At 64.0% G+C, this 56,436-nt stretch carries 53 protein-coding genes and 1 pseudogene (1 of these 54 running past the window's edge); 40 read left to right on the top strand and 14 right to left on the bottom strand.

Features of this window, described 5'->3' with window-relative positions; all coding sequences use genetic code 11:
- Positions 1–1,999 carry the 3' portion of a TonB-dependent siderophore receptor gene (locus RAD10_RS16700; RefSeq protein WP_461618384.1) on the top strand. 71 nt of this gene lie to the left of the window's left edge, so 1,999 of the gene's 2,070 nt are visible here — the last part of the coding sequence; its start codon lies beyond the left edge, outside the window; it ends in the stop codon at positions 1,997–1,999.
- A gap of 5 nt (positions 2,000–2,004) precedes the next feature.
- Positions 2,005–3,150 carry a PepSY-associated TM helix domain-containing protein gene (locus RAD10_RS16695; RefSeq protein ID WP_461618383.1) on the top strand — a complete coding sequence of 382 codons (1,146 nt, stop codon included), beginning with the start codon at positions 2,005–2,007 and terminating at the stop codon, positions 3,148–3,150.
- Positions 3,151–3,367: 217 nt separating this feature from the next.
- On the opposite strand, the gene RAD10_RS16690 is transcribed toward RAD10_RS16695, so the two are convergent.
- The 3 genes and pseudogenes from RAD10_RS16690 to RAD10_RS16680 all read right to left on the bottom strand — a co-directional run bounded on the left by RAD10_RS16690 (position 3,368) and on the right by RAD10_RS16680 (position 5,959).
- Positions 3,368–3,883, bottom strand: coding sequence for an MgtC/SapB family protein (locus RAD10_RS16690; protein ID WP_461618382.1), 516 nt, complete (start codon positions 3,881–3,883; stop codon positions 3,368–3,370).
- Between the two features lie 19 nt (positions 3,884–3,902).
- Positions 3,903–4,007 (bottom strand): annotated as a pseudogene (locus RAD10_RS16685) (peroxidase-related enzyme); the annotation flags it as partial.
- 212 nt (positions 4,008–4,219) lie between these two features.
- Positions 4,220–5,959: an ATP-binding protein gene (locus tag RAD10_RS16680; protein ID WP_026202466.1), complete on the bottom strand. Its 1,740-nt coding sequence runs from the start codon at positions 5,957–5,959 to the stop codon at positions 4,220–4,222.
- 405 nt (positions 5,960–6,364) lie between these two features.
- Here RAD10_RS16680 and RAD10_RS16675 point away from each other — a divergent pair, with 405 nt between their 5' ends.
- On the top strand, positions 6,365–7,333 hold the full coding sequence (locus RAD10_RS16675) for a catechol 2,3-dioxygenase (protein ID WP_461618381.1): 969 nt from the start codon (positions 6,365–6,367) through the stop codon (positions 7,331–7,333).
- On the opposite strand, the gene RAD10_RS16670 is transcribed toward RAD10_RS16675, so the two are convergent.
- Complete coding sequence (locus RAD10_RS16670; RefSeq protein WP_461618380.1) at positions 7,330–10,854, bottom strand: molybdopterin cofactor-binding domain-containing protein; 3,525 nt, start codon at positions 10,852–10,854, stop codon at positions 7,330–7,332. The genes RAD10_RS16675 and RAD10_RS16670 overlap by 4 nt on opposite strands.
- Positions 10,854–11,336: a (2Fe-2S)-binding protein gene (locus RAD10_RS16665; protein WP_461618379.1), complete on the bottom strand. Its 483-nt coding sequence runs from the start codon at positions 11,334–11,336 to the stop codon at positions 10,854–10,856. Before RAD10_RS16665 ends, RAD10_RS16670 begins: the two co-directional genes overlap by 1 nt.
- Positions 11,337–11,586: 250 nt before the next feature.
- Between RAD10_RS16665 and RAD10_RS16660 the strand changes: the two genes are divergently transcribed.
- The 9 genes from RAD10_RS16660 to RAD10_RS16620 all read left to right on the top strand — a co-directional run bounded on the left by RAD10_RS16660 (position 11,587) and on the right by RAD10_RS16620 (position 20,428).
- A complete protein-coding gene (locus RAD10_RS16660) occupies positions 11,587–13,044 on the top strand; it encodes a 6-hydroxynicotinate reductase (protein ID WP_461618378.1) in 1,458 nt (485 codons plus the stop codon).
- On the top strand, positions 13,041–13,937 hold the full coding sequence (locus RAD10_RS16655; RefSeq protein ID WP_461618377.1) for a UPF0280 family protein: 897 nt from the start codon (positions 13,041–13,043) through the stop codon (positions 13,935–13,937). The genes RAD10_RS16660 and RAD10_RS16655 overlap by 4 nt, the downstream gene beginning before the upstream one ends.
- Before the next feature lie 15 nt (positions 13,938–13,952).
- Positions 13,953–14,537, top strand: coding sequence for an amino acid synthesis family protein (locus RAD10_RS16650; protein WP_018320970.1), 585 nt, complete (start codon positions 13,953–13,955; stop codon positions 14,535–14,537).
- Between the two features lie 79 nt (positions 14,538–14,616).
- Positions 14,617–15,819, top strand: coding sequence for an ABC transporter substrate-binding protein (locus RAD10_RS16645; RefSeq protein ID WP_461618376.1), 1,203 nt, complete (start codon positions 14,617–14,619; stop codon positions 15,817–15,819).
- A gap of 181 nt (positions 15,820–16,000) precedes the next feature.
- Positions 16,001–17,890, top strand: coding sequence for an ABC transporter permease (locus tag RAD10_RS16640; RefSeq protein ID WP_461618375.1), 1,890 nt, complete (start codon positions 16,001–16,003; stop codon positions 17,888–17,890).
- Positions 17,887–18,678: an ABC transporter ATP-binding protein gene (locus RAD10_RS16635; RefSeq protein WP_183710291.1), complete on the top strand. Its 792-nt coding sequence runs from the start codon at positions 17,887–17,889 to the stop codon at positions 18,676–18,678. Before RAD10_RS16640 ends, RAD10_RS16635 begins: the two co-directional genes overlap by 4 nt.
- Positions 18,675–19,379, top strand: a complete 705-nt coding sequence (locus RAD10_RS16630; protein WP_461618374.1) for an ABC transporter ATP-binding protein — start codon at positions 18,675–18,677, stop codon at positions 19,377–19,379. The genes RAD10_RS16635 and RAD10_RS16630 overlap by 4 nt, the downstream gene beginning before the upstream one ends.
- Before the next feature lie 13 nt (positions 19,380–19,392).
- Positions 19,393–19,848, top strand: a complete 456-nt coding sequence (locus RAD10_RS16625; protein WP_461618373.1) for a MarR family winged helix-turn-helix transcriptional regulator — start codon at positions 19,393–19,395, stop codon at positions 19,846–19,848.
- 193 nt (positions 19,849–20,041) lie between these two features.
- Entirely contained in the window at positions 20,042–20,428 is a 387-nt protein-coding gene (locus RAD10_RS16620; protein WP_461618372.1) for a hypothetical protein, read from the top strand.
- A 10-nt stretch (positions 20,429–20,438) separates the two neighbouring features.
- Here RAD10_RS16620 and RAD10_RS16615 read toward each other — a convergent pair whose 3' ends face one another.
- Positions 20,439–21,128, bottom strand: coding sequence for a hypothetical protein (locus RAD10_RS16615; protein WP_461618371.1), 690 nt, complete (start codon positions 21,126–21,128; stop codon positions 20,439–20,441).
- 123 nt (positions 21,129–21,251) lie between these two features.
- Positions 21,252–22,448, bottom strand: a complete 1,197-nt coding sequence (locus RAD10_RS16610) for an amidohydrolase family protein (protein ID WP_461618370.1) — start codon at positions 22,446–22,448, stop codon at positions 21,252–21,254.
- Positions 22,449–22,605: 157 nt separating this feature from the next.
- Between RAD10_RS16610 and RAD10_RS16605 the strand changes: the two genes are divergently transcribed.
- The 6 genes from RAD10_RS16605 to RAD10_RS16580 all read left to right on the top strand — a co-directional run bounded on the left by RAD10_RS16605 (position 22,606) and on the right by RAD10_RS16580 (position 26,017).
- Entirely contained in the window at positions 22,606–23,379 is a 774-nt protein-coding gene (locus RAD10_RS16605) for a ferredoxin--NADP reductase (RefSeq protein ID WP_461618369.1), read from the top strand.
- 105 nt (positions 23,380–23,484) lie between these two features.
- Positions 23,485–23,811, top strand: a complete 327-nt coding sequence (locus tag RAD10_RS16600) for a hypothetical protein (protein WP_018320980.1) — start codon at positions 23,485–23,487, stop codon at positions 23,809–23,811.
- A gap of 90 nt (positions 23,812–23,901) precedes the next feature.
- Positions 23,902–25,170 (top strand): cytochrome P450, encoded by a 1,269-nt coding sequence (locus tag RAD10_RS16595; RefSeq protein ID WP_461618368.1) that lies wholly within the window; start codon positions 23,902–23,904, stop codon positions 25,168–25,170.
- Between the two features lie 141 nt (positions 25,171–25,311).
- Positions 25,312–25,497, top strand: coding sequence for a hypothetical protein (locus RAD10_RS16590; RefSeq protein WP_461618367.1), 186 nt, complete (start codon positions 25,312–25,314; stop codon positions 25,495–25,497).
- A 13-nt stretch (positions 25,498–25,510) separates the two neighbouring features.
- Complete coding sequence (locus RAD10_RS16585) at positions 25,511–25,711, top strand: hypothetical protein (RefSeq protein ID WP_461618366.1); 201 nt, start codon at positions 25,511–25,513, stop codon at positions 25,709–25,711.
- A gap of 63 nt (positions 25,712–25,774) precedes the next feature.
- On the top strand, positions 25,775–26,017 hold the full coding sequence (locus RAD10_RS16580) for a hypothetical protein (protein ID WP_461618365.1): 243 nt from the start codon (positions 25,775–25,777) through the stop codon (positions 26,015–26,017).
- A gap of 37 nt (positions 26,018–26,054) precedes the next feature.
- Here the strand turns inward: RAD10_RS16580 and RAD10_RS16575 are convergent, their stop codons facing one another.
- Positions 26,055–27,305 carry a DUF763 domain-containing protein gene (locus RAD10_RS16575; protein ID WP_461618364.1) on the bottom strand — a complete coding sequence of 417 codons (1,251 nt, stop codon included), beginning with the start codon at positions 27,303–27,305 and terminating at the stop codon, positions 26,055–26,057.
- Positions 27,306–27,433: 128 nt separating this feature from the next.
- Between RAD10_RS16575 and RAD10_RS16570 the strand changes: the two genes are divergently transcribed.
- Entirely contained in the window at positions 27,434–28,576 is a 1,143-nt protein-coding gene (locus RAD10_RS16570; protein ID WP_461618363.1) for a mechanosensitive ion channel family protein, read from the top strand.
- A 132-nt stretch (positions 28,577–28,708) separates the two neighbouring features.
- Here RAD10_RS16570 and RAD10_RS16565 read toward each other — a convergent pair whose 3' ends face one another.
- Positions 28,709–29,689, bottom strand: a complete 981-nt coding sequence (locus tag RAD10_RS16565; RefSeq protein WP_461618362.1) for a tripartite tricarboxylate transporter substrate binding protein — start codon at positions 29,687–29,689, stop codon at positions 28,709–28,711.
- A gap of 115 nt (positions 29,690–29,804) precedes the next feature.
- Between RAD10_RS16565 and RAD10_RS16560 the strand changes: the two genes are divergently transcribed.
- The 7 genes from RAD10_RS16560 (at position 29,805) to RAD10_RS16530 (ending at position 35,994) form a co-directional block, all read left to right on the top strand.
- A complete protein-coding gene (locus RAD10_RS16560; RefSeq protein ID WP_461618361.1) occupies positions 29,805–30,515 on the top strand; it encodes a TetR/AcrR family transcriptional regulator in 711 nt (236 codons plus the stop codon).
- A 30-nt stretch (positions 30,516–30,545) separates the two neighbouring features.
- Entirely contained in the window at positions 30,546–31,430 is an 885-nt protein-coding gene (locus tag RAD10_RS16555; RefSeq protein ID WP_461618360.1) for an amidohydrolase family protein, read from the top strand.
- Positions 31,427–32,728: a C4-dicarboxylate transporter DctA gene (gene dctA / locus RAD10_RS16550; protein ID WP_461618359.1), complete on the top strand. Its 1,302-nt coding sequence runs from the start codon at positions 31,427–31,429 to the stop codon at positions 32,726–32,728. The genes RAD10_RS16555 and dctA overlap by 4 nt, the downstream gene beginning before the upstream one ends.
- A gap of 67 nt (positions 32,729–32,795) precedes the next feature.
- Positions 32,796–33,509, top strand: coding sequence for a PIG-L deacetylase family protein (locus RAD10_RS16545; RefSeq protein ID WP_461618358.1), 714 nt, complete (start codon positions 32,796–32,798; stop codon positions 33,507–33,509).
- Complete coding sequence (locus tag RAD10_RS16540) at positions 33,506–34,189, top strand: 4-carboxy-4-hydroxy-2-oxoadipate aldolase/oxaloacetate decarboxylase (RefSeq protein WP_461618357.1); 684 nt, start codon at positions 33,506–33,508, stop codon at positions 34,187–34,189. Before RAD10_RS16545 ends, RAD10_RS16540 begins: the two co-directional genes overlap by 4 nt.
- A gap of 21 nt (positions 34,190–34,210) precedes the next feature.
- On the top strand, positions 34,211–35,080 hold the full coding sequence (locus tag RAD10_RS16535) for a substrate-binding domain-containing protein (protein ID WP_461618356.1): 870 nt from the start codon (positions 34,211–34,213) through the stop codon (positions 35,078–35,080).
- Positions 35,080–35,994, top strand: coding sequence for a DUF1932 domain-containing protein (locus tag RAD10_RS16530; RefSeq protein ID WP_461618355.1), 915 nt, complete (start codon positions 35,080–35,082; stop codon positions 35,992–35,994). Before RAD10_RS16535 ends, RAD10_RS16530 begins: the two co-directional genes overlap by 1 nt.
- Here RAD10_RS16530 and RAD10_RS16525 read toward each other — a convergent pair.
- Both RAD10_RS16525 and RAD10_RS16520 read right to left on the bottom strand, forming a co-directional pair.
- Positions 35,984–36,331 carry a hypothetical protein gene (locus RAD10_RS16525; protein ID WP_461618354.1) on the bottom strand — a complete coding sequence of 116 codons (348 nt, stop codon included), beginning with the start codon at positions 36,329–36,331 and terminating at the stop codon, positions 35,984–35,986. The genes RAD10_RS16530 and RAD10_RS16525 overlap by 11 nt on opposite strands.
- Before the next feature lie 205 nt (positions 36,332–36,536).
- On the bottom strand, positions 36,537–37,778 hold the full coding sequence (locus tag RAD10_RS16520) for an amidohydrolase family protein (RefSeq protein WP_461618353.1): 1,242 nt from the start codon (positions 37,776–37,778) through the stop codon (positions 36,537–36,539).
- A gap of 143 nt (positions 37,779–37,921) precedes the next feature.
- Between RAD10_RS16520 and RAD10_RS16515 the strand changes: the two genes are divergently transcribed.
- The 4 genes from RAD10_RS16515 to RAD10_RS16500 all read left to right on the top strand — a co-directional run bounded on the left by RAD10_RS16515 (position 37,922) and on the right by RAD10_RS16500 (position 41,157).
- Positions 37,922–38,341: a nuclear transport factor 2 family protein gene (locus RAD10_RS16515; protein ID WP_461618352.1), complete on the top strand. Its 420-nt coding sequence runs from the start codon at positions 37,922–37,924 to the stop codon at positions 38,339–38,341.
- A gap of 160 nt (positions 38,342–38,501) precedes the next feature.
- The gene (locus tag RAD10_RS16510; protein ID WP_461618351.1) at positions 38,502–39,410 is read left to right on the top strand and encodes an amino acid ABC transporter substrate-binding protein; all 909 of its coding nucleotides are present in this window, start codon (positions 38,502–38,504) and stop codon (positions 39,408–39,410) included.
- A 214-nt stretch (positions 39,411–39,624) separates the two neighbouring features.
- Entirely contained in the window at positions 39,625–40,515 is an 891-nt protein-coding gene (locus RAD10_RS16505; RefSeq protein ID WP_461618350.1) for a hypothetical protein, read from the top strand.
- Between the two features lie 12 nt (positions 40,516–40,527).
- Positions 40,528–41,157, top strand: a complete 630-nt coding sequence (locus RAD10_RS16500) for a DUF2272 domain-containing protein (RefSeq protein WP_461618349.1) — start codon at positions 40,528–40,530, stop codon at positions 41,155–41,157.
- 84 nt (positions 41,158–41,241) lie between these two features.
- Here RAD10_RS16500 and RAD10_RS16495 read toward each other — a convergent pair whose 3' ends face one another.
- From RAD10_RS16495 to RAD10_RS16485, 3 genes are all read right to left on the bottom strand, one after another.
- Positions 41,242–42,453 (bottom strand): acyl-CoA dehydrogenase family protein, encoded by a 1,212-nt coding sequence (locus RAD10_RS16495; protein WP_461618348.1) that lies wholly within the window; start codon positions 42,451–42,453, stop codon positions 41,242–41,244.
- 31 nt (positions 42,454–42,484) lie between these two features.
- Positions 42,485–43,597: a glycoside hydrolase family 172 protein gene (locus RAD10_RS16490; protein WP_461618347.1), complete on the bottom strand. Its 1,113-nt coding sequence runs from the start codon at positions 43,595–43,597 to the stop codon at positions 42,485–42,487.
- A gap of 211 nt (positions 43,598–43,808) precedes the next feature.
- Positions 43,809–45,434 carry a long-chain fatty acid--CoA ligase gene (locus RAD10_RS16485; protein ID WP_461618346.1) on the bottom strand — a complete coding sequence of 542 codons (1,626 nt, stop codon included), beginning with the start codon at positions 45,432–45,434 and terminating at the stop codon, positions 43,809–43,811.
- Between the two features lie 176 nt (positions 45,435–45,610).
- Here RAD10_RS16485 and RAD10_RS16480 point away from each other — a divergent pair, with 176 nt between their 5' ends.
- The 10 genes from RAD10_RS16480 (at position 45,611) to RAD10_RS16435 (ending at position 56,383) form a co-directional block, all read left to right on the top strand.
- The gene (locus RAD10_RS16480) at positions 45,611–47,464 is read left to right on the top strand and encodes a flavin-containing monooxygenase (RefSeq protein WP_461618345.1); all 1,854 of its coding nucleotides are present in this window, start codon (positions 45,611–45,613) and stop codon (positions 47,462–47,464) included.
- Between the two features lie 35 nt (positions 47,465–47,499).
- Positions 47,500–48,318 carry a lytic murein transglycosylase gene (locus RAD10_RS16475; protein ID WP_461618344.1) on the top strand — a complete coding sequence of 273 codons (819 nt, stop codon included), beginning with the start codon at positions 47,500–47,502 and terminating at the stop codon, positions 48,316–48,318.
- 141 nt (positions 48,319–48,459) lie between these two features.
- On the top strand, positions 48,460–48,681 hold the full coding sequence (locus tag RAD10_RS16470; protein ID WP_018319783.1) for a hypothetical protein: 222 nt from the start codon (positions 48,460–48,462) through the stop codon (positions 48,679–48,681).
- Between the two features lie 12 nt (positions 48,682–48,693).
- Positions 48,694–49,116, top strand: coding sequence for a hypothetical protein (locus RAD10_RS16465; protein WP_018319784.1), 423 nt, complete (start codon positions 48,694–48,696; stop codon positions 49,114–49,116).
- Positions 49,117–49,504: 388 nt separating this feature from the next.
- Entirely contained in the window at positions 49,505–49,951 is a 447-nt protein-coding gene (locus RAD10_RS16460; RefSeq protein ID WP_461618343.1) for a MaoC family dehydratase, read from the top strand.
- Between the two features lie 90 nt (positions 49,952–50,041).
- Entirely contained in the window at positions 50,042–50,542 is a 501-nt protein-coding gene (locus RAD10_RS16455) for a hypothetical protein (RefSeq protein WP_461618342.1), read from the top strand.
- A gap of 304 nt (positions 50,543–50,846) precedes the next feature.
- Complete coding sequence (locus RAD10_RS16450; RefSeq protein ID WP_461618341.1) at positions 50,847–51,995, top strand: helix-turn-helix transcriptional regulator; 1,149 nt, start codon at positions 50,847–50,849, stop codon at positions 51,993–51,995.
- Positions 51,996–52,233: 238 nt separating this feature from the next.
- Entirely contained in the window at positions 52,234–53,199 is a 966-nt protein-coding gene (locus tag RAD10_RS16445) for a helix-turn-helix transcriptional regulator (RefSeq protein ID WP_461618573.1), read from the top strand.
- A 122-nt stretch (positions 53,200–53,321) separates the two neighbouring features.
- Entirely contained in the window at positions 53,322–53,570 is a 249-nt protein-coding gene (locus RAD10_RS16440) for a DUF6894 family protein (RefSeq protein WP_461618340.1), read from the top strand.
- Positions 53,571–53,794: 224 nt separating this feature from the next.
- Complete coding sequence (locus RAD10_RS16435) at positions 53,795–56,383, top strand: autotransporter family protein (RefSeq protein WP_461618339.1); 2,589 nt, start codon at positions 53,795–53,797, stop codon at positions 56,381–56,383.
- The last annotated feature ends 53 nt before the right edge of the window (positions 56,384–56,436 follow it).

Here is a 56,436-nt window from a genome sequence, read left to right as displayed (position 1 = left end):
GAAGGGGTTTGTGCCCGTCGTCAGCTCGGCTGCGATGAAGTCCGACACACCTATTCTTGAGACACCTCAATCCGTTTCGGTGGTCAGCCGCGATCAGCTCGATGCGCGCTCGGCCACGACGCTTGTCGAAGGATTGCAGTATGTCGCAGGTCTCGCCATCCAGCCGGGCGGCAAAGACCCGCGCTTCGACAACGTCTTCATCCGCGGCTTCGACAACAATGGCTACGGTGCCTATCGCGACGGGCTTCGTGAGGTCGGCGATCCCAACTTCTTGTCGCTGTTCCGCAACGAGCCCTATGGCTTCGAACGCATCGACGTCATCAAGGGACCGAGCTCGGTCATGTACGGGCAGGGCGCGCCGGGCGGCCTCGTCGACGTCATCAGCAAGCGGCCGCCCGAAAAGGCCTTTGGCGAGATCGTCGGCCAGTTCGGCAATTACGACCGCTATCAGGGCGCTTTCGATTTCGGCGGTCCCGCGACCAAGGACGGCACGCTGCTCTATCGGCTGACCGGCGTGTTCAGGGATTCCGATGCGCAGATCGCGAACTTCTCGAATTTCGTGAAGGACAACCGGACCTATATCGCTCCGGCCGTGACCTGGAAGCCGACCAACGATACGACGCTGACCATTCTCGCCGACTACACGCACGATGTGACTGGAAATGCCTTTCCGCTGTCGATGGTCCATGTGACGGGCGGGAAGGTCACCGGCATCACGGCGTTGCCGGTGTTTCTCGGCGACCCCAGCTACAACAAATTCGACCAGGAGCAGGAGCGCGTCGGCTACCAGCTCGAGCACCGCTTCAGCAACAACCTGATCTTCGAATCCAAGGCTCGTTATGGTCACACCGAGCTCGACTATCGGTATCTGACGTTCATCGGAACTCCACTCGATACGACCTCGGTTTTTCCGCGACGTTCGATGCGTATCCAGGAGCAGATCGACACCCTGTCGACCGACAACCACCTGATCAGCAAGTTCAGCACCGGGCCGCTCCAACATACGGTGGTCTCCGGCGTCGACTATCTGACGTTCAACATGACGGACCGGACCTATTTCGGAGCTGCACCGCCGCTGAGCAAGATCAATCCCGTCTATGACCAGGCCATTACGGTTCCGACTGCGCTCACTGCCCCCTCAGCGAACCAGACGATCGACCAAGTCGGCGTCTATGCGCAGGACCAGATGAAGATCCAGAATTGGATCTTCACGTTGGGCGGACGTTACGACGCCTCGGAACAGAACACCTACGCCTTGGCGACCAACAAGACCACCGACACCAAGGACACGGCCTTCACCAAGCGAGGAGCCGTCTCCTACGTGTTCGATTCCGGAGTGGCGCCTTACTACAGCTATTCGGAATCGTTTCTGCCGACGCCGGGCACGGACTTTGCGGGCAGCCCGTTCAAGCCGACGAGGGCGCAGCAGCATGAGATCGGCGTCAAATATCAACCGTCGCGGACTTTGTTGATGACGGTGGCGCTGTATGACTTGACGCGGCAAAACTCGCTCACGAGCGATCCATCGCATCTCGGCTTCTCGGTCCAACTCGGCGAGGTGAATTCGCGCGGCTTCGAGTTCGAGACGCTGGCGCAGATCATGCCCGGGCTGAACCTGGTGGCGACCTACACCAACCAGGATGTGAAGGTGACGCAGAGCACTGGCACCGACCTCGGCAAGGTGCCGACGCTGGTCGCCCGCCAGATGGCGTCGGCCTATCTCGACTACACTATCCAGGGCGGCACATGGGACGGCTGGGGTCTTGGCGGCGGCGTCCGCTACAACGGGCCGACCTTCGCCGATATCACCAATACCATCGTCAACGAGGGCTACGTCGTGTTCGATGCCGGCCTGCATTATCGCCAGCCGAAGGGCGTCAACCTCGCGCTGAACGTAAAGAACATCGCCGACCGCGTCACGCTCGCCTGCACGACGGGCGGCGGTTGCCAGTACACCAGCCCGCGCACCGTCACGGGCACGCTCAGCTATCGCTGGTAGAGATCATGGTTCAGGCACGCACGATCCGGCTATGGTCGCGCATTCACACCTGGACGTCGCTGGCGTGCATGCTGTTCCTGCTGATGCTGTGCGTGACCGGGCTTCCGCTGATCTTCCACGACGAGATCGACGATCTGCTCGAGGATGAGATCGCGGCGCCCGCCATGCCGGAGGGAACGCCGCGTCTCTCGCTCGACCGGATGATCGCTGCGGCCCAAGCGCGCTTTCCGGGGCACTACGTCCTGCTTCTCAATCTCAAGCAGACGGAACCGCTGGTGACGGTCGCGGTGTCTCCGACCGCTGTCCCGGCGCCGGGTAACTTCCATCGTCTAACGTTCGATGCGCGGACGGCCGAAATGCTCGGGGAGGAGGCTCCGCATCAGAGCGTCATGGATTTCGTGTTGCGAATTCACAAGGACATGTTTGCAGGCCTGCCGGGCGAATTGTTTCTCGGCGCGATGGGTCTCGTGTTCGCCGCGTCGATCATCTCCGGCGTGATCGTCTATTGGCCGTTCATGCGCCGGCTTGATTTCGGCACGATCCGACGGCGATCATCGCCTCGCGCCGAATGGCTCGACACCCATAATCTCTTCGGCATCGTCACCGTGACCTGGGCGACGGTGGTGGGTCTCACCGGCATGATCAACACGCTGGCGACGCCGCTGTTCGACCTGTGGCGCGCGCAGTTGATCCCGGTCTTGCTGGCGCCTCATCTAGGCAAGCCCGTGGCTCCGATCCCGTCGGTTCAGACTGCCGTCGAGCTCGTCCGCGCGAGATTTCCGGATCGTCTGGTCACCTCGGTGACGATGCCGACATCGGCACGCTTCGGCAGCCCGCAGCACTTGGTCATCTGGACCAAGGGCGCGACGCCCTTCACGGCGCGCATGCTCCAGCCGATGCTCGTCGACGCCAATGACGGCAAGACGATCGTGGCCCCCGAGGTGCCCTGGTATCTGAAGACGCTTCAGGTCTCGCGCCCGCTGCATTTCGGCGACTATGGCGGGCTTCCGCTGAAGATCATTTGGGCGCTGCTGGACATCATCACGATCATCGTCCTCGTCAGCGGGATCTATCTCTGGATCGCGCGGCGGAAATCATCGGTCCGCCGCAAGCCGCTCGACGCGGGCCGGACCGCGGCAGTCGGCGTCTAGTCCCATGGCCATTCCCTCCCGGAATCAGCCTCGGGTCCACAGAAGCGCATGGGATGTCTTCCGCTGGCCTGTCCTTGTCGGCGTCATCTGCGGCGCAGGGCTCGGCTTTGCGCTCGCCGGAGACGGTGTCTGGGACGCTCTTTCGTGGCTGGCGTTGTCGCTGCCGGTCGTTCTGGCCATCTTCTGCTGGCGTCGCGCGGGTCAACCGCGCTGAGGTCTATGGATGCCGATCGGGCTCTGAAAAATGGCGTGCTTCGATGTCGTGGCCGACGTCACGTCTCTCATCCTTGCCGCCAAGCATCCGATGCAGCCAGCGTTCGACACGGCGGCCGATGGTGAGCAGCACGAAAGCGAAGGCCAGCGCGACTAGAACTATTTTCCATTGCCCGGCGCCGCACGCAATGCCGAGACAGGCGGCGAGGAAGGTGCAGGCCGCGCTGGTCAGGCCGCGCACGCGAAAACGATCGCTCTCGTGGACGATGACGCCGGCTCCGAGAAAGCCGATGCCGGTCAGGATGCCCTGGATCACACGGCTCGTCGCATCGGTGATCTTGCCAGGCTCAGCGAACTGGACCGCGAGCAGCACGACGGCCGCGGTGGAGAGCCCGACGATGCCGAGCGTCTTCAGCCCGATCGGCTTGCCGTGCAGGTCGCGGTTCAGGCCGATCGCGCTACCGGCGAGCGTCGCGGTGCCGAGGCGCAGCAGGATTTCGGGCCAGTCCATCTCGGTCATCTCTTGTCCGTCACTTCTTCGGCACGAAGCCGCTCTTCTTCTGCACCGCGAGAAGACGCGTGCGGATGTCATCGGGCAGCGTATCGAGGGCGGGAGCAGGGAAGCGTTGCGCGGGCTTTGTCATGGGCATGGATTCCGCCTTGCGGCCGGGGACCATAGTCGATGCGGGCGATCGCCTCAACGGACCTCACGCACGCTGTCATCGCCCGGCTTGAACACTTGACCGGGCGATCCAGTATTCCAGAGACGGGAGTGATTGAATCGAGAGGTCACGGAGTACTGGATGCCCCGGTCAAGCCGGGGCATGACAGCGGAATTTGCCGAAGTGTCCGTCCCTTACCGCAGCGGCTTCTTCAACAGCGAGAAGCGGTCCGGATCGAGACCCATCGAGGGCTGCAGCATCGGGGCCTCGACGTTGGAGAGCGTCTTGGCGGGCGGAGCCGAGAACACAGGGTCGTTCGGCACGTCGCGCTGCGAGGTGGCGCCGCGCCAGCGTTCGAGCACGGCGCTGACGAAATGCATGTCGTGGCCGGAGGTGACCGAAGGCACGCTGCTGATGGTGGCCTCGCCGCGAGGCAATTGGTGCGGTGGCACCTCCTTGAAGCGCAACCGGGTCGGCAGCGCGACGCCTTCGCCGAAGGCCAGCACTTCACGCGTGCCGAGCGAAGGCACGAAGGAGAGCAGGTTCGCGGCGGCGTCCGACACCGCGGCGCGCAGCAGCGCCTGGTCGCGCTCGTTGGCAAGACGCATCGTGAACAGCGTATTGCACTGGGAGATGATGGTGGCGTCGAGCTCGGCCGGACGCTGGGTGATGAGACCGAGATAGACGCCGTATTTGCGGCCTTCCTTGGCGATGCGCGACACCGCCTTGCGGGTCGGGCCGAAGCCGATGTTGCGGTCGGCGGAGGCGTAGCGATGCGCTTCCTCGCAGACGAACAGCAGCGGCGAGACGCCGTCGCTCCACAGGCCGAAATCGAAGGCCATGCGGCACAGCACCGAGACGACGGAATCGATGACCTCGGCGGGGAAGCCGGCGAGCTGCATCACCGTCATCGGCTTGCCGTTCGCCGGTAGGCGGAACAGATGGCTGATGACCTCGGCCATGGTGTCGCCGCCGACATTGGCGTTGTCGAACATGAAGGCGTAGCGGGGGTCGTTGCGCACCGCTTCGATGCGCGAGATCAGCTTGTGATAGATGATGCGCGAGGAGCGGTTCTCGAGCTTGCCCATGCGCTCGTCGATCAGCGACATCAGGTCGACCAGGCGGTACGGCACCGGGGTGTCGACGGTGTAGCCGATCTGCTTGGGATCGATGCGCTTGAGGCCGATGCGGTCGGCGTTCTGGTATTGGGTGTACACCCCCTTGGCGAGCGGGATCACCTCGGCCAGGATGTCGAGCTCCTCGGGCACGCCGGCGCGGCCGCCGAACAGCACGTCGACGATTTCCTCGAAATTGAACAGCCAGAACGGCAGCTTCAGGTTTCGCGGGTTGAGCACCAGCGCGCGGTCGCCGAAGCAACGGCCATATTCGTTGTGCACGTCGAGCAGGAAGATGCGCAGGTTCGGACGCGCCTTCAGGATCTCGTTGAGCAGCAGCGACACGCCGGTGGATTTGCCGACGCCGGTCGATCCCAGCACCGCAAAATGCTTGGACAGCATTTCCTCGACATCGACATAGGCGACGACCGAGCGATCCTGCTGGAGGAAGCCGACATTGATCTGGTCCGAGCCGGTCGGCGCGTAGATCGTGCGCAGCTCCTGGCTGGTAATCAGATCGACGGAATCGCCGATGGTCGGATAGTTGGTGACGCCGCGCTGAAATTTCGGCTTGTCGCTGGCGTTGAGGATCTCGCCGAGCAGGTCGACCGAGGCAACCGCGATATAACTGTCGCTGCTCGACAGGTTCTCGCAGGACACCTCGGTGATCATCGCAACGATGACCGAGCTGGCGCTGCGAATACTGACAAAGCGGCCGACGGTCGCCCGAACTTCCGAGATCGGCATCTGGCTTTCTGCCAGCAGCCCGACCCGGGCCAGCGATCCGCGAACCGAAATCACGCGTCCAAAGGATGTCACGATGAATGAACCTGGCAAGAGCAAGGGATTTGCTCGGACTATGCGCGGCCGCGGCTGCACAAACGGTTAAGCGCCAGGCGCGGGCACTTCGTTAAATCCGCGACAATTCGGCCGTGAGGTTTGTTCCGATTGCATACTTACGGGCGGAAACGGCGGAAAATTGGCGCGATTTCAGGCCATTGGAGCCGATAGGCAATTAAGGAACGTTTTACCATCCGGCCAGTCAGTTCCATCGTTCGGGACGTCTTCCTTCGATCGAGGGGTGTATGATTTGTTGACGGGACCTAATCATTTGTACATTAGTACAAATAGGCCGGCGGGCCTTGCGACCGTCTCCGGGCGCTGAGCAGCCTTGCTCCCTGCGATTCGGTCGGCGGATCGCCAGCTGTGCCCTGGAGGAAAGCCATGCAGCCCGAACCGATCCTCGATCTCGCTCATCTCGGCCATATGGAGCTGCTGACACCCAAGCCGGATGAGAGTCTGAAATTCTTCGTCGACGTCATGGGCATGACCGTCAGCGGCCAGAAGGGCGAGTCGGTCTACTTGCGCGGCTGGGACGATTACGAGCGCTATTCGCTCAAGCTCACGGCGTCCAAGACTTCGGGCATGGAGCACATGGCGCTGCGCGCGCGCAGCCAGCAGGCGCTGGAGCGCCGCGTTGCCGCGCTCAAGGGCTCCGGCTTCGACATCGGCTGGATCGACGGCGACATGGGGCAGGGGCCGACCTTCCGCTGCCGCGACCCTGACGGCCACATCGTCGAGCTCTATTACGAGACCGAATGGTATCAGGCGCCGCCCGAGCTGAAGCCGGCGCTGAAGAACCAGGCGCAGCGCTTCCCCGCGCGCGGCGTTAATGTCCGCCGCCTCGATCATCTCAACTGCCTCGCCGTCGACATCAAGGCCAACCGTGAGTTCTTCGAGAATTACCTCGGCTGCCGCCTCACCGAGCAGATCGTGCTCAACGACGGCCGGGAAGCAGCGATGTGGCTGACGATGTCGAACAAGAGCTATGATTTCGCCTATTCGCTCGACCATTCAGGCGTGCCGGGCCGCTTCCACCACGTCACCTACGCGCTCGACAGCCGCGAGGAAATTCTGCGCGCTGCCGACATCTTCCTGGAGAACGGCATCCACATCGAGACCGGCCCGCACAAGCACGCGATCCAGCAGACTTTCTTCCTCTACGTCTACGAGCCCGGCGGCAACCGCGTCGAAGTCGCCAATGCCGGCGCCCGCCTGATCCTCGCGCCGGACTGGAAGCCGATCGTGTGGACCGAGGAGGAGCGCAAGAAGGGCCAGGCGTGGGGGCTGAAGACGATCGAGTCCTTCCACACCCACGGCACGCCGCCGGTGGACGTGAAGAAGCACGCTTAGTGGATTGAATTGCGCACCCGCGCAATCGTCTCGCGCACGCCGGCCCACGCCGGCTTGTCCGGCGCGAACTGGCCGCGCAGGAAGCTGACGAGCTCCTCCACCTGCGCGTCGCTCATGCTGTTCCTGAACGCCGGCATGTAGCCGAGGTCGCTCGACACGGGCTCGGCGATGCCGTGGAGGATCACCTGCACGAGATTGTCCGATGTGGCGCTGTGCAGATTGCTGCTGAGCGCGAGCGAGGGCCGGCTGCCGAACAACGGCAGGCCGCCGACCTCGTGGCAGACGGCGCAGGCGCCCTGATAGAGGCGCGCGCCGGTGGACGAGGCGACGGTAACCTGCGTCGCGCTCTCCAGCTTCGCGGCAAGCAGCCCCGGCGCATCGGCTGCGGTGTCGTTGAACGAGTTGAGATAGACCGCCATGGCGCGGATGTCCTGGTCGGGCAGGGCCTTGAGATCCCTGACAACAGGCGCCATCGGGCCGGCGGCGACGCCGTGATAGCGCGAATGGCCGGTGCGCAAATAGGCGAACAGCTCGTCCTCGCTCCACGGGATCGGGGCGTGAGAGAGCGAGGTCAGCGGTGGCGCTTCCCAGCCTTCGGCGAAGCCACCGGCGAGATAGGCATTGCGCTGCTCGGCGCCGAGCGCGTTGCGCGGCGAGTGGCAGCCGCTGCAATGGCCGAGGCCCTCGACGAGATAGGCGCCGCGATTCCAGGCCTCGGACTTGGTGGGGTCGGGCTTGAATTCCTTTGCCTGGTGGAAGAGCGCATTCCAACCCGCGAGCAGCGGGCGCAGGTTGAACGGGAAGGCGAGCGTGTTCGCCGGCGCCGTCGCGCGCACTGCAGGCTGCGCCATCAGATAGGCATAGAGCGCCTGAAGGTCGGCTTCGCTTGTCTTGGAGAAGTGTGTGTAGGGAAATGCGGGATAGAGCTGCCGGCCGTCGCGATGCAAGCCGTCGCGCATTGCGCGCTCGAAGGCGGGATAGGACCAGGCGCCGATGCCGGTCTCGACGTCGGAGGTGATGTTGGTTGAATAGATCGTGCCGAATGGCGTCTCCAATGCGCGGCCGCCGGCATTGAGTACGCCGCCGATATTGGTGTGGCACTCCGCGCAATTGCCGAGCGCAGCAAGCTGCTCTCCCCGTGCGATCGTCGCGGCGGAATAGACCGATGCGTCGGGCCGCGCGATTGGCGCAATCGCGCGCCCCGGCAGAAGCGCCGCGCCGATGCCGATCGCGGCGGTGCAGACGGCGGCAATCGCAGCCAAGATGCCGGCGCGATTGGCGAAGGGATTCTCCCAGATGCGCGACGGCTGTGGCGCAGCCGGCGCGGGCAGGGCCTGCGGCACGGGCGATGTTTCACCGTGCAATCCCCTCAGGATGCGTTCGGGCGTAAAGGGCGGCTCGCGAAAGCGCACGCCGGTGGCATCGAAGATTGCGTTCGCGATCGCCGCCGCGCTCGGGACTGAAGCGGACTCGCCGACGCCGAGCGGCGGCTGGTCCTGACGCGGCAGCATCAAGACGTCGATCTTGGGCACATCGGGGAAGGGGATGATCGGATAGGCGCCCCATTCGCGCGCCGCGACCGTGCCGCGCTCGAACGAGACTTCTTCCATCAGCGCGCGGCTGGTGGATTGGATGACGTTGCCTTGGATCTGGTGGCGGACGCCGTCCGGATTGATCATCAATCCGGAATCCTGTCCCGCAACCACGCGCGTCACGCTGACATCGCCGGTCGATTTGTTCACCGCGACGTCGGCAATCCAGGCCGACCACGCCGCGCCGTAGCCGGGAAACTTGCTGTGGACGTAGAGCGCATAGGCAAAGCCGCGCCCGTGCACGATCTCGCCGTCCTTCTTTTCGCGCACCGGCCGCGGCGTCCAGCCCGCGCGCTCGGCTACTGCATTGACGAGATCGACGGCGCGCTGGTCCTTGAGGTAGCGCAGGCGGTATTCGATCGGATCGACGCCGGCCTCGGTTGCGGCTTCGTCGATGTAGGATTCGTGCGCAAACGTGTTCGGCAGCGCGGAGACACCGCGGAACCAGGAGGCGCGCACGATCGGCGGCATGTCATGGGCGACGACGCGCATGTGGTCGTAATCGTAGGGCGGGATCGCCGTGCGGTCGCCCATCTGCAGCACGGCAGGCTCGGATGGAATGCGGCCGGTGAGCAGCAGCGCCAGCGTCGGCGCGGCGTTCGAGGGATAACGCGTGGCGAGATCATACGCTGCGATACCGCCGTCCGCATCCAGACCGCCATTGACGTCAATGAGCTGCGCGGTGCCCTTGGGCTCCCAGGCGTGCTCCTGCTCGCGGGTCAGCTGTACGCGGACGGGCCGGCCGACGGCGCGCGACAGCAGCAAGGCGTCGGCAGTGACATCGTCGGCGCAGTTGCGCCCGTAGCAGCCGGCGGCTTCCAGCCGGATCACCTCGACCTCGCTCTCGGGACGCTCGACCAGAAGTGCGAGGTCGCTGCGCAGCACGTGCGGATTTTGCGTGCCCGACCAGACCCGGATGTTGCCGTCCTGAAAATCCGCGACGGCGCAGGACGGGCCGATCGAGGCGTGCATCTGATACGGCCACACGTAAGTGCGCTGCATCGGCTTGGCCGCGCCTGATATCGCCGCATCGACGTCGCCCTTGTCGATCAGCGTGCGCGGCGTCGATGGATTGGCGCGCAGCGCGGTCTCGACGTTGGAAAGATCGGTCAACGCCGGCGTCGGCTTCCAGCTGACTGCAAGCTGCTCGGCCGCACGGATCGCATTTTCCTCACGCTCGGCGACGACACCGACGAAATCGCCGATGCGCACCACGGCGACAAGCCCGGGAATGTCGCGCACCGAGGATTCGTCGACCGCGATCAGGCTGGTGCCGACGAACGGACCGGCATCGACACCGGCATAGGGCGGGCGAACCACGCGGCCGTGCAGCATGCCGGGGACACGGATATCGTGAACGAAGGTCAATTCGCCCGTGGCCTTGGCGGGCAGGTCGACGCGCGGCATCGACTGGCCGACGATGGCATAATCGTCGACCGCCTTGACGGTGACGTCGTCGGCAAGCTCGAGGCTGATCGTCTCGCCGCCGATCAATTCGCCATAGCTGATGCTGCGGTTGTCGCGGCCGCGCACGAGACCGTCCTCGATCCTGAGATCTGCCGCCGGCAGCTCCAGCCGCTCGGCCGCGCGCGCGATCAGGAAGTGGCGTGCCTGCGCCGCGGCCTTGCGCAGGGGTACGGCGGTGATCTGGATGGTCTCGCTCGCGATCGTCGCGCCCTGGTTCGGCACCACCGCAGTGTCGCCGAGCACGACGACGACGCGCGCAAAGGACACGTCCAGCTCCTCGGCGACGATCTGGCCGAGCGCGGTGCGGATGCCGGTGCCGAGATCGACGTGGCCGTTATAGGCGCTGACCGATCCATCCGCGGTGATCCGGATGAAAGTCTCGGATGTGAGTTCGTCCACGGTGCGGGCGACGACGAGCGAGCCGGATTGGCGTTCAGCTCCATCAAGGGCAGGGGAGGCCATCAATCAATGGCCTCGGTGAGCTGGCCGGAAGCGCGCATCACGGCGCGCAGGATTTCGACATGCGTGCCGCAGCGGCAGAGATTGTAACGCAGCGCCGCCAGCGCTTCCTGTTCGGTCGGCCGCGGGTTGATCGCGAGCAGCGCCTTGGTGGTCATGATCATGCCGTTGAGGCAATAGCCGCATTGCGCAGCCTGTTCGTCGATGAAGGCCTGCTGCACCACGTCAGGCTTGTCGCGCGTGCCGAGCCCTTCGAGCGTCACGATGTCGCGGCCGGCGCAGCCACTGATGGGAATCACGCAGGCGCGGGCCGCGGCCCCATCGATCAGGACAGCACAGGTGCCGCATTCGCCGAGGCCGCAACCATATTTCGGTCCGTTGAGCGCGAGGTCGTTGCGCAGGACGTAGAGCAGCGGCGTCTCCGGCGCTGCAGCGACCTCGTAGATCCCCCCGTTTACGGTGAGGCGGATCGGTGTCTGCGTCATCCTCGTTTCCAAGCGCTCGGCCAAGTCATGGCGAAAATCTCCATCGCGACGATACCGTTTGTACACAAACGTGCAAGCCGTGCATGCCGCACTGCAGCGCGACTGCCTTCTTTGTGGACAGAGCGGATAGGCAAATGAGGTTTTATGCAGCAGCCGCATCTTTTGCGCTGCACCGCCGCTTGACAGCCATCCGGGGCGCGCGCACCATCGTTCGTATACGAATGATAACCGCGGTCTCGCTGGCTCTGATATGGTGATGGAAACGACGAGCACTGCTATCGACAAGATCCGCTGCGATGCCTGTCCGGTGATGTGCTACATCAAGCCGGGGGCGGCGGGCGCTTGCGACCGCTACGCCAATCACGACGGCAAGCTCGTCCGCGTCGATCCGCATGTGATCCTGGAGCGCACGGTCTCGCATGGCGGAAAGCTGGTCCCGTTCAGCCGCACCGAAGATTGGGACGGCAAGATCGTCCACGAACCTTCCACCTTTGTGACGGCGATCGGTGCGGGCACGACCTATCCCGACTACAAGCCGGCGCCGTTCATCGTCTCGGCGGAGGTCGACGGCGTCGACATGGTGACTGTGGTCACCGAGGGCATCTTCTCCTATTGCGGCATCAAGGTGAAGATCGACACCGATCGCTATCTCGGGCCGGAGACTGCGACCGTCCGCGCGCAGGGCGAGGCCGTCGGCCACGTCACCACCAGCGAATACGGCTCGCAGATGCTGTCGCTGGGCGGCGTGCATCATCTCACCGGCGGCTCCAAGAAGGAGGGCCGCATCACCTGCGACACGCTGATGGACCTCGCCAATTGCAAGGCGGTCGAGCTCACCATCGACGGCGGCGTGAGCGTCGTGGTCCAGGCCGGCCAGCCGCCGATCGTCAACGGCATGAAAGAAGAGCGCATGCGGGTCGGCTGCGGCTCGGCGACGATCGGCATGTTCGCCAAGCAATGGCACGGCAAGGTCGACGAGGTCGTCGTGGTCGATGACCACATCACCGGCGTGCTAAGTGAGCATCAGGCCGGCAAGCTGCTCGACATCGCCGACACCGGCATCAAGATGAAGGGCCGCCGCTCGACGCCCGGCCGCTATTTCCAGGTCGCCGATCCCGGCACGGGGTGGGGCGGCACCAATATCTCCGATCCGCTCGCGATCCTCGGGCCGTTCGACGCCAAGGAAGCAAAACCGGGTCTCTCGATGCTGATGGTCTCCACGACCGGCGAGCATTCGTCCTACTACGTGCTCGACGAGGGCCTGAAGCCGGTCGAGACCGAGATGCCTGATGATCTGAAATTTTCGGTCGAGCGCATCCAGGAGAATTGCGAGCCGGCGCTATGCACGGTGCTGTTCATGGCGGGGGCCGGCGGCTCGTTGCGCGCCGGTGTCACCGACAATCCGGTGCGGCTGACGCGCTCGGTGAAGGATGCGCTGACGCGCGTCACCAGTGGCGGCGCGCCGGTCTATGTCTGGCCGGGGGGCGGAATCACCTACATGGTCGACGTGACGCAGATGCCGGCGGGCGCGTTCGGCTACGTGCCGACGCCGGCGCTGGTTGCGCCGATCGAGTTCACGATGAAGCTGTCCGACTATGCCGCGCTCGGCGGGCACATGGATTACGTGAAGCCGCTCTCAGAGGTCCAGAACGGCGACGATGTCCGTCAGCTGCCCTGGCAGAACCCGATCCCGGGGCCTCGGGCATGACAAGGCTCCCGCAAATCGCATTGCTGTCTGATGGCCGGCGGCTGCATTTGCAGGATGGACCGATTGATCTGGTCGTTGAGGCGAGGGGGCGCACGGATGATGTGCGTGCAGCCTATGAGGCGGCTGTGCGCCGCTTCACTGGACTGCTCGACGAGCTCTGCGCCGAATTGCCGGAGCTGCGGTCGGCCGCCGGGAAGCGGACTTCGTTGAAGGGCGTGGTGGCGCGCCGGATGCATGCCGCGGTCGCGCCCTATGCCTCCAATTGCTTCATCACGCCGATGGCGGCTGTTGCCGGTAGCGTGGCAGAGGAGATCCTGGGCGCCATGCTCAACGTGGCATCGCTCGATCAAGCTTATGTCAACAATGGTGGCGACATCGCGCTCCATCTCGGCAAAGGCGAGCATTTTTCGGTCGGCCTGATGGACCGCCCCGATCGCGCTGGCGTGATGCGGACGATGAGGGTGGATGCGGATGCCCCCGTGCGGGGCATTGCGACCAGCGGACGCCACGGCCGCAGCTTTTCGCTCGGCATTGCCGACGCCGTGACGGTGCTGGCGGCAACGGCGTCGCAGGCCGATGCGGCTGCCACGGTCATAGCCAACGCCGTCGATCTGCCCGGGCATCCCGCCATCATCCGGACGCCCGCAAACGAGCTTCAGCCCGACAGCGATCTCGGCTCGCGCCTCGTCACCCGCGACGTCGGCGAGTTGTCGCAGGACGAGATCGCGACGGCGCTCGAATCTGGCGCGGAATGTGCACGCCAATTGTTCGATCGCGGATTGATCGAGGGTGCCGTGGTGCGGCTTTGTGGTGATATGCTTGTCATCGGACCTAAGGATATAGAAGAGCAACGAACGCGCCCGCTTGCGCTGGAGAACGCGGTCTGTGCCTGAACAGGGAGGCGAAACATGAGCGCGATCATCCGCAAGATCGTCACCGTCGTCGAAGAGACGCAGATGGAGATGGGCCGCCAGGTCTCGCCGCCGACCCGGCGCGCGGCTGCGATCGCCGTCATCGAAAATCCCTTTGCCGGACAATATGTCGAGGATCTCTCGCCGCTGATCGCGATCGGCGAGGAGCTCGGCGAGCTCTTGTCGAAGCGCGCCGTGGCTGCGCTCGGCATCGATGGCGCGAAGGCGCAGAGCTATGGCAAGGCTGCTGCCGTCGGCGAGAACGGTGAGCTGGAGCATGCCGCCGCGATCCTCCATCCCAAGATGGGCGCGCCGGTGCGCAAGGTGCTGAGCAAGGGCGCGGCGCTGATCCCGTCGTCGAAGAAGCGCAGCGGTCCGGGCACCACGCTCGACATCCCGCTTGGGCACAAGGACGCCGCCTTCGTGCGCAGCCATTTCGACGGCATGGAGGTGCAGATCAACGACGCGCCGCGTGCCAACGAGATCATGGTCGCGGTCGCCGTCACCGACAGCGGCCGTCCGCTGCCGCGCGTCGGCGGGCTTACGGTTGCGGAAGTGAAGGGCGAGGACGGTCTGAGATAGGGCTCGAAGCGGGAGGCGGGCACAGCCTCTCCGGTGAGATCAGGCAGAAGACGTAAAGAGTTCAAAACTGGAGGTTGGGATGCGAGCAAGAAATTACTTCGTCGGCGCGGCCTTTGCGCTTCTGGCGGGCGGCATGGCTCATTCGGCCCTGGCGCAGGACATCAAGATCGGCGAGATCAACAGCTATTCGCTGCTGCCGGCGTTCACCGAACCCTATCGCAAGGGTTGGCAGCTCGCGGTCGAAGAGATCAACGCGGCCGGCGGCATCAACGGCAAGAAGCTCGTTGTGATCTCGAAGGACGACGGCGGCAAGCCGGCGGACGCGCAGACCGCGGCGAATGAGCTGGTGTCGAGCGAGGGTGTCGCGATGCTGACGGGTACGTTCCTGTCGAACATCGGCCTTGCCGTCAGCGACTTCGCCAACCAGAAGAAGGTGTTTTTCCTCGCGGCCGAGCCGCTGACGGATGCCGTGACCTGGTCGAAGGGCAACAAATACACCTTCCGTCTGCGGCCTTCCAACTACATGCAGGCGGCGATGCTGGTGGAAGCAGCCGCAAAGCTGCCGGCCAAGCGCTGGGCGACGATCGCGCCGAACTATGAATACGGCCAGTCCGCGGTCGCCGTGTTCAAGAAGCTGATGTCGGAGAAGCGCCCTGACATCCAGTGGGTCGACGAGCAGTGGCCGCCGCAGGGCAAGATCGACGCGGGCCCAGTGGTGCAGGCGGTTGCCGCCGCCAATCCCGAAGCGATTCTCAACGTCACCTTCGGTGCCGACCTCGTCAAGCTCGTGCGCGAAGGCAACACCCGCGGCCTGTTCAAGGGGCGCGAGGTCGTCTCCTTCCTGACCGGCGAGCCGGAATATCTCGATCCGCTGAAGGACGAGACGCCCGAGGGCTGGATCGTCACCGGTTACCCCTGGTACTCGATCAAGACGCCCGAGCACGACGCGTTCCTGAAGGCGTACCAGGCCAAGTACAGCGACTATCCGCGCCTCGGCTCCATCGTCGGCTACCAGACCATCAAGGCGGCCGCCGCAATCCTGACGAAGGCGGGCTCGACCGATCCGGAGAAGCTGATCGCTGCCGCGGAGGGACTTTCGATGCCCTCGCCATTCGGCGAGATCACCTTCCGCAAGATCGACCACCAGTCGACGCTCGGTGCCTTCGTCGGCAAGACCGCGCTGAAGGACGGCAAGGGCGTAATGGTGGATTCGTCCTACAAGAAGGGCGCGGACTATCTGCCCAGCGATGCCGAAGTCGAGAAGCTGCGTCCGAAGGATTGATCCCCGCTGCCGTAGGGTGGGTTAGCCGAAGGCGCAACCCACCACCTTCGGCATCCGCAGAAACAGAAGTGGTGGGTTACGCTGAGCGAACTGCGCTTCGCGCAGTCGCTGGGCTAACCCACCCTACAAAGCTCTCGCCCGCGCACGAGCGGGTGAGACCCAACACCAACCCGGACCGCCGATGGCCTTTTACGTCGTACAGTTTCTGACCGGTCTCGCCAGCGCGGCGTCGCTGTTCCTGGTGGCCTCGGGCCTGTCGATCATCTTCGGCGTGACGCGGATCGTGAATTTCGCGCATGGCGCCTTCTATATGATCGGCGCCTACATTGCCTTCACGCTGACGGAGCGCCTGTCGGGCGCATTCGGCTTCTGGGGCAGTATCGTGCTGGCCGCGATTGCCGTGGCGCTCATCGGGGTGCTGGTCGAGATGGTGCTGCTCCGCCGCATCTATCACGCGCCGGAGCTGTTCCAACTGCTCGCGACCTTCGGCCTGACCTTGATGGTCGAGGATCTCGTCGTCCTGATCTGGGGACCTGACGATCTCGTCGGCCGCCGTGCGCCCGGCTTCAGGGGGGCGATCGATTTCTTCGGCCAGAACATCCCGAGCTACGATCTGTTCCTGATCGTGCTGGGGCCGGTCGTGCTCGGCATTCTCTGGCTCCTGTTCCGGCGCACGCGCTGGGGCGTTTTGGTGCGCGCGGCGACGCAGGACCGCGACATGGTCGCAGCGCTCGGCGTCAACCAGAAATGGCTGTTCACGTCCGTGTTCGCGGTCGGCGTCTTCCTGGCCGCGCTGGGCGGCGCGCTTCAGATCCCGCGGGATGCCGTGCACCACGCGATGGATCTGCGCATCATCGTCGAAGTCTTCGTCGTGGTCGTGATCGGCGGCCTCGGCAGCATCGTCGGCGCGTTCGTCGCGGCGGTGCTGGTCTCCGAGCTCAATGCCTTCGGCATCCTGATCTTCCCCAAGATTTCCATCATCCTGGTCTTCCTGGTGATGGCGGTGGTGCTGATCGTGCGCCCCTGGGGTCTGTTCGGCAAACCGGAGGCGCCCGCGCGCAAGACGCCGGGGCTCACCGTCAATCCCTGGCGGCCGCTGACGTCGAACGAGCGGCTTGCGGCGCTTGCCGCGCTCGTGATCGCAGCGATGCTGCCGCTGTTCGCCGGTAACTACGCGCTGACCGTCGGCTCGGAGATCGCGATCTTCGTCATCTTCGCCGTCAGTCTCCACTTCCTGATGTCGGTCGGCGGACTCGCGTCCTTCGGCCATGCCGCCTATTTCGGGCTGGGCGCATACGGCGTCGCTTTCCTCGCCAAGATGGCGGGATTGCCGATGATCGTGTGCCTGTTGCTCGGGCCGCTGCTCGGCTGCATGGGCGCCGCCGTGTTCGGCTTCTTCGCCGTGCAGCTCTCCGGCGTCTACTTCGCGATGCTGACGCTCGCTTTCGCGCAGATCGTGTGGTCGATCGCGTTCCAGTGGGTGAGCGTAACCGGCGGTGACAACGGCATATTGGGCGTCTGGCCGGAAAAGTGGGCAGCGAGCCCGTCGCACTTCTACTGGTTGGCGCTCGGCGTTGCGGCGCTGGTGACCGTCGCACTGCGGGCGATGGTGTTCTCGCCATTCGGCTACGCGCTGAGGGCGACGCGCGACTCGCTCCTGCGCACCGAGGCGATCGGCATCAATGCCAAGCGCATCCAGTGGACCGCCTTCGTGATCGCAGGGACGACCGCCGGCATTGGCGGCGCGCTGTTCGCTTACCTCAAGGGTAGTGTCTTCCCGGACAATCTCGGCATCTCGCTCTCGGTCGATGCGCTGGTGATGGTGCTGCTCGGCGGTGTCGAGACGGTGTCGGGCGCGGTGATCGGCGCCATCGTCTACAAGGCCTTGAACATCTGGCTGGTCAGCCAGACCGATTTGTCGAAACTCGTGCTCGGCGGCTTCATCGTGTTGATCGTCGTCGTCTTCCCCAAGGGCATCGTCGGCATGCTGGAGATGCTGGCGCAGCGCCGCAGGAAGGCATCGCCGCCGGGATCACCTCTGCTCGCCAAGCCGATCGAGTCTGCCGAATGAGTGTTGCACCTCCACTTCTCGCCGTTGAAGGCTTGACCAAATCCTATGGCGGCATTCACGCCGTGCGTGGCGTCTCGTTCTCGCTGCGCGCCGGCGAGATTTTGGCGCTGATCGGGCCGAACGGCGCGGGCAAGAGCACGTGCTTCGACATGCTCAACGGCCAGAACAAGCCTGATACCGGCCATGTCCGCCTGCTTGGCGAGGAGATCACGGGCAGGAAGCCGCGCGAGGTTTGGCGGCTCGGGGTCGGGCGCACCTTCCAGATCACGGCGACCTTCGCCACCATGACGGTGCGCGAGAATGTGCAGGTCGCGCTGATCTCGCACGGGAAGCAGCTATTCAATCTGTTCGGCTCGGCGCCGAAGTTCGACCGCGGCGAGGCCGGGCGCCTGCTCGAGCTGGTCGGCATGGGCGGTTATGCCGATCGGCCCTGCGGCGAGCTTGCCTATGGCGACCTCAAGCGGCTCGAGCTTGCTGTAGCGCTCGCCAACCAGCCCAAGCTGCTGTTGATGGATGAGCCGACCGCCGGCATGGCGCCGCGCGAACGCGTCGACCTGATGCGGCTGACTGCGAGCATTGCGCGGGAGAAATCGATCGGCGTGCTCTTCACCGAGCACGATATGGACGTGGTGTTCGAGCACGCCGACCGCATCATCGTGCTGAATCGAGGGACGCTGATCGCCGAGGGCACGCCAGCCGAGGTGCGCGGCAATCCGCAAGTGCAGGCGGTCTATCTCGGCGAGGGCCTGGTCTACGATGCCCGCCATCGCGAGGGAGCATCAATATGAAGCTCACCGTCGAGGGCCTCAACAGCCATTATGGCCCGGCGCATATCCTGTTCGACATCGGCTTCGAGGTCGGCGAGGGCGAGGTGGTGGCGCTGCTCGGGCGCAACGGTGCCGGCAAGTCGACGACGTTCCGCTCGATCGTCGGCCTGGTCGCGCAACGAACCGGCCGCATCATGTTCGAGGGCAAGGACGTCTCGGCCAGGCCGACTCACGAGATCGTGCGCGAGGGGCTCGGCTATGTGCCGGAGGAGCGCCGGATATTCACCGACCTGACCGTCGAGGAAAATCTCGAAGTGGGCAAGCAGCCCAAGCGTCCGAACGCGCCGCATTGGACGCGCGAAAAGCTGTTCGCGCTGTTTCCAAATCTCGGCGAGATGAAGAACCGTCCCGGCGGCCGCATGAGCGGCGGCGAGCAGCAGATGCTCACGATCGCCCGCACGCTGATGGGCAATCCGTCGCTGGTGCTGCTGGACGAGCCCTCGGAAGGTCTGTCGCCGAAGATCGTGGAGCAGATGGTCGACGCCATCCTGACCATGAAGAAGGAGGGCGTCAGCATCGTCGTCTCCGAGCAGAATCTGCATTTCGCGCGGCTGATTTCGGATCGCGCCTACATCATCGAGCGCGGCCGCATCTGCTTCGGCGGCACCATGGCCGAGCTCGATGCGCGTCCGGATATCCGCGACGCGCATCTGTCGTTGTGAGAGGCGGGGACGGATGGCGAGAAGTGTCGCGGTGAAGAAGGGCGTCAAACCGGCAAAACCGCCTTACGTGCTCGACGAGCAGGTCGGTTTCATCCTGCGCCAGGTCTGGCAGCGCCACAGCTCCATCTTCTCCCGCGATATCGGCACCAATCTGACGCCGACGCAGTGGGCGGCATTGTCGAAGCTCGCCGAGACCGGCCCGTGCTCGCAAAACCAGCTCGGCCGGCTGACGGCGATGGACGTCGCGACCATCAAGGGCGTGATCGACCGGCTCACGGCGCGCGGGTTGACTGAAACAAGTCAGGATCCCGAGGACGGTCGGCGGCTGCTGGTCAGCCTGACGCGCGCCGGTCAGCAGCTTTCGGAGAAGGTTGCGCCGAACGCGCTCGCCATCACTCGCGAGACGCTGGCGCCGCTCGAGCCCAAGGAGCGCGAGATGCTGATGGTGCTGTTGAACAAGCTGCGGTGAGCGTGCCATAGACGGTCTCGTAGGGTGGGCAAAGGCGCGAAGCGCCGTGCCCACCACTTCTCAATGGTGGGCACGCTTCCGCCGTCGCTCTTCGAGCTATGGCGGACAAGTCGCTTTGCCCACCCTACGGCAGTTGAACAAGGTGCGGGCACGGGCGACTAACCTCGATGAAGGACTTGTCGAGGTATTAGTTATGAGAGTCGCGGCGAAGTTTACGATGGTTTTGACCCTCGGTGCGGCGCTGGCGGGCAGCGCGCCTGCCTTTGCCGCGCAGCCCTACGAGGGCTTCTGGGCGTCGACCAAAAAGGATTGCCGCGATGACGACAGCCCCAACCGCATGAGCATCGAGGGCGGCAATCGGCTGTATTGGTACGAGACGCGCTGCCGCGCCAGCGAGATCACCGGCGACGGAAAGCTCGGCTGGAAGATGAAGCTCGCCTGCGAAGGCGAGGGCGAGAAGTTTCGCTCCAATCCCCGGGTCTCCATCGCTGTGGACGGCAAGCTGGTGATGGACAACGGACCGGTCGGGCAGGCCAAGCGCCAGACCTATGTGCGTTGTGAGATCGCGAAGAAGCGCTGATGCTGAACGCTCACGTCTTGCCCGGCCATTTGGCGCGGTAGCGGATTTCGCTGCCGTCGGCGAGCCGCCGCCAAGTCCCGAACTCCGGCGTATGCGGCGCCCGGGCCGTCAAGTCGATCGGGTAGATTCGGCTCGGCTGGCCTTCGATATTGACGGCGAGCTGCCGGTGTGAGGTTCGAAACGCGAGCTCGACTTCGCCTGCGATGACGGGCTGGTCGCCGTCACGATAGAAGGCGGCCGGGGTCACTTCGCCCGGCATCGTGTTGAGGTCGGTCTGCAAGTCGATGGTGATGCCCTTGGGCGATGTCGGCACCGCGACCCCGGCCGGAAAACGGACCTCGAATACGAGCAGGGGATTGCCGCCGTTCCGGTTGAGCCAGGGCGTCGCAGTCGCATAGGCGTAGGCAATGTAGATGCCGATCCCGGCGACGCTGAGCAGGACGACGACGCCGAGAGACTTCAGGCTGTCGCGCGCGACACTGCCACTGGCTGCGTCCTGGCCCGAACGCGTCACCAGCCAGTTGGCAAACACCGCGCCGGTGATCGCGCCGATGGGGGAGTAGACGAACAGTCCCAATAGACCCGAGGTGATCGGGTCCGCGCGGTTGCCGAAATCGAACAGGGAAAACAGCACAAAGATCGCGACATAGCCCGCCACCGCGCCAGCAACGCCGACGGCTATTCGCGATGAGTTCTTCATGTTCCCTCGATGGTCCAGCAATGAACTGCCGCCACCGAGGGCTGCCTGCGTTAGACGCAGCAGGCCGCAGACTTGTTCAACGTCATCGAGGGAGGTGCGGAGCGGTGTGCCGCTCCGGCTGCGTCACTTCGCCACCACCTCCGGCACCTTGCCCGCCGGCGGGGTGTTGCGGCTGCGCTGGGTGCGCACGATGCCGTCGATAATGGTCATGCCGATGCCCGGGAGGTCACCGAGCTGGACGCTCTCCAGGATGTTCTTGCCGGGCGAGTGCTGGGCCTTGTCCATGATGACGAAGTCGGCGGAACGGCCCACTTCAATGAGGCCGCAATCGAGTTCGCGCATCCGGGCGGTGTTGCCGGTGGCGAGACAAAACGCGATCTCGGCCGGCAGCTCGCCGAGCGAGGATAGCATCGAGACCATGCGCAGAATGCCGAGCGGCTGCACGCCGGAGCCGGCGGGCGCGTCGGTGCCGAGGATGACCCGGTGCAGATCGCCCATCTCGCGCGCGGTGCGCAGCGTGAACAGAGCGGAGCGCTCATTGCCGTTGTGCACGAGCTCGAGGCCGCGCTTGCAGCCCTCGCAAATGCAGCGGATCTGGTCGTCGGGCAGGGCAGTGTGGCCGCCGTTGATGTGGCCGACCACGTCGGTGTCGGCCTCCAGCACCACGTCCTTGTCGATCAGGCCGGAGCCGGGGATCGAGGGGCCGCCGGTGTGGATGGTGCTCTGGATGCCGTATTTGCGCGCCCAGCCGACCATCTTGCGCGCGGTCGGGCCGTCCTTGACGCCGCCGAGGCCGACCTCGCCGAGCAGCTTGACGCCGGCCGCGGCCAATTCCTTGAAGTCCTCCTCCACCATCTCGCATTCGATCACGGGCGCACCGGCGTGAACCTTCACGCCGCCGGGGCGCAAATTCCAGAATGCGCGCTGCGCAAAGATCGCCATCGCCTTCAGCCCGACGACGTCGCGGGGGCGGCCGGGCATGTGCACTTCGCCGGCGGAAATCATCGTGGTGACGCCGCCGTGCAGATTGCTGTCGATCCACCCGATCTGGTTCTGGCGCGGCGTCCAGTCGCCCGCCACGGGGTGGACGTGGCTGTCGATCAGGCCCGGCGCCACCGTGGTGCCCTGGGCGTCGACGATGGTGGTTGCGCCTTCGATGTCGACGTCCTTGAAGCGGCCGATCGCGGTGATCTTGCCGTTCTCGGCGACGATCGTGTCGCCATCCAGGATCGGCTTTTCCAGGGCGCCGGACAGGATCAGGCCGATATTCCGGATCACGAGCTTCGAGGGTCCGGTGGCCTGGGGTGCGTCATGCGCCATGGAGGGGGCTCCTTATTCCTAACTGCAACGCTCGCGATCTTGGGCAGCCTTGACCCCGGGATCAAGCAGGATTATTCATTAGTACACGAATGATCGTGTACAAACGACGCATAGCTGCCCGCCTCGGAACCGCATTGGAAGCGACAGGGAAGGTGAGATGAGCAATTTCAATCAGGAAAGCGTTTTGAGCGTCCACCACTGGACCGACACGCTGTTCTCCTTCAAGACCACCCGCAGCCCGACCTTCCGCTTCCGCAACGGCGAATTCACCATGATCGGGCTCAAGGTCGGCGAGAAGCCGCTGCTGCGGGCCTATAGCGTCGCCAGCGCCAATTACGAGGACACGCTGGAGTTCTTCTCGATCAAGGTGCCGGACGGTCCGCTGACCTCGCGGCTCCAGCATTTGAGGGAAGGCGACGAGATCATCGTCAGCCGCAAGGCCACCGGCACGCTGGTGATCGACAATTTGGAGGAGGGGCGCAACCTCTACCTCATCGGCACCGGTACCGGCCTTGCGCCGTTCCTGAGCGTGATCAAGGACCCCGAAACCTACGAGCGGTTCGAGAAGGTTGTGCTGCTGCACGGCTGCCGGCACGTCACGGAGCTCGCCTATGGCGAGATGATCACCGAGACGCTGCCGAAGGACGAACTGATCGGCGAGTACATTCAGAATCAGCTGATCTACTATCCGACCGTGACGCGCGACCCCTTCCGCAACCGCGGCCGCATCACCGACCTCATCACCACAGGCAAGCTGTTCGCCGATATTGGCCTGCCGGCGCTGGAGGCCGCCCACGACCGCGTCATGATTTGCGGCAGCCCGGCACTGGTCGCTGATACCCGCGTGCTCCTGGGTGAGCGCGGCTTTGTCGAGGGCAATCACGGCGAGCCGGCCCAATTCGTGGTCGAAAAGGCCTTCGCCGAGCGCTAACGCGCAATTCTAGCTTGAGAAGACCGCATTTTCGCCGCGTGGGGCCCGTTGCGGCGCCGATTCGGCGCTTGATACACTGTGGGAACGAATCAGCGGAGTTCCCACATGGTTGCGGACAGCGACAGCAACATCGCCTGGCACCGGGTCCAGTTGAAGAAGAACCGCGCCGAGTTGAAGGCGCTGGAGACCGCGCGCTTCACGATGGGCGAGATCGCCTCCTCGAAGCGGAACGGCCAGACCCAGAAGGCGATCGCGGAACTCAAGCGCAAGATCGCCCAGTCCGAGCGCGTGATCGCCGATCACGACAAGCGCACGCGCCGTCCGCTCGGCACCGACATGCAGAGCCTCAGCAATGGCAGCTGGAGCCATTGGGACGCCTATACCAACCAGCAGCAGCGCAAGACCGGTCAGCGCTCGCCGGGGCGTGGATAAATCGTCGTCTCCTCGCGCCAGTTCCGACCCTTGCGCGTTGGCCCGCCCATACCATTTGGGTGAGACGCCAGCAATCACTCCGGTGATCCCATGACAACGCGCCTCGATTTCACCAGCGAGGCCTTCTTTCGCGATCCGCCCAAGGCGATCGCGGCGTTGCGCATGTCCGGTCCTCTCGTCGCGACGCGATTTCCTCTGGTCGGCGATGTCTGGATCACCACGACCCATAACGCGACGGCACAGGTGCTGAAGGACGGCGCTACCTTCACGCTGCGCAAGGAGGATGGCGACGTCGCGGGTCTGCGCTGGTGGATGCCGAGCTTCGTCAGGACCATCGCCAACAACATGCTGACGATGGACGAGCCGGATCACACGAGGCTCCGCAGCATCGTGGACGAGGCCTTTCGCCGCCGTGCCATCGTCGCGATGGAGCCGCGCATCCGTGCCATTGCCGACGGCTTGGCCGACGAGTTGTTCGCGGAGGGACGTCCAGCCGATCTGGTTCAGCGCTACGCGCGCATCCTGCCGCTCGCAGTGATCTCCGAGCTTCTGGGATTGCCTCTGGCCGACCGGCCCAAATTCATCGCCTGGGGCAACGCGATGTCCTCGCTGACAAATGTCGTCAGCTTCTTCCGCTTGCTGTGGGCGTTCCGAAAGATGCGGGCCTACCTCGAGCAGCAATTGCAGGCCGCGCGTATGCAGGGCGGTGAAGGCCTGATCGCCGAACTGGTCCAGGTCGAGCGCGAGGGTGCCCAGATCACGCCGGATGAAATGGTCTCGATGGTGTTTCTGCTGCTTGCAGCCGGCTCCGAGACGACCACGCATCTCATCAGCGGGTCCGCCTACGAGCTGCTCAGAAGTCCTGGCCTCCGCAGTTGGCTGGAGCAGGATTGGAGCCGCGCCGGTCTCGCCGTCGAGGAGTTCCTGCGTTTCGTCTCCCCGGTGCAATTTTCAAAACCGCGCTATGTGCGGCGGGACGTCGAGGTCGAAGGCATGCGTCTGAAGAAGGGCGACCGTGTCATGGTGATGCTCGCCGCCGCCAACATGGATCCGGCGGTGCATGATCACCCTGGAAGCCTCGATCTCGAACGCAAGCCGAACCGTCACCTCTCGTTCGGGACGGGAATCCATTTCTGCCTCGGCCATCAGCTTGCGCGCATCGAGGCGGCCTGCGCGCTGGAAGCGTTGTTCGTGCGGTGGCCGAAACTTGGTCTGGCCGTCGATCCCTCGCAGATCCATTGGCGCAAGCGGCCGGGGATTCGCATGATTGCGAAGCTTCCTGTCACGGCCGAGGTCCACGGAACATTTGCCGCTGCGGCGCCAGCGATGGCCGATCGTTCTCCCGTGCAGGCGGAGTGAAGCTCTCTCCTTCGGCAAATCGTCGCTGACCATGATCTGCTCGGAACGGCCTGCGGCGCTTGCTGTTGTCCACCGGGACCTGAGGGCATGCGAAGGAACAGTTCCGTGCGCAGGATTCCCATCTTTCAAAGAGGTTGGATCATGACCAGCAAAATGCCGAATGTTCCGCCGGACAATCAGAGCCGGAAGGGAACTGGCGACACCAAGCAAACGTCGGCCGATCAGACTCCGCGCGGCCAGCAGCGCGCGGAAAATCCGGACCAACAGGGACAGCAAGGCAACATCAAGCAGAACACGACCAATCAGGGATACCAGCAAGACCGTTGAGGAGGCGACATTCATGTCGACATCCACCAAGACGCCCAACAGCATTCGCCAGGGTGGCCCCGGCGCATCGCACGAGAACGCGAAGGCGCCGCTGGAGGTGAAGAAGCCGCCTGCGGACGATGAACAGCGAAGCCACAGCCGCGTCTCCGGTGGTGGAGGCGAGCAGGATTCCCATCACCGCCACGACGCGACCGGCAAGGGCGGCGGCAGATAGACCACAGCAGCCGCCGCGACCAATGCCGGTACAACGGACGTACCGAGCCAAGAGGAGAGACTGATGCCAAGTGGGCACGGCAGCAAGACGCACTTCAGATCCGGCATGCATGGCAAGGGCGACGGCACCGGTGCATTGACCGAAGTGCCCAAGGACAAGATCGGCGATAACATGGTCCTGTCCAACCGCGACAAGGCCCAGCATTCGGACATTCGCGGCATGGACGGCAAGTCCATTCAGACCGATCAGTATCAGGATCATGCAGCCAACCGGCTCGACGAGACGCCGGAGGCTGACGAGACCTGAGAGGGGCGTTCCTCCCGCTGAACTCGCGGACCGGCGTTCAGCCGGTCCGCTTTTTTGTCGGCGCGAGCTCGCGCTCCCAGCCGAACACGGAGCGGCCGTCGAGGTCGGGTGACGCCGCACGTTCGTCGGCGATGTAGGTCTCGACCGACGGGCCGCGCGCAGTGCGCTCCAACCGCCGTGCCTGATCGTCCAGCCGCTTCATCGCCTGCATCTCTTCATCACGCCCGAGCTTCGCGCTCTGGATCGCGCCCTTCAATACGCGAATGGTCTCGTCATAGACCTTGATCGGGACGGGATAGGGATGCCGGTCCTTGCCGCCATGGGCGAGCGAGAAGCGCGCGGGATCCTTGAAGCGATACGGCGCGCCGTGCACGACCTCGGCGACCATCGCCAGTGAGCGCACGGTGCGCGCGCCGACGCCGGGCGTCAGCAGCAGCTCCGGGAAATCGACCGGGCCGCGTTCGGCGGCTGCGGCGAGGGTGCCGTGCAGGCGCCGCGCGAACACATCCTTCGGCCGGACGTCGTGATGCGCGGGCATGATCAAATGCGGCAGCATGGCCTGCGCAGGCTCGGGCGCAGTCGCGGTGAGCCGCTCGAATTCGGTGAGGATGCGATCGGGGCCGAGATCGCTGAGGAGCTCGAGCTGCGCGCTCCGCGAAATATCGGCGCGGTGGTCGGTCAGATTGACGATCTCGCCTTGCTGCGGGCCGTCGATCGCGCTGTGCGGCGTATCGACAAAGCTCTTCAGCGCCTCGGAATGCCAATGATAGCGGCGGGCCTGCCGCTTGTCGCCGTTCATGCCCTGCTGCACCACCGTCCATTTGCCGTCGGCGGTGACGAAGAAGCCGTGGAGATAGAGATCGAAGCCGTCCTGCACGGCCGCGCTGTCGACCTTCGCCACCAGGCGGCTGGCGCGGGTGAGCCTTGCACTGTCGAAGCCGACGCGATCGCCGAGCTGCATCAGCTCGTCCGGCGTCTTGCGCGAATGCTGGCCGCGGCCGCCGCAGACATAAATGCCAAGCTCATCCTGAAGCGGCCCGAGCCCCCGCTTCAGCGCGCCGATCACGGATGTGGTGATGCCGGAGGAGTGCCAGTCCATTCCCATCACGGCGCCAAACGACTGGAACCAGAATGGATGCGACAGCCGCTGGAGAAACGCATCGCGGCCGTAATGATGCACGATCGCCTGCGTGACGATCGACCCAAGCGAAGCCATGCGGCTCGCAAGCCACGGCGGAACCCGTCCGGTGTGCAAGGGAAGATCGGCGCTGCCGGTACGTCTGGTCATGAGTCCTCAAGCTAGCCCAATTGGGCGACGGTTGCATCTGCGGAATGCTGCGTTGCACGAGAGAGGGGAGCCAAGCCGGCCGGGAGGCGTTGAGCGGGCTACGCGAAGTGCAATGACGGGGACAATCGATGAATTTGCAGGCCCTGATGGCCGACATCGACAGGATGTTCGGCTGGATACCCTCGTGGTTTGTCGGCCTCGGCCTGGTTGTCGGCGCGATCTTGCTTGCGCTGTTCGTTTATCGGGTCGCCGTATGGCTGCTCGCGCGCGCCTTCGGAACCCGCCTTCCGCTCCTGAGCATATTCATCGACCGCACTGCTGGCCCGGCCCAACTGGCGCTTTGCCTGGCGGCCGTCGCATTGGTCCTGCCGCTTGCCCCGCTCGACGAGATGATCCGCACGCCGCTGATGCGCCTGTTCGTCGTGGCCGTCATTGCCCTGATCGGCTGGATCTCGATCCGGATCGTAGACATGAGCGCGGCGCGGTACTTGCAGAATTTCCGCGATGTCAGCGAGAATTTCGTCGCGCGCAAGCACGTCACGCAAGTTCGCGTGTTCAAGCGCGTCACTGATACCATCATCGTCGTCATCACGGTGTCCACCGCGCTGATGACGTTCGATTCGGTGAGGCAATACGGCGTCAGCCTGTTCGCCTCCGCCGGCGCGGCCGGCATCATCGTCGGCCTTGCCGCGCGGCCGCTGCTCAGCAACCTGATCGCGGGCCTGCAGATCGCGATCACCCAGCCGATCCGCATCGAGGATGCCGTGATCATCGAGAACGAATGGGGCTGGGTGGAGGACATCGCCTCGACCTATGTCGTGATCCGGCTGTGGGATTGGCGACGCATGGTGGTGCCGCTGTCCTATTTCATCGAAAAGCCGTTCCAGAACTGGACCCGCGACACCGCCTCGCTGATCGGCGTGATCGCGCTCCATGTCGACTATCGTGCCGACGTCCCGCGCATCCGGCGTTGGCTGGAGGACGCCGTGAAGCAGTCCAAGCTCTGGGATGGCGCGGTGGTCAATCTTCAGGTGATCGATGCGGACTCGCGGACCATCGAGCTCCGCGCGCTGGTCAGCGCGCGAAACGCGCCGCAATCCTGGGACCTGCGCTGCGAGATCAGGGAAAAGCTCGTCGCCTTCATCCGCGACGAGATGCCGGAGGCGCTGCCGCGCGAGCGTGCGATCCTGATCCCGTCGGCCGACGATGATGCCGATTTCCTCCGGCCCGTCGCGCGGCCGGAGAAGATGCGGGCGAGCGCGCGCAATTGAGTAGCCGCGGGGCCATGCGGTGCCGACAACGGTCGCCTGCACGCGCGCGGCCGCCGCTTGCGCAATGTTCGCCATGCCTGTGAGCAGAATGAACACGCAACAATTCCGAACGATATCCTCATGCAAAGAGGCTCACTGCGCGCGGATGTTGGCAGCCTTCAGCACCGGCTCCCATTTGGTCGCCTCGGCGCGCATGTAGGCGTCAAACTCCTTGGCGGAGGAGCCGACCGGAGCGGCGCCGATCTTGCCCAGCGTCGACAGCACGTTCGGGTCTTGCAGCGCCGCCTTCAGATCGGTTTCGAGCTTCGCCACGATCTCCGGCGGCATTTTTGCCGGACCAAGCACGCCCCACCACACCGAAACGTCGTAACCGGCGACGCCGGATTCTGCGACGGTCGGGACGTCAGGTAATGCCTTGGAGCGCTCGGCCGAGGTCACGGCAAGTGCGCGCACCGGACCGCCTTCGAGCTGACCAATTGCTTCCGCGAGCGGATTGATGCTGAGCGGGATCTCGCCTGCGATCACGGCGGTCAGCGCCGGCGCGCCGCCCTTGTAGGGGATCGCGACAATCTTGCTGCCGGACATGTGCTTCAACAGTTCGCCGGCCAGATGCGCCGAGGTGCCATTGCCGGACATGCCGTAGGAGAGCTTGTCGGGCTCTTTCTTCGCAGCAGTCAGGAGATCGCCGAGTGTCTTGTAGGGGCTGTCCTTGGCCACGACGATCGCGAGCGGCGAGGAGGCGACTTCGGTGATCGCGGTAAAATCCCTGAACGTGTCGTAGGGCACGCTCGGATAGATGAACTGGTTGAGCGGATGACCGCTGGCGACCAGGATCAGCGTGTAGCCGTCGGGCGCGGCCTGCGTCAGCGCCTGCGAGGCGACGATGCCGCCGGCGCCGGGACGATTGTCGACCACCGGCTGCTGCCCCCAGGTCTTGGCCAGCGCCTGGCTCAGCGTGCGCGCGAGCACGTCGACCGCGCCACCGGCCGCGTAGGGCACGAGGATGTGAACCGGCTTGCTCGGATAATTGTCGGCGGCCTGCGCGGCGCTGCCCGCGAGCAGCAAACCGGCGCCCAGCATCAATCCGCCGATTGTCTTGTTCAAACCCAGCATTTTCCCAGCACTCCTTGCGGGCGCACGCATCCTTGCATCGGTCTTCGAGCCGTCCGGATGCCGCCCATGGTTTTTGTTGACGAGACCTGATCTTTTGTACGATAGTACAAATCACATGGTACGCAACCCCACCAGCAAGGAAACGGCCCGCAAGCCGAACATGCGCGAGGCGATCCTCGCCGCGGCCGAGGAGTTGTTCGCCACCAACGGCTTCAACGCCGTCTCGGTGCGCGACATCGCGCAGGCTGCCGGAGCCAATCCCGGCAGCGTGACCTATCATTTCAAGACCAAGGACGGATTGCTGCTGGAGATCTACCGGCGGCATTGCGGGCCGATGAATTTGCGACGTTCGGAGCTGCTCGCGGCCGCCAGGCGGGTGCGCGATCTCCAGGACCGGCTGGAGGCGGTGGTGCGGGCCTATGTCGTGCCGGCCTTCACCTCGGGCAGCGACCTTGCCGGCGGCGGTGCGCGCTTCACGCGGCTGCGCGCGGTGATGTCGGCCGAGGGCAACGAGGTTGCGCGAAAGATCATCGCACAGACATTTGACGACACCAGCCACGCCTTCATCGATGCGATCCACGAGAGCCTGCCGCACATTCCGCGCACCGACATCGTCTGGCGCAGTCACTTCCTGCTCGGTGCACTCTATTACTCGCTGGTGACGCCCGATCGCGTCTCGCGCCTGTCCCGCGGCGAAGCCGATGGCGGCGATGCCGCCAGCGCCATCGAGCAGCTGGTGCAGGCCACGGTTGCCTCCTTCCAGGCGCCGCCGCTCGATCATGCCGCGCCGGCGCGGCGGCGGCCGGTCGTCAGCAGCAAGACTTGAAAGAAGCCGTCTCGCCCGACGGTTGAAGTGATGACGATGATGTACACGCCCACCATTCCGCCGCCCGATCCGAACACGCGCACGCCGAAGTTCAAGCTGCCGAAGCTGTCCTGCGACGCGCATTGCCACATCTTCGGGCCCGGTGCGAAGTACCCTTACGCGCCGGACCGGTCCTACACGCCGCCGGATGCGCCGCTGGAGGATTTTCGCATCCTGCATGCCAAGCTCGGCGTCGAGCGCGCCGTCATCGTCAATGCCAGCGTGCACGGCACCGACAACAGTGTGGCGCTCGATGCCATCGCGCAGAGTAACGGCGCCTATCGCGCCGTTGCCAATATCGACGACACCATCACCGAGCGCGGGCTTCGTGCGCTGCACGAGGGCGGTTTTCGCGGCTGCCGCTTCAATTTCGTCCGCCATCTCGGCGGCGTCCCTGACAAAGGCGTGTTCGATCGCGTCATCGCCATGGTCGCGCCGCTCGGCTGGCACATCGACCTGCATTTCGATGCGATCGATCTGCCTGATTATGCCGACATGCTGGCAAAGCTGCCGCTCAGCTACACCATCGACCATATGGGACGGGTGAAGGCCTCCGAAGGGCTCGACCAGCTGCCGTTCAAGATCTTGATCGAGCTGATGCAGCGCGACGAGAAATGCTGGGTCAAGATCTGCGGCTCGGAGCGGGTGTCCTCCAGCGGTCCGCTCTTTGCCGATGCGGTGCCGTTCGCGCGAAAGATCGTCGAGACCGCGCCGGATCGCGTCATCTGGGGTACCGACTGGCCGCATCCCAACGTCAAGGTGATGCCGAACGACGGCGACCTCGTCGACTTGATTCCGCTGTTCGCGCCCGAGCCCGAGTTCCAGCAGAAGATCCTTGTCGACAATCCGGCGCGCCTGTTCGAGTTCGACCGATGACGGTGCTTGCAATCGACAAGCCGCGCGGGCGGCCCTGGTGGAGGGAGCTCTGGATCCAGGTGCTCATCGCCATGGCCGCCGGCATCGCGCTTGGGATCATCAGTCCCGAGGCGGGCGCCAAGATGCAGCCGCTCGGGGATGCCTTCATCAAGGCGATCCGGATGCTGATCGCGCCGATCATCTTCTGCACCGTCGTGCACGGCATCGCCCACATGGCCGACATGGCGCGGGTCGGGCGCGTCGCGGTCAAGGCGATCGTCTATTTCGAGATCATGACCACGATCGCGCTGATCATCGGTCTCATCGCGATCAACCTGCTCAAGCCCGGCGTCGGCATGAACATCGATCCCGCCAGCATCAATGCCAGTGCGATCGAGCCTTACGTCAAGCAGACCAGCGTCATCGGCTTCGTGCCGTTCCTGATGAACATCGTGCCCGCGACGTTCATCGGCGCCTTTGCCGAAGGCAACATCCTCCAGGTGCTGTTCATCTCCGTCCTTTGCGGCTTTGCGCTGGTGCAGCTCGGCGAACGGGCCGCGCCGCTGGTCCATCTGATCGACATCGCTGCGAAAATGGTGTTCGCCGTCGTCGGTTTCGTGATGTGGGCGGCGCCGATCGGTGCGTTCGGTGCCATCGCCTTTACGGTCGGCAAGTTCGGCGTGGGATCGCTGGCCTCGCTCGGCAAGCTGCTCGGAGGCTTTTATCTCACCTGTGTGGTCTTCATCGTCGTGGCGCTCGGCCCAGTGGCGCGGCTATGCGGCTTCTCACTGTTGAAGCTGATCCGTTACATCTGGGAAGAGTTGCTGATCTGCATCGCCACGACGTCATCCGAGACGGTGTTGCCGCGGATGCTGACCAAGCTGGAGAAGGCCGGCTGCGAGAAGAGCGTGGTCGGCCTCGTGATCCCGACCGGCTACTCCTTCAATCTCGACGGTACCTGCCTTTACCTTGCCGCCGCCTCGGTGTTCCTGGCGCAGGCGACCAACACGCCGTTCGGGCTGGCCGAGCAGATCGAACTGCTCTTGATCCTGCTCGTGACCTCCAAGGGCGCGGCGGGGATCGCGGGCGCCGCCTTCGTCGTGCTGGCGGCAACGCTGTCGGCGACCGGCACCATCCCGGTGACGAGCGTGGCACTGGTGCTCGGCATCCACCGCCTGATGTCGCAGGGGCTGACGCCGACCAATCTGATCGGAAACGCGGTGGCGACCATCGCGATTGCCAAATGGGAAGGCGCGCTCGACGGCGAACGCCTGAGGCGCGTGCTCGACGGCGAGGAACAAGGGGCCGCCGCAATCTGATGAAGTGGCTTCCGGCGCGACGCAGGCGGCCTATGATGGTTACGAACAAGAGAGGGGAGTTTCTCCCATGAAGACAGGTCTCGTCGTCACCGCCCATCCCGGCGATTTCGTCTGGCGCGCCGGCGGCGCGATCGCGCTGCATGCGAAGAAGGGCTATCGCATGAAGATCGTCTGCATGTCCTTTGGCGAGCGCGGCGAGAGCCAATTCGCCTGGAAGGAAAAGGGCGCGACGCTGGAATCGGTCAAGGCCGGCCGCAAGGACGAGGCGGAGCGGGCGGCAAAGCTGCTCGGTGCCGAGATCGAGTTCTTCGATTGCGGCGATTATCCTCTCAAGCTCACCGAGGCGCATTTCGACCGCATGGTCGACATCTACCGCGAGCTCAATCCCAGTTTCGTGCTGACCCACGCGCTGGAAGATCCCTATAATTTCGACCATCCGAACGCTGCGCATTTCGCGCAGGAGACGCGCGTCGTCGCGCAGGCGATGGGCCACAAGCCCGGCGCGCAGTACAAATATTCGGCGCCGCCGGTGTTCCTGTTCGAGCCGCATCAGCCAGAGCAGTGCAATTACAAGCCGGATCTGCTCCTCAAGATCGACGAGGTCTGGAAGGAGAAGTACGAGGCATTCCAGATTCTCGCCGCACAAAAACATCTCTGGGGCTATTACGAGCGCGTCGCGCTCAACCGCGGCATTCAGGGCAGCCGCAACACCGGCGTGCCCATGACTTATGGCGAGGCCTATCAGCGCCTGTTCCCGACGGTTTCGGAGGAGCTGGCATGAAGCCGGTCGTCGTTCGCAATATCATGCGTGCCGATCCCGCCGGGATGGCGGAGTACGGCGTCTCGACCGTGCACGAGGCCTATGCGCGGATCGGCCTGATGAAGCCTTATCTGCGGCCGGTCTGGGCAGGGGCGTCGATTGCCGGCCCCGCGGTGACCGTGCTGGCGCAGCCCGGCGACAATTGGATGATCCATGTCGCGGTCGAGCAGTGCAGAAAGGGCGACATCCTCGTCGTCGGCTGCACCACCGACAATACCGACGGCATGTTCGGCGAATTGCTGGCGACCTCGCTGCAGGCACGCGGCGTGCAAGGGCTGATCATCGATGCCGGCTGCCGCGACGTCAAAGCGCTGCACGAGATGAAGTTTCCGGTGTGGTCGCGCGCGGTCTCGGCCAAGGGCACAGTCAAGGCGACGCTCGGCTCGGTCAACGTCCCCGTCGTTTGCGCCGGCGTCAATGTCGACCCCGGCGATATCGTCGTGGCCGATGACGATGGCGTCGTGGTGGTCCCGAAGCGCTACGCCGCCGAGGTCGCCGAGAAGGCGAGGAAGCGCAACGCAGACGAAGGCGGCAAGCGCAAGCGCCTTGCCTCGGGCGAACTGGGTCTCGACATGTACGGCATGCGCGAGGCGCTGGCGAAGGCCGGGCTCGTCTATGTCGACAATCCCGAGGACGTCTAGAGCAACGGCGGGAGCGGGTGGGTGGAACGTCTCAAGCTGAAGGCCGTGCTCGGTAGTCACCCCCACGTCCAGGCAGTGAAGAGCGGCGCGCTACGCTCCGATCTTTTTGACCTAGACTTCATCGCGTACACGCCGACCAATACTGCGTTCAAGCCGATGGTGCGGGAGCAGGCCTTCGACGTCTGCGAGATGGCGATCGTGACGTATCTGATGGCGAAGGCGCACGGCAAGCCGCTGGTGCTGCTGCCGGCGACCATGCTCGGCCGCTTCCAGCATTCCTATGCGCTGTACAATCCCGCACATGGAATGTTCGGGCCGTCCGATCTCGAAGCCAAGCGGGTTGGCATCCGCTCGTTCACGACGACGACCGGTGCCTGGATCAGGGGCATCCTTGCCAACGACTACGGCGTCAATCTCGACAAGATCCGCTGGATCACCTTCGAGGATCCGCACGTCGTCGAATATGTCGACACCACCGAGCGCGCCCCGAAGGACAAGAAGATCCTGCAGATGCTGCTCGACGGTGAGCTCGACGCTGTCCTCGGCGAGACCTCTGATAATCCCAAGCTGAAGCCGCTATTTCCCGATCCAGCCGCGGAGGCCGCCAAATGGTACGCCAAGCGCGGCGTCGTGCCGGTCAATCATCTGGTCGTCGTGACCGAGCAACTCGCGAGAACGCGTCCCGAGATCGTTGCGGGCGTCTATGATCTCCTCAAGCAGAACAAGGTGCAGGTGGGCCCCGCGGGAGATCCCGACCTCGTTCCGTTCGGGGTCGAGGCCAACCGGAAGCCGCTGGAGCTGATCGTCGACTACGCATTCCAGCAGGCACTGATCCCGCGCCGCTATGCGGTCGAGGAGCTGTTCGACGAGACGACACGAGGATTGAACTGATGGTGGATCCGAAGCGATGGCAGATCGGGCTGGTCGGCTACGGCGAAGTCGGCAGGATCTTGGCCGAGGATTTGCGCCAGCAGGACATCAAGGTCGCCGCCTATGACATCAAGCTCGGGGGCGAGCAGGGCGCGCCGCTGAAGGAGCATGCGGCGAATCACGGTGTGGCGCTTGCGGCATCTCATGCTGAGCTGACCGCGAAATCGGACTTCATCATCTCCGCCGTCACCGCGAGCCAAGCGGTGCCTGTCGCAGAGGCCTGTGCCGCTGCGATCAACCAGGGCGCCTGGTTTCTCGATTTCAATTCGGCCTCTCCGGGCGCCAAGCAGCGCGCCGCTGCGCTGATCGACGGCGCCGCCGGGCGCTACGTCGAAGGTGCCGTGATGACCTCGGTGCCGCCGTATCGCATCAAGGTGCCGCTGCTGCTCGGCGGCCCCGGCGCGCGAGAGATCGAGCCGCTTCTGAACGCCATCGGCTTTGCCGCGAAGGTTGCAAGCGACAAGCTCGGCGTGTCCTCGGCGGTGAAGATGTGCCGCAGCATCATGATCAAGGGCCTGGAGGCCATGGTCATCGAGAGTTTTACAACCGCGCGCGCCTATGGGGTCGAGGATGCGGTGCTGGCCTCGCTCGCGGAGACGTTCCCCGGGATCAACTGGGAGAAGCAGGGCGCCTATTTCTTCCAACGCGTGATCGAGCACGGTCGCCGGCGAGCCGAGGAGGTGCGTGAGGTCGCCGAGACCGTGCGTGAGGCGGGACTGACACCATGGTCCGCGCAGGGCACGGCAGAGCGGCAGGCCTGGGTGGCTGACCTTGCCGATGAAGGGCTGTTCGGCGTCAGGGGCACGGCGGAGTTCGCGCGCAGCGCTGATTGGCGTACCGAGGCAGATCGAATCCTGAGCAAGATCAAACGCTGACGCCGAACGCGTAGGTTGAGTTCAAAACCCTGCCGCTGTCGCGATAGTTCGAGATTTCGTCACGGGCGAGCTCGATCAGATCGACCAGGCGCTTGGCCTCGCGGACGACTTGCTCCTTGGCGGGCGCGGTGCGGAACTCGGTGAGAATCATGCGGATGCACTTGTCGGCGGTATCCAGCGTCCAGAGCGCGCGGGTCATGTCGTCCTGCGTGTGGATCGCCGAGATATCGAGGCCAGATAGGACTTCGCCGATTCCATTCAGTCGCTTGACGGCGGTTTCCGCCGGCGTGTTGGCCCGAATGGAGCGATAATCGATGCTACTGAATGCGCTGAACATGTACATACTTCCCCACTGAACAGGTCGTTCAGTGCGTCTCCTTAGTATGATCCTGATGGCCTGTTGTGCAATGCGCACAGCTACGGTCCGGGATTCTACCGGGCTCGGATCTGGGGACGGATCGGCCGTGAATCGGTACGAAACGGTCCGACGATCAGCCGTGTTCCCGACGATTTTACCGTTGGAGATTCGACCGGAAATGCGTTCAGGCCCCAGGCCGGAACAGAGCGGGCCGCTGCCGTGCAAACGTCTGTCGGCCCTCCTTGAAGCCCATCATGACGTCGGGCAGCTCGGCGATGGCGAAGCGGCTGTCTTGCGTATCAAGCACGATGAGATCGGCGGGATTGCCGATCTTGATGCCGTAATCGTCGAGATTCATCAGCCGCGCCGGCAGCTCGGTCACGAGATCGAGGCAGGTGTCGAAATCCCTCACCGAGGCGTGCGCGACATTGGCGTAGAAGTTCGCCATCCGCAGCAGCGAGGCGTCGCCGAACGGCGTGAAGGGATTGAGCACGTTGTTGGTGGCGACCGAGCAAACCACGCCGTCGCCCGCGAGCTTGTGGGCGAGTGCCAGCCCGCGCGGCGCGTTGTGGGCGGCTTCGCGCCCCATGAGATAGAGATCGGTCGCGGGCAGCACGGTGACGGCGACGCCGGCCTTCGCCAGTTGCGCGGTGGCAGCCTTCATCCGCTCCGGCGGTAATGCCGAGAGCTTCGTCGCGTGGCCGATCGTGACCCGTCCATGATAGTTGCGCCGCTCGGTCTGGCGGCAGACCTCGTCGAGATGCCACCAGGAAGGATCGAGATCGAAATCCAGATGGAGGTCGACGTCGACGTCGAATTCCTGGGCGAGGTCGAAGATTCGCGCGAGATGCGCGGTCGGATCGGTGTCGGTATAGGGACAGCCGCCGATCGTCTCGCCGCCGTGGCGCAGCGCCTGGACCAGCAGCTCCTCAGCTCCGGGATCGTTGATCAGCCCCTCCTGCGGGAACACGCAGAGCGACAGGTCGAGCGCCCACGCATAGTCGCGCTTCAACGCCTTCACCGCCTCGAAGCTGCGCAGGCCGATACGCGGATCAATCTCCACATGCGTGCGCATGCGCGTCGTGCCGTGCACGATCGCGCGTTCGAGCACCTTGGCGCCGCGGGCGTAGACGTCCTCCACGGTGAAGTCGCGTTTCATGGCCGACACGGCCCGGATGGCGTCACCGAGACTGCCGTGATCGTGGCCGCAGCGGTCGAGCAGGCAGGCCTTGTCGAGATGGATGTGGGTGTCGACGAAGCCGGGCAGGGCGAGGTGCCCGCCGATATGGACCTCGACGGCTTCGCAGGTGAGCTTCGGCTCGATCGCGGCGATCCGGCCGCCCTTCACGCCGATGTCGACAGGCGCGGCGGACGATCGCAACAACGCGGTACGGAAGATCAGGTCGAAGGCGGGCTGGGTGATCATGGCTCTTGCGGACGGAACTTAGAGCAATCGGCGGGGATCGGCGGCTCCAGATTGTCGGCAGTGTAGCGAGGCAAATGTTCAAAATATATGCATGGATTCCGCGACAGTGGCGGTAATATTCCGCGAACCCGGGAGAGCCTGCCATGTCCGTTGCCGCCAGAGCCGAAACTGCTCAATTGTCCGATGCCGCGATCGTGGAGGCCTATCTCACGGCATCGATGATCCCCGATCCCGACGCGGCGGCGGCCTATATGGCGCCGGGCACCGTCATCACGTTCACCGGCGGGCGCGAGTTCGATCATCCGCGCGGCCCGACCGGCTTCAACGCCAAGCGCTACCGCTGGGTCAAGAAGAAGATGGACCGGTTCGACGTCTGCCCCGGCGACGGCGAGACCGTGGTCTACAGCGTCGGTACGCTCTACGGCGAATGGAAAGATGGGACCCCGTTCGAGGGCAACCGTTACGTCGACCGCTTCGTGGTGCGCAATGGCAAGATCACCAAGATGGACGTCTGGAACGACAGCGCCGAGCGCATCCTGGTCCAGCGCGGCATCGACGCGTAAGGTCCGTCTCGGCACAGGCGGAGTCGAACGGCCGCTCGTCATATCGAAAGCTGCGATAGCTGATAGGCGCGAGCCCGTCTGGCGGCTGGCGTGCGTCTGCGCTATCAAGTCCCGCGATTGCGCCCTGCATGGAGGCGCAAGCCCCCTTTAGGAGCAGCCGATGCGTCTTTCCACCGTTATCCTGGCCCTGACATGTCTTGCCGGCGCAGCTTCAGCCGAAGATCTGTCGGGCACGCTCCAGAAGGTCAAGGAGACCAAAAAGATCACCCTGGGCTATCAGGAGGCCTCGGTCCCGTTCAGCTATCTCGACGGCAACCAGAAGCCGGTCGGCTTCGCCATGGACATCTGCCTTGGGATCGTCGATGCCGTGAAGAAACAGCTGGGCATGGCCGACATCGCCGTCGACACTCTCGCCGTGACGTCGTCGAACCGCATTCCGCTGATGGTCAACGGGACTCTCGACCTGCACTGCTCGGCGACCACGAACAACGCCGACCGCCAGAAGCAGGTCGCCTTCACCAACACGCATTTCCTCAGTGCGACGCGCTTTGCAGCCAAGAAGGCCGCAAAGATCAACACCATCGACGATCTCAAGGGCAAGGCGGTCACGGCGGTGGCCGGCTCGGTCAACCTGACCCAGCTCGCCAAGGTCAACACCGAGCGCAATCTCGGCATCAATGTGATGCCGGCCAAGGACCAGGCCGAGGCGTTCCTGTTGCTGGAAACTGACCGCGCCCAGGCCTACGCACTCGACGACGTGCAACTCGCGGTCGCGATCGCGCGCTCGAAGGAGCCGCAAGCCTTCATGATCAGCGAGGAGGCGTTTTCCAAGCCGGAGCCCTACGGCATCATGCTGCGGCGGGAGGATGCGCCGTTCAAGGCGCTCGCCGACCGCGCGACTGCGGAGCTCTATGCAAGCCCGGAGATCGAGGTGCTCTACAAGAAATGGCTGCAGTCCCCGACGCCGCCGAACGGCCTCAACTACAACGTCCCGATGTCGCCCGCCCTGCGCAACGCCTTCAAGAAGCCGAGCTGGAGCGCAGATCCGGATGTGTATGTGGTGAACTGAGGCGGCGGCGAGCTTCTGGCCGAAGCTCCCTCCAGGATTTGCCCGACCATCGGTTATCGCGAGATCCCGCATCGCATTTGCCGCCGGCGCCATTTTGCGGCGCGATGCGACCATTCGTGGCCTTGCTTGGCCTGCCACTTTGACCTTGCGCCCCCTTCGATTGCGTTGTTAGTATTTAATCACTTTTAAGTTGTTTCTTTTCAGGAGACGTTTTGTGGCTATTCATTTTGACGTAGTGCGCGACGGCGCACACTTTTCCGCGCGTCCCGACAATGGCAAAGCCTTTGCGATCGGGCAGAAGGTCAGATACCGAAATAAGAAGACCGGCGTCGAGCGGTTTGGACTCTCGAACGACGGCAGCTACTTCGGATCTGCAGAAGCGAAGAAGTGGCTCTATCTCGCGAAGAACTATCAGGACGTCTATCCGTTCTGGTCGGATTTCATCGAGCCGACCGCCATTTGCGAAGGACAGAGCTTTCTGTCCCTGAACAGCTATGATCGCGCGCGCTTCACATTCGGGTTCGGGCAGTTCGCGGCGCATGTGCCGGACGGCGATTTCATTCGCTGGTTCAGGGATATGCTGCAACGCCCCGAAGCCCAGGACTACTTCCCCAACCTCGAAGTGCTGAACGGGCGCATCGTCAAGGTCGAAGAGAACAAGACGCTTCCGATGGAAACGGCGAACTCGACCGAGGCATTGCAACTCTACCTCAACCCGACCTTGGACGAGGTCGAGGATGCCGAGGTGATCGGCGCCGCGAAGTTCATCCATTGGACTACCAGCGTGGCGGAGGCCCGGTTGCTGCAGGTCCAGCATATGGTGACGACGGCACGCGCGCTGGTCAAGGAAGCGGACAAGCGACTTGGTCTCGACGGCAAGACGGCTGACATCTGCTGCGTCGTCATGGACATTCGCCACCAGGGCCGGGCCGCGTTCTCGGACATGCAAAAGGCCCTGCTCGACAGCAAGCCGTTCGAGGCCTTGCTGGATGTGGGGCGCGACAACGAGCCCGAACGTTGCAACAATCTGAAGGCGGCACTCGCGACGAGGCGCACAGACCTCAAGAAGAAGCGATGGTCTCGCGCCATGGGCGAATTCGTCTGAGGGAGCCCCATCATGACGATTGCGGAAACCGTCGTCGAGATGGCTCGGCGGGAATGGACGCGCTGGGGTGGCCCCGCTGAGATGATCGACGGACGTCTGATCGGCTTCACGAGCGAGCGGATGGAGGCGGATGCGCCTTTTTGGACCTATGTCGGTGAATACTGGAAGACAGTCGGTAGCCATCTGGACGGCAGGGATTCGCCGGCTTGGTCGGCTGCCTTCATTTCCTATTGCTTCCGTGAGGCGGGCGCCGAGAAGACATTTCCTTACAACGAGAACCATTCACTCTACGCTGCCGCCATCGACAGTGGGCACTTTCCCGGCCTCTCGCTGCAGGATCCTGCCTCGACGTCACTGGCGGTCGGCGATCTCGTCTGGGCAAGCCGCCGCGGAGACGGTTGCCGGGCGCCGCCGCGGAGCTTTACTGAAGCAAAGAGTGAATTGAAGAAGATACGCGCCGGGAGGGCGGGGAGCTTCTGTAGCCACAGCGACATCGTCGTCGCTGTGCGCGCGGGGGAGGCCGACGTGATTGGCGGTAACGTCAAGAACGCCGCGACGCGGACGACCTACAGGCTGGACGTCAACGGATGTATCAGGGACGGCCGTCGCAGCTTTGTTGGAGTTATCAAGAACGCGCTCTGACACAAGCTAAAGCGCGACAACGATTGGTCCCAATGGCTTTGCGGTTTGGCGCGGCGAGGCACGCCGTCGCCTCGCCCGCGCAGTTCACGCGTTCGAATATTTCTTCAGCTCGAACCGTGCGATCTGGTTCCGGTGGACCTCATCCGGTCCATCGGCAAGCCGCAGCAAACGCGCGGTGGCATAGGCCTGGGTCAAGCCGAAATCGTTCGAGGTGCCGCCGCCGCCATGGGCCTGGATCGCCCAGTCGATGATCTGGCAGGCCATGTTGGGCACCGCGACCTTGATCATCGCGATCTCGGCTTTCGCCACCTTGTTGCCGACCGTGTCCATCGCGTAGGCCGCATTCAGCGTGAGGAGCCGGGCCTGCTCGATCATGATGCGGGATTCTGCAATGCGCTCTTGCGTCACCGTCTGCTCGGAGACGGGCTTGCCGAAGGCGACGCGGCTGCGCACGCGGCGGCACATCTTCTCCAGCGTACGTTCGGCAAGGCCAATCAGCCGCATGCAATGGTGGATGCGGCCGGGCCCCAGGCGGCCCTGTGCGATCTCGAAGCCACGGCCTTCGCCGAGCAGCATGTTCTCCTTGGGGACCCGCACATTGGTGAAGACGACTTCGGACGCCCGGTCAGGCACGCCGTAGAAGCCGAACACGGGCAGGGGACGTTTCACCTCGATGCCAGGCGTGTCCATCGGCACCAGGATCATCGATTGCTGCTTGTGGCGGTCCAGATTGTCAGGATCGGTCTTGCCCATGAAGATGCAGATCTTGCAGCGCGGGTCGGTCGCATTGGTCGTGTACCATTTGCGGCCGTTGATGACGTAATGGTCGCCGTCACGCAGGATCGAACTCTCGATGTTGGTCGCATCGGATGAGGCGACCGCCGGCTCGGTCATGGCGAAGCAGGAGCGGATTTCACCTGCGAGCAGCGGCTTCAACCAACGCTCCTTGTCCTTCTCCGAACCGTAGCGCTCCAGCACCTCCATGTTGCCGGTATCGGGCGCCGAGCAGTTGAACACTTCGGGCGCCAGATGCGATCGGCCCATCACCTCGCAGAGCGGGGCATATTCGAGATTGGTCAGGCCTGCGCCATGGCCGGACTCCGGCAGGAACAGATTCCAGAGGCCTTCCGCACGCGCCAGCGGCTTCAACTCCTCGACGACGGGATAGACCTTCCAGGGTCCCAACTCTTCCGCCTCGCGATAGAAGCGCTCCTCGTTCGGGTAGATGTGCCGGTCCATGAAGCTCTCGAGCTTGCGCTTGAGCTCGACGACTTTTGGCGACATCGGGTAAAGCATCTCTGGTCTCCTTGATTGATCGGCGGCCGGATCAGCCGATTTCGAGATAATCCGGGCCGGGCAGTTTCGGGAAGGGCGCCGTCGGCAGCGTCTGATACCAGAACGCGACGGAGGCGATGTCGTCCTGCAACGGAAGGTATTTGGCCTCCTTGGTGCCCGGCAACCAGCCCAGCGCCTGGATCGTCACACGCAGATCGGTGCGGAAGCGCACGGGATCGGGGATGTGCCAGCGATACATGCCGAAACGTTGCTGCGATTTGTAGACGCCGTCGGGGCGGATCACCTGGGGCAAGCCGGCATAGGGCGTGGTGAATTCCTGGTAGCGCGATTGCTGGCCCTGGCCGGAATGGGCGACATAGGGATCGAAATTATAGGCACCGCAGAAATAGTCCTCGGTGCCGGTGCCGCAGATCGTCGGGAAGTCACCGTCGCCGTCGATGAAGAACTTGATTTCGCCTTCGCCCCACCAGCCGTTGTTGTTGACGCCCCAGGCCATGTAGGTGCCGACATAGTGGCCCGCGCCGCTGATGCCGTCGAGGATGGTATAGACCTCCTTGTATGGCAGCGGGTTGGTGCGGCGGAATTGGGCATGGAAGTAGGCGCAGTCCTCCGGCACGTCGGTCAGGGTGTAGTTGATCTGGTAGTAGACGGTGAGTTGCTCCTCACTGCGGTTCTCCAGCGTGAAGCGCGCGCGCTTGCGAAACGGCATCTCCCAATAGCAGTTGAAGGCGCGGCCGGGATTGACGCACACCGCGAGGGAGGACACCTGCGCGAACTCTTCCCATCCGCAGGCGAAGAAATCGCCGGCCGGGCACTCGACGCTCGGCAGCGTTTGATCGTCCCAGTAGATGCGCAGGATCGAATGCCGCAACCGTCCGCGCGCCAGCGTCATCCAGATCTGCTGGATCGCGCCTTGCCCGGCGATGTCGCCGAGCGTGAAGGTCGTGCCCGGTTCGATGACGACGTAGGGCGAGACCTTCCAGCCCTGTCCGAGATCGCGGGCCTGGCGTGCGGCGGGGCCGTCGACGGACATGCCGCCCTTGCCCTTCTCGCCGGTGAAGTTCTCGGGGCTGATCGAACGCGTCCGCGCGTTCGACAGGCGCGACAGATTGCCGAGATGCAGGCCCAATCCGGAAAACGCCATGATGTCCTCGATGCAGGTTTAGCGACCTCCCGATATATCGCCGCTGAATTGACCAAAAGGTGAAGATGATGGCGTCAGGGAAGACGACCTGTGTCGGCCTTCGTAGCCCGGATGGAGCGTAGCGCAATCCGGGGTTCGTGCGTCATGGCAGGATTTCCCGGATTACGCTGCGCTCCATCCGGGCTACAAGGTCGACGCCTCTGCGCGCGGCTCACGCGACGCGATACTCCCTGAACTTCTCGCGCAGAGCCGATTTCAACACCTTGCCGGTGCCGGTCATCGGGAATTCGTCCAGGAATTCGACGGCGTCCGGCATCCACCAGCTCGCGACCTTCGGGCGCATGTGCTCGAGCAGCGTCTTGCCGTCGACGGTCGCGCCCTTCTTGCGGACGACGAGGAGTAGGGGACGCTCCTGCCATTTCTCGTGGTTGATCGCGACCACGGCTGCCTGAAGCACATCAGGGTGAGACAAGGCGACGTCCTCGAGCTGGATCGAGGAGATCCATTCGCCGCCGGACTTGATCACGTCCTTGGAGCGGTCGGTGAGCGTGACGTGGCCCTGCGGGTCGATCACGGCCATGTCGCCGGTGATCAGCCAGCCGTCGCGGTCGAGACCTTCCTCTAACTTCATGTAGCCGGAGGCGACCCAGGGGCCACGGGCGCGCAAATGGCCGACGGACTTGCCGTCGCGTGGCAGCTCGACGCCGCTGTCGTCGACGATGCGCAAGCTCGTGCCGAAGCAGGCGCGGCCCGAGACCTGGCGCCGGTCGAATTTCTCCTTATCGCCGAGATGCTCCGAGCCAGGCCTCAAGCCCGGCATCGAGCAGCCGAGCGCCTCGGTCATGCCCCAGGCCTGGATGTAGTCGATATTGTAGTCGCGCTTCAGTTTCTCGACCATCGCGCGCGGCGGCGCCGAGCCCGACGACAGCGTTGCCCGCAGCGTGGAGAATTTGTTGCCGGTGCGGCCCAGCCAGTCGAGCAGGATCAGCCAGAAGCTCGGCACGCCTGCCGACAGCGTCACCTTCTCGCCTTCGAGCAATTCGTAGAGCTTGTCGGGCTCGTAATTGCGGCCCGGCAGCACCAGCTTCGAGCCGGTGTAGGGCGCCGTGAACGGCATGTTCCAGCCATTGCCGTGGAAGAGCGGCGCCATCGGCATCATCACTTCGCGCACGCCTTCGACATGTCCCGGCAGGAAGTCGAAATTGCAGCAGGTCATGGTCTGCAGGATCGCGGCGCGGTGCGAATAGATCACCCCCTTGGGATTGCCGGTCGTGCCCGACGTGTAGCAGATGGTAGAGGCGGACTTTTCGTCGAACTCCGGCCAGGTGAAGCCGGCCTCATTCTCCTTGTCGAGAAGGTCCTCGTAGCAATGCACGTTGGCGAGCTTGGTCTCGGGCATCCGCTCGCGCGACGACATCACGACATAGGCTTCGATCGTCTTGAGCTGCGGCGCGATCGCCTCGACGATCGGCAGCGTGGCGCGGTCGATGAACAGCAGGCGGTCTTCGGCGTGGTTGATGATGTAGACGAGCTGCTCGGGAAACAGCCGCGGGTTGACCGTGTGCAGCACATAGCCCATGCCCGGCGCGGCATAGAACATCTCGAAATGACGATGCGTATTCCAGGCCAGCGTGCCGACGCGATCGCCGGGATTCATGCCGAGCCGCTTCAGCGCCAGCGCCATGCGCTTGATGCGCGGATGGGCGTCGGCATAAGTGTAGCGATGAATGTCGCCCTCGATCTCGCGCGCGACGATCTCGGCTTCGCCGTGATAGTCCGCGGCATACTGGATCAGGCCGCTGATCAGAAGCGGCATGTCCATCATCAATCCCTGCATGGTCTCCTCCACGGCCACGTCGTTGCGTGGCGTTGCGCTTGTGATTTGCGCGTGAGGTTAGCGGAACGTCACGCGGCGTTCACGCAAAAAACAAGGGACGCGATTGCATGCGTCACTTTTTCAGGGCTAACTGATCCGAGCTGCCGCCGAAGCAGCGTTCTCCGTGGAGGAAATGCATGTCAGCGGAAAGACACAAGACCGGTGCGGCCGGCGAACCTACCGTCGATATTGCAGCCCTCCGCGCGCGCTACCGCGACGAGCGCGACCGCCGTTTGCGTGCCGAAGGCAAGGCCCAGTATGTCGAGGTAACAGGGGAATTCGGCCGCTACCTCGACGACCCCTGGGCCGATCCCGGATTTGCGCGTGCACCTGTCAGTGAAGAGACTGAAGTGCTCGTCGTCGGTGGCGGCTTTGGCGGGCTTCTCTGTGCCGCCCGTTTGCGCGAAGCCGGCATCGATGATTTCCGCATCGTGGAAAAGGCTGCGGACTTCGGCGGCACCTGGTACTGGAATCGCTATCCCGGCGCCGCCTGCGATACCGAGAGCTACATCTATCTGCCGCTGCTGGAAGAGACCGGCTACATGCCGGTGCGCAAATATGCGCGCGCGCCGGAGATCTACGAGCATTCCCGCCGCATCGGTCGCCATTTCGATCTCTACGATCGCGCGCTGTTTCAGACCGTCATCTCGCGGATGGCATGGCAGGAGCAGGAGGCGCGATGGCTGGTCGAGACCGATCGGGGCGATCGCATCCGTGCACGTTTCGTCATTCTCGCCGGAGGTCCGCTCAGCAGACCGAAGCTGCCGGGCATTCCCGGCATCGAGACCTTCGAGGGCCACAGCTTCCATACCAGTCGTTGGGATTACGGCTACACCGGCGGCAATGCGGATGGTGGTCTGACCGGACTTGCCGACAAGCGCGTCGGCATCATCGGCACCGGCGCCACCGCCGTGCAATGTGTGCCGCATCTCGGCCGCTCGGCGAAGGAGCTCTACGTCTTCCAGCGCACGCCGTCAGCGATTGGCGTGCGCGACGACCGGTCGACGGATCAAGACTGGGCGCAGAGCCTCAAGCCCGGCTGGCAGCGCGAGCGCATGGACAATTTCACCGCCGTGATATCAGGCGAGCCGGTCGAACGGGACCTGGTGCAGGACGGCTGGACCGGCCTGCTCGGCGAGATCCTGCTGGCGCCGCGTCGTCAGCCGCAGCCGGTGACCTCGATGGAAGAGGCGCTGAAGGTCATCGAGCAGGCCGACTACCGCAAGATGGAGGAGATCCGCGCCCGCGTCGATGCGGTGGTCAAGGACACGGCGACCGCGGACGCGCTCAAGCCCTGGTACAAGGCGTTCTGCAAGCGGCCGTGCTTCCACGACGAATATCTCGATGTCTTCAATCGTCCCAACGTGCATCTCGTCGACACCAAAGGGCAGGGTGTCGAGCGCATCACCGAGAACGCCCTCGTGGCTGGCGGCAAGGCTTACGAGCTCGACTGCCTGATCTATGCCAGTGGTTTCGAGGTCGGCACCGACTATGCCCGCCGCATGGGCTTCGAGGTCTACGGCCGCGACGGCATGAGCCTGACCGAGCGCTGGCAGGGCGGCGTCAAGACGATGCATGGCTTCTACAGCCGCGGCTTTCCGAACTGCTTCCTGATCGTCACGGTGCAGGCCGGCCAGAGCGCCAACTTCCCGCACATCATCGACGAGCAGTCGCAGCACATCGCCTATGTGATCGCCGAAGCGCGTAAGCGCAAAGCCCGAACGCTGGAGCCGACGCTCGCCGCGGAAAACGCCTGGGTCGAGGAGGTCGTCAAGGCCGCGCTCGGTCGCCAGACCTATCTCGCCGAATGCACGCCCGGTTACTACAACAACGAGGGCGTGTTCGATCCGATCGCGGCAAGAAACAGCCAATATTGGCGCGGGCCGGTGGCGTTCCTGCGGCTGCTCGACAAATGGCGCAAGGAAGGCAATCTGGACGGCCTCGAATTGTCCTATGATCAGGCCATGGAGTCGACGCGTTCCTCCGGGTAAGGTTGCGCCGATCGGTACAGGACGGGAGATTGGGTATGACCACGGGCAGGGCGGTTGCGGGAGCGGTTGTTGGTGCGATGGCGCTGCTCGGGTGCCTGGCGCCCCGCGCCGAGGCCGCCACCTGCGGCAACGGGCCGGCGGGTTTTGAGGCTTGGAAACGAGAGTTCAGCGCAGAGGCGCAGGGCAAGGGTATCGGCCAGACCGCGCTCTCGGCGCTGATGCAGACCAACTACGCCAGTGCCACCATCGCGGCCGACCGCGGCCAGCGCAGCTTTTCGCTGACGCTCGACCAGTTTCTCGCCAAGCGCGGCGCCACCACCATCGTCGCCAAGGGGCGCCAGCTCAAGCAGTCGCAGGCCGCGTTGTTCGCCTCCATCCAGCAGCGCTATGGCGTCCCGCCCGGCCCGCTGATCGCGATCTGGGGCATGGAGACCGGTTTCGGCAGCCAGCGCGGCAACCAGAACATGCTGTCGTCGATCGCAACCCTGGCCTATGACTGTCGCCGCCCTGAATTCTTCACCGACCAGCTCTACGCGGCCTTGAAGCTGGTCGACCGCGGCACGCTGTCGGGGGCGACCCGCGGCTCCATGCATGGCGAGGTCGGCCAGACCCAGTTCATGCCCAAGAATATCCTGGCCTATGGCACCGGCAACCTCGAGGTGGCCGCCAACGCGCTGAACTCGACGGCGAATTTCCTCAAAGGTCATGGCTGGAAAGCAGGAGCCGGTTACCAGCCGGGCGAGCCGAATTTCGCCGCCATCGAGGCCTGGAATGCGGCCGGTGTTTATCAGAAGGCGATCGCGCTGATGGGACGGCAGATCGACGAGGGCGGCGGAGCGGCGGCCTCGCGCTGACGAAAACCCGTCCACTTCGCTCGAAAACGCTCCTGCTCAGCAAGGCGTGATGCGCCGACATGAGAAAGTTGTTGCCATCAGGAACCGAGGGCACGAGGTTTGCTTTGATCAGATTCAGGGCTGGGCATGAGGAGACTCAACATGGCAACCCAGATCGTGATGGACCAGACTGGCGATACGCGCCACGAGTTTGATCCTGGCAATGCCGAAGCGCTGGCGCGAGCCGAACGGCGCTTTCGGGAGCTGACCGGAGCCGGCTTCACCGCGGCCCTTCGCAACGGACCCGGCGAAGTCACTCGTATCAGATCGTTCGACCCGACCGCGCAGGAAACGCTGTTCTATCCCCGCCTGGTCGGCGGTTGATCTGAGCTGCTCATGATTACGGCGGTTTGGCTCCGCGCGCCGGCGCGTGCGCGTCTGCATGCGCTGCGTGAACTTTATCGGCGCTTCTTCGGCGAGAACACGCCGGATGCCCGTGGCCGCCGGCTGCTCTTCGATTGGCTCTCGCCCGCACAGCGCGCCCAATTCGAAGAGCACCGGTATTTCGACGTCATTGGATGCGACACCGGCAAGACCTACCGCATTCACTACGGCACCGCCGCCAATGTCCACGAAATCGACGGCGAAGGCCGCGCGACGATGGGATGGTGCTTCGTCCCGTCAGGCTTCCTGGTGCCGGGCGACGTCATGCTGGCGCAGAAGATCGCGCTCGAGACGGATGAGACGGGCGCGCTCTCTCTCGCCAACCGGTTTCCGCCGGCAACGCATTCGGAGCACTTCTACCGGCGGCCCTTCTAGCGGCTGAAACGGCGAAGCGGTCAGCGGGTCAGTTATGCGTGGTGCGGTAGGCGTCCAGCGCGTGCGCCGCGAAGACACCGGCGCTGCAAAGGGCGAGCAGGCCCGAGATCAGCTCGATCATAGCTCGTCCTCCCGCAGTGAATGGGCAACGAGGTTGCTGCAGCAGGAATAGTCGTAGATCAGGTCGAGAAGGAATTGCATGGTAGCCGTCCCTGTATTTATTTTGACAACGACTTAAGCGGCCAACTGTTTCAGCGATGTTTCGTCGCCTCGGGAAAGGGGTTTCGCGGGGAACCTCGGGGCTGCTTTTGTGCGCTGCGGTCCCGCTATTGCTGGAGCCCTTTCGTCGCCTCTTCGAAGGCGGCGCACGACATTGCGAGGCAAAATCATGGCGCAGGTCGAATGGTTCGACGATCTGGCGGTCGGAATGCGGTTTAGGTCCCCGGAGGTCGAGGTCACCGAGGCCGAGATCAAGCGCTTCGCGGCCGAGTTCGATCCGCAGCCGATGCATCTCGACCACGAGGCGGCCAAGGCGACCCTGTTCAAGGGCCTTGCGGCATCGGGATGGCACACCGCGGCGATTGCCATGAACCTCGCGATCCAGACCCGCCCGTTCGGCCCGCATCCGCTGATCGGCGCCGGCGTCGACGGCCTGCGCTGGACGATGCCGGTACGGCCCAATGACCGCCTGCATCTGGTTGGGGAGGTGATGAGCCTGACGCCCTCGAAGTCGAAGCCGCAGGGTATCGCGCTGGTGAAATGGACCATGTTCAATCAGAGCGGCGAGGGGGTTTACACCTTCACCCCCATCGCGATCGTGCCGCGGCAGGGGTAGGCACAGGCGCCGCCGTTCTGCCGGGGTAAGCCCTTGCGGCCCTCCCGCGGAGGTGGTCATCTCGGCCCGGGGAACGCGCTGGAGGCTGACATGAAACGATTCCTTCTTGCCGCTTTGCTGATCGCGACGGGCGCCTCAAGCGCCGGGCCGGCGCTTGCGCAACAATCCAAGGTCGCCGACTGGACCATCGAAAAGCGCACGCAGGACACGCATTGCAATGCGAGCCGTGGCTACAAGGACAAGGATGACGAGAACCGCGACTACGTCATCGTGATCACCTATTCCGAGAAGGCGATCGTGATCGTGATGATCTACGATGGCTGGGAATGGGAGAAGGTCGGCGAGATCCTTCGGGCCGATGTCGGCACTGACGATGCGGACATCATGAAGAAGGCGAAGTGGGAGGTCATGGACAAGACCACCGTGCGCGGCATCTTCGAGTACGACCAGTCGATGATGGACCGCCTGTCGAAGGCGAGGCGCCTGACGCTCGATTTCGAGGACGATGACGACGACAGTATCGAGATGAAGATACCGCGTGCCGGCGAAGCGCTGGCGGCGTTGAAGTTCTGCGAGGAGAATCGGAAATAGGTTGCCGCTGCCGGCCGTGAAGCCGGCAGGACGTCGGCAATGAAGCGGGTGGCAGCGAACCGGCGCGTGACTCATCGCACACAGTCCGCGCGCTGTTCGCATTTATCCTAGTCTTTGGCGAAACAGTCCAAGCCGCACCCTGCGGTTGACGTTACGCAAGGACGATGTTCGATATTCCAGCATCTGGCTGCAACGTTTTTTCCTCGTCGAAGGCGGCAATTGACCGGCCCGTCTTCTCCGTCAGTTCCCGGATCGCGAGCTCTCCGTCTCGGACGGGCCGCACGCAGATCGCGTCGTCCGTCCGATGACGACCCATCAGGCAAACCGGTTCTCGTCTCTCATTGGCGAGATTTACGACGCGGCGGTTGACCCCGCCTTGCGCAGCGGCGCGTTGGAACAGGTTTCGCAATTCGTCGGTGGTTGCGCCGCGATGATCCTGTCCAGGGATTCGGCACGGCTATCGATCGAGATTCACCAGCATTTTGGAACCGACGCCCGCTTCCGACAGCTTTATCGCGACCGGTATGTGGAGCTCGATCCTCTGCTCGACCGTCATCTCACCCTCGCGCCCGAACAGACGATCGGCGTGACCGACATCATGTCCCATGCTGATTTCCTCGAGACAAGCTTCCATCGCGAGTGGGTGGAACCGCAGGGGGCAATAGACCTTGCGACCGTCGCGCTCGAGAAGACGGCCGCGCGCACCACGATCCTGCAGGTGTTGCGCCATCGCTCCCGCGGAACCGTCGACGAGGCGATGCGCGAGCGCATGCGGCTGCTCGCTCCGCACATCCATCGGTCGCAGATCATGGGCCGGCAGATCAGGGCACGCTCGCATACGGTGGACGACCTTGCCGACGTCCTCGACGGATTGAACACGGCGATCTGCCTGCTCGACGCGGACGGCCGGGTCGTCCATGCCAATGCGGCATGCCGTCAGTTGTTCGCCGATGCCAATCTGCTTGCGATGGTCGGCGACCGGATCGTGGCCCGCAACACCCAGACCGACAAAATATTCCGCGGCCTGTGCGAATTCGATGAAGGCACACATTCCGCCGCTCGTCGTCAGATCGAACTTGCGACGTCGGCCGATGGGCAGCATTATCTGCTCCATGCTTTTCCGCTGAAGCGGGATCGCAGCCTGCCGCGGGACATTGCAGCCACGATGCTCTTCGTTCAAAGAGCTTCCATGCTGCCGCTGCTCGCAGCCGACGCGATCGCAGCAGCCTTCAGGCTGACGCCGTCTGAATTGCGCGTGCTGATGGCGATTATCGAGATCGGCGGTGTTCCCGACATCGCCGCAAAACTCGGCATCGCCGAGACGACGGTGAAGACGCATCTCGGCCGCCTGTTCGAGAAGACGGGCGCCGGCAGGCAGGCTGATCTGGTGAAGATCGCCGCCGGCTTTGCCGTGCCGTTCGCGCGGCGAACGAGCGACGACGGCGTCGCGTGATTCATTTCGCATGCCTCGATGTTACGTGCCGCGTTCTCAATCCATTGTGATGATCCGCGCTCACGGGTCATCCGAATGCAGGACGCGAGTCATTCGAGACTTTCGTATATCGCGCCTCTGATAATTGAAGAGCAGCGAGCGCCGCGAAGCTTGCCACAACGGCATCGAACACGCGTGTGAGGAAACGACAGCGCGTGGCCGGGTCTGCTCGTCGGCTGGAGAGATTGCAGTGAGCAGCATGGTTGATTTTTCCGTTCTCAATGTTTCAACGAACGAAATTCCCGAAAACGAGCGCATCCCGTTGCTTCGCGATTTTTATTGCCGCGGGGTGCTGAAGGCGGAGGTCGAGGCAAGGGATGGAAAGCCAGCCGCGGCGAGCTTCACCTCTCATGTCTTGCCCGAAGCCCAGTTGTTGATCGGGGGCCTGTGCGGAGCGCGGGTCATTCGCACCAAGCAGCTGGTGGCCGATGGCGACGACAGCCTCGCCCTGATCGTGAACAGGTCCGGCGTTCTCGGCATATCCGAGCGGGGACACGATCTGAGGCTTCACGCAGGAGAGGCGGTGCTGACGAGCGCGGAGGACGTCACGACGTTCGAGCGGCTGTCGCTGGGAAGCTGCTTCTCGCTGCGCGTGCCGAGGCGCGTGCTGGCGCCGATGATCGTGGACGTCGACGATGCCGTGATGCGCGTCATGCCGGAAAGCTCCGCCGGATTGAGGCTGCTGGTCGACTACGCGGTAACGCTGGTGCGGGAGGAGGCGTTCGCGACGCCGGTGCTGCGGCAGCTCGGGGTCGGGCATCTGCATGATCTGCTGGCGCTCGTCCTCGGTGCCACCGGTGAAGCGCGGGAGCTGGCCGGACGGCGCGGCGTCAAGGCGGCGCGGCTCCAGAAGGCGAAAGTGTCCATCGCCAACAATTGCTGGCGGCAGGATCTGTCGGTGGCCTCGGTCGCCCAGGAGCTCGGCGTGACGCCGCGCTATCTCCAGCGCCTGTTCGAGGCCGACGGCAAGACGTTCTCCTCGTTCCTGATCGAGCAACGCGTCAAGCGCGCGCATCGCATGCTGCGGGAGCCCGGACACGCCGGGCGAACGGTGAGCTCGATCGCCTACGATGTCGGCTTCGGCGATCTCTCTTATTTCAACCGCTGCTTCCGGCGCACCTATAACGCGACGCCGAGCGACATCAGGAGCGGCGAAATGCCGTGACCGCGCGCGACTGAATTTCAGCCGACTGCCCATTTCAGCCAGCAGACAGGGATCCGACGTGATCCTTGATTGCAAAGCCATGACCCAAGCGTTGCGTGCGGCATCCGCAGCCGGAGTATTGAATGCGCCGTTTCTTTTTCGACCTCCTGGTCGGCAACATCGTGAAGATTGATCCCGGCGGCATGGTGTTCGAATGTGCGGAAGCGACATTCGTGGTGGCCAACGAGATGGCAAACCATCTGTTCGTCTGGCGCGACGATCTGCGCGATCGCGACGCCTGGATCCGCGTGAGGGACAACAGCGGCCGCGAAATCTATCGCGCACCGGTCTGGTCGGAGTGCGCCGAGAAGCAGGGCTGGGACCAGGCGTGAGTGCTGCTTCGGTGTAGCAACTCTGCACCAGTGCGGAACGAAGCGCTTTCGGTTCGTTCTCGGCTGAAGCGCGGTCGTTTCTGTCCAAGTCGGGCCATTGGCGTCCTTCTACCTTAGCGTTCAGCGAATCCAGGGTTCGCTGCCGAGCACCTTCCAATGGAGGAGTCCGGCATCAACATGCCTGCGCTGCCATCAAGCGCAAGGTTTTCCGGGGAACGAAGACGATGAATGTGACGGCTCTTGGTGACTTGGCGCAGCGGCATTTGGTGTGGCGATCGATGCGCCTTCTGGTGTTCGCTGCGCCGCTGTTGGCCGTCGATCGGGCCGAGGCAGCGTGCACGCCGGCGGCACCGGTCAGCAATGCGACCATCGTTTGCTCGGGTGATGTCAACGCTCAGCAGGCCCCCAACAACGGATATGGGACAAACCTGGACGACAACAACATCTATCGGATCGAGGTCGGGGCCAAGGTGCATGGAAGCGCCTTCGGCATCCAGAGCGGCGATGGCAACGTCGTCATCAATGCCGGCATCATCGACGGTGCGTTGGCGTCGGGTCTCAGCGGCCTCGGTTTGACGGTGTCGAATCTCGACGGGGCCACGATCACCGGCTTTCATGCGGTTCTGGCGTCGACACTCACGCTCGACAATGCGGGCATGATTGCGAGCGAAGCGGGGGGAAGGGGGAGCGGTGTCGAGGCCGCGACGGCCACCGTGCGAAATTCTGGGACGATCGCCGGCGTCGGGCCCGATACGATCGGGATCAATGGCGCCACGGTCAACGTGGTCTCGAACACCGGAGCGATCTCGGGAGATGCCCGCGGCATCAAGGGTACGACCCTCAACATCACCAATGATGCCTCCGGTATCATCTCGCAGATTGCAGCGACCGGAGGCGCGATCGAGGCCTCCGGTGTGGCGACGGTGGCAAACGCAGGCAACATCGCCGGTCACGCGTTCGGCGTATCCGGCAAGAACGTTGACGTGTCGAACTTCACCTCAGGCACCATCACCGCCGACGGTGGCACGGGCCATGCCATTCTTGCGAACAATGGTGATGCAGTCGTGCGCAACAGCGGCACGATCATTGCGGCCAACAATGCCATTCGTGCCGACGTCACCGCAAACGTGACGAATAGCGGTGCGATATCCGGTGGATCGACGACGATTTTTGCCACGACGGTCAACGTGGCCAACGCTGGATTGATTTCGTCGACGCTCGGCTTCGGCATGAGTGCCATCACCGTGAACCTCGACAATACCGGCACTGTTACGGCAGACCGCGGCATCAACGCGATCTTCGGCAACGTCAACAATTCCGGATCGATCATCGGGCGGAGCGCCGCCGTCAACGCCAACATTGCCAATGTGACGAATACAGGCCTGCTTCAGGGCTCGATCATCAACGGTGACGGCATCCTGACAACCCGGGCGACTGTCAACAATTCCGGCGCGATCATTGGCAGGATCGGCATCGAGTCGAGCGACGGATCGAACATCACGAACTCCGGCACGATTACCGGCGCCGGCGGGGTCGCGATCAAGCTCTCCAACAGGGCGGACACGCTGACGCTGCTGCCGGGCTCGAAGATCAACGGCGTGGTCGATTTCGGCTTCGGCAATGATGTCGTCAACGTCAATTTCATTCCGCTGAGCAGCCGGGTGGCGTCGCTGACGAGTATCCAGCTTCCAACCTTCGTCAACTTCAATGGCGTCATCAACACCAACAGCGCGGGCTTCGATGGCCCGAAGGTCTTTGCCGGCGGCACGCTCGCAACGCTCGATCCCACCGCGCTGGCGCAGACCGACCGGACGCTGATGGATTTCACCGGCGGCGTGTCCTCGCTGGTGCAGGGGCGCCTCAACGGCGGCGCCGGCCCGGCCGGCAGCAATATGATGGCAATGGCCTATGCGCCGGAGCCCGTGCAGGCCGGGCCCTTCACCAAGGCGCCTCGCAGCCTCTGGTCTGATCCCGCGCCGATCACGGTCTGGGCCAACAGCTTTGGCGGCCAGCGCATCCAGGACGAGACCACATCCACGCTGCGCGCGACCTCGACGGCGTGGGGCGGGGCCATCGGCATCGACCGCAAAGTGCAGCCGAACTGGCTGGTCGGCGCCTTCCTCGGTGGCGGGCAGGGCGGCCTCTCGGTCGATCTCAATTCGCAGTCGGTGGACACCAATTACGTATTCGCGGGTGCTTACAGCCGGTTCGAATGGGCCTCGCAATTCTTCGACGTCACGATCCAGGGCGGCAACGCCGACAACAGGTCGCGCCGCCTGGTGCTGAACAATGCTGCGGTCGGCGGCATGGAGACGGCAACCGCGAACTACAGCGGTTGGTACGTGAGTCCAGAGGTTGCTTACGGCTACAGGCTCAATATCGGCAACGGCTACGTGCTGACGCCGACCGCGCGGCTGCGTTATGTCGCGGGCCGGTTCGACGGCTACAGCGAGACCGGTTCGGCGCAAGGGCTGTCGGTCGGCGGCCGCACGCTGCAGGACTTTGAGGAGCGCGGCGAGGTCGATCTCTCGCGGGTGACGAGCCTTGCCGGCGGCGAGCTCAAGGCCAACATCCATGGCGGCGTCATCGCGCTCCAACGCGCCGGCGACACGACCATCAACACGGTGCTGCTCGGACAGAACCTGTCCTTCGTGACGCCGGGCAGCCGCAGCACCGTCGGCGCGGTGGCCGGCCTCGGCTTCGACTACCGCACCGGGGCCAATTTGTCCGTGTTCGGCGCGGTCGAGGGCATGATGATGTCCGACCAGAGCCGCACCGGCACGGCCAAGGGTGGCGTTCGCGTCGCGTTCTGAGCCGGCATCAGCCCTGGCGGCTCAAACGCGATGCCGCCGGCCGGGCTCCATCC

This window comes from Bradyrhizobium sp. 23AC (genome assembly GCF_054863025.1).
The sequence above is the reverse complement of the archived record's forward strand: the minus strand, read 5'-3'. Positions and strand labels throughout refer to the sequence as shown.

What these genes read in the sequence shown, in the direction of transcription:
- RAD10_RS16585 (WP_461618366.1), top strand. Translation starts at nt 25,511, where the DNA reads ATGTCGACATCCACCAAGACGCCCAACAGCATTCGCCAGGGTGGCCCC.
- RAD10_RS16630 (WP_461618374.1), top strand. Translation starts at nt 18,675, where the DNA reads ATGAAGCTCACCGTCGAGGGCCTCAACAGCCATTATGGCCCGGCGCAT.
- RAD10_RS16510 (WP_461618351.1), top strand. Translation starts at nt 38,502, where the DNA reads ATGCGTCTTTCCACCGTTATCCTGGCCCTGACATGTCTTGCCGGCGCA.
- RAD10_RS16635 (WP_183710291.1), top strand. Translation starts at nt 17,887, where the DNA reads ATGAGTGTTGCACCTCCACTTCTCGCCGTTGAAGGCTTGACCAAATCC.
- RAD10_RS16580 (WP_461618365.1), top strand. Translation starts at nt 25,775, where the DNA reads ATGCCAAGTGGGCACGGCAGCAAGACGCACTTCAGATCCGGCATGCAT.
- RAD10_RS16660 (WP_461618378.1), top strand. Translation starts at nt 11,587, where the DNA reads ATGGTGATGGAAACGACGAGCACTGCTATCGACAAGATCCGCTGCGAT.
- dctA (WP_461618359.1), top strand. Translation starts at nt 31,427, where the DNA reads ATGACGGTGCTTGCAATCGACAAGCCGCGCGGGCGGCCCTGGTGGAGG.
- RAD10_RS16690 (WP_461618382.1), bottom strand. Translation starts at nt 3,883, where the DNA reads ATGACCGAGATGGACTGGCCCGAAATCCTGCTGCGCCTCGGCACCGCG.
- RAD10_RS16450 (WP_461618341.1), top strand. Translation starts at nt 50,847, where the DNA reads ATGACGACCCATCAGGCAAACCGGTTCTCGTCTCTCATTGGCGAGATT.
- RAD10_RS16595 (WP_461618368.1), top strand. Translation starts at nt 23,902, where the DNA reads ATGACAACGCGCCTCGATTTCACCAGCGAGGCCTTCTTTCGCGATCCG.
- RAD10_RS16695 (WP_461618383.1), top strand. Translation starts at nt 2,005, where the DNA reads ATGGTTCAGGCACGCACGATCCGGCTATGGTCGCGCATTCACACCTGG.
- RAD10_RS16565 (WP_461618362.1), bottom strand. Translation starts at nt 29,689, where the DNA reads ATGCTGGGTTTGAACAAGACAATCGGCGGATTGATGCTGGGCGCCGGT.
- RAD10_RS16455 (WP_461618342.1), top strand. Translation starts at nt 50,042, where the DNA reads ATGAAACGATTCCTTCTTGCCGCTTTGCTGATCGCGACGGGCGCCTCA.
- RAD10_RS16525 (WP_461618354.1), bottom strand. Translation starts at nt 36,331, where the DNA reads ATGTTCAGCGCATTCAGTAGCATCGATTATCGCTCCATTCGGGCCAAC.
- RAD10_RS16475 (WP_461618344.1), top strand. Translation starts at nt 47,500, where the DNA reads ATGACCACGGGCAGGGCGGTTGCGGGAGCGGTTGTTGGTGCGATGGCG.
- RAD10_RS16495 (WP_461618348.1), bottom strand. Translation starts at nt 42,453, where the DNA reads ATGCTTTACCCGATGTCGCCAAAAGTCGTCGAGCTCAAGCGCAAGCTC.
- RAD10_RS16600 (WP_018320980.1), top strand. Translation starts at nt 23,485, where the DNA reads ATGGTTGCGGACAGCGACAGCAACATCGCCTGGCACCGGGTCCAGTTG.
- RAD10_RS16465 (WP_018319784.1), top strand. Translation starts at nt 48,694, where the DNA reads ATGATTACGGCGGTTTGGCTCCGCGCGCCGGCGCGTGCGCGTCTGCAT.
- RAD10_RS16615 (WP_461618371.1), bottom strand. Translation starts at nt 21,128, where the DNA reads ATGAAGAACTCATCGCGAATAGCCGTCGGCGTTGCTGGCGCGGTGGCG.
- RAD10_RS16640 (WP_461618375.1), top strand. Translation starts at nt 16,001, where the DNA reads ATGGCCTTTTACGTCGTACAGTTTCTGACCGGTCTCGCCAGCGCGGCG.
- RAD10_RS16485 (WP_461618346.1), bottom strand. Translation starts at nt 45,434, where the DNA reads ATGCAGGGATTGATGATGGACATGCCGCTTCTGATCAGCGGCCTGATC.
- RAD10_RS16655 (WP_461618377.1), top strand. Translation starts at nt 13,041, where the DNA reads ATGACAAGGCTCCCGCAAATCGCATTGCTGTCTGATGGCCGGCGGCTG.
- RAD10_RS16520 (WP_461618353.1), bottom strand. Translation starts at nt 37,778, where the DNA reads ATGATCACCCAGCCCGCCTTCGACCTGATCTTCCGTACCGCGTTGTTG.
- RAD10_RS16460 (WP_461618343.1), top strand. Translation starts at nt 49,505, where the DNA reads ATGGCGCAGGTCGAATGGTTCGACGATCTGGCGGTCGGAATGCGGTTT.
- RAD10_RS16675 (WP_461618381.1), top strand. Translation starts at nt 6,365, where the DNA reads ATGCAGCCCGAACCGATCCTCGATCTCGCTCATCTCGGCCATATGGAG.
- RAD10_RS16575 (WP_461618364.1), bottom strand. Translation starts at nt 27,305, where the DNA reads ATGACCAGACGTACCGGCAGCGCCGATCTTCCCTTGCACACCGGACGG.
- RAD10_RS16670 (WP_461618380.1), bottom strand. Translation starts at nt 10,854, where the DNA reads ATGGCCTCCCCTGCCCTTGATGGAGCTGAACGCCAATCCGGCTCGCTC.
- RAD10_RS16530 (WP_461618355.1), top strand. Translation starts at nt 35,080, where the DNA reads ATGGTGGATCCGAAGCGATGGCAGATCGGGCTGGTCGGCTACGGCGAA.
- RAD10_RS16445 (WP_461618573.1), top strand. Translation starts at nt 52,234, where the DNA reads ATGGTTGATTTTTCCGTTCTCAATGTTTCAACGAACGAAATTCCCGAA.
- RAD10_RS16500 (WP_461618349.1), top strand. Translation starts at nt 40,528, where the DNA reads ATGACGATTGCGGAAACCGTCGTCGAGATGGCTCGGCGGGAATGGACG.
- RAD10_RS16560 (WP_461618361.1), top strand. Translation starts at nt 29,805, where the DNA reads ATGGTACGCAACCCCACCAGCAAGGAAACGGCCCGCAAGCCGAACATG.
- RAD10_RS16440 (WP_461618340.1), top strand. Translation starts at nt 53,322, where the DNA reads ATGCGCCGTTTCTTTTTCGACCTCCTGGTCGGCAACATCGTGAAGATT.
- RAD10_RS16435 (WP_461618339.1), top strand. Translation starts at nt 53,795, where the DNA reads ATGAATGTGACGGCTCTTGGTGACTTGGCGCAGCGGCATTTGGTGTGG.
- RAD10_RS16545 (WP_461618358.1), top strand. Translation starts at nt 32,796, where the DNA reads ATGAAGACAGGTCTCGTCGTCACCGCCCATCCCGGCGATTTCGTCTGG.
- RAD10_RS16480 (WP_461618345.1), top strand. Translation starts at nt 45,611, where the DNA reads ATGTCAGCGGAAAGACACAAGACCGGTGCGGCCGGCGAACCTACCGTC.
- RAD10_RS16645 (WP_461618376.1), top strand. Translation starts at nt 14,617, where the DNA reads ATGCGAGCAAGAAATTACTTCGTCGGCGCGGCCTTTGCGCTTCTGGCG.
- RAD10_RS16625 (WP_461618373.1), top strand. Translation starts at nt 19,393, where the DNA reads ATGGCGAGAAGTGTCGCGGTGAAGAAGGGCGTCAAACCGGCAAAACCG.
- RAD10_RS16620 (WP_461618372.1), top strand. Translation starts at nt 20,042, where the DNA reads ATGAGAGTCGCGGCGAAGTTTACGATGGTTTTGACCCTCGGTGCGGCG.
- RAD10_RS16515 (WP_461618352.1), top strand. Translation starts at nt 37,922, where the DNA reads ATGTCCGTTGCCGCCAGAGCCGAAACTGCTCAATTGTCCGATGCCGCG.
- RAD10_RS16590 (WP_461618367.1), top strand. Translation starts at nt 25,312, where the DNA reads ATGACCAGCAAAATGCCGAATGTTCCGCCGGACAATCAGAGCCGGAAG.
- RAD10_RS16555 (WP_461618360.1), top strand. Translation starts at nt 30,546, where the DNA reads ATGACGATGATGTACACGCCCACCATTCCGCCGCCCGATCCGAACACG.
- RAD10_RS16605 (WP_461618369.1), top strand. Translation starts at nt 22,606, where the DNA reads ATGAGCAATTTCAATCAGGAAAGCGTTTTGAGCGTCCACCACTGGACC.
- RAD10_RS16540 (WP_461618357.1), top strand. Translation starts at nt 33,506, where the DNA reads ATGAAGCCGGTCGTCGTTCGCAATATCATGCGTGCCGATCCCGCCGGG.
- RAD10_RS16665 (WP_461618379.1), bottom strand. Translation starts at nt 11,336, where the DNA reads ATGACGCAGACACCGATCCGCCTCACCGTAAACGGGGGGATCTACGAG.
- RAD10_RS16490 (WP_461618347.1), bottom strand. Translation starts at nt 43,597, where the DNA reads ATGGCGTTTTCCGGATTGGGCCTGCATCTCGGCAATCTGTCGCGCCTG.
- RAD10_RS16570 (WP_461618363.1), top strand. Translation starts at nt 27,434, where the DNA reads ATGAATTTGCAGGCCCTGATGGCCGACATCGACAGGATGTTCGGCTGG.
- RAD10_RS16470 (WP_018319783.1), top strand. Translation starts at nt 48,460, where the DNA reads ATGGCAACCCAGATCGTGATGGACCAGACTGGCGATACGCGCCACGAG.
- RAD10_RS16650 (WP_018320970.1), top strand. Translation starts at nt 13,953, where the DNA reads ATGAGCGCGATCATCCGCAAGATCGTCACCGTCGTCGAAGAGACGCAG.
- RAD10_RS16610 (WP_461618370.1), bottom strand. Translation starts at nt 22,448, where the DNA reads ATGGCGCATGACGCACCCCAGGCCACCGGACCCTCGAAGCTCGTGATC.